The 57,671-nt window shown below is 44.6% G+C and carries 59 protein-coding genes (2 of these 59 running past the window's edge); 36 read left to right on the top strand and 23 right to left on the bottom strand.

All coding sequences use genetic code 11. The features are described from left to right. The 4 genes from QXT17_RS03975 to QXT17_RS03960 form a co-directional block, all read right to left on the bottom strand. Positions 1–7, bottom strand: partial view of a flavin reductase family protein gene (locus QXT17_RS03975; protein ID WP_020963027.1) — the beginning only. The gene continues 542 nt to the left of window position 1, outside the view; the window shows 7 of its 549 coding nt (coding positions 1–7); the start codon lies at positions 5–7; the stop codon falls past the left edge of the window. A 46-nt stretch (positions 8–53) separates the two neighbouring features. Continuing rightward, on the bottom strand, positions 54–842 hold the full coding sequence (locus QXT17_RS03970) for a KaiC domain-containing protein (RefSeq protein ID WP_052885683.1): 789 nt from the start codon (positions 840–842) through the stop codon (positions 54–56). Positions 843–1,307: 465 nt separating this feature from the next. Continuing rightward, on the bottom strand, positions 1,308–1,949 hold the full coding sequence (locus tag QXT17_RS03965) for an HAD family hydrolase (protein ID WP_020963029.1): 642 nt from the start codon (positions 1,947–1,949) through the stop codon (positions 1,308–1,310). A gap of 75 nt (positions 1,950–2,024) precedes the next feature. Next, positions 2,025–2,789 (bottom strand): HpcH/HpaI aldolase/citrate lyase family protein, encoded by a 765-nt coding sequence (locus QXT17_RS03960; RefSeq protein WP_020963030.1) that lies wholly within the window; start codon positions 2,787–2,789, stop codon positions 2,025–2,027. Between the two features lie 128 nt (positions 2,790–2,917). Between QXT17_RS03960 and QXT17_RS03955 the strand changes: the two genes are divergently transcribed. Next, positions 2,918–3,943 carry a D-isomer specific 2-hydroxyacid dehydrogenase family protein gene (locus QXT17_RS03955; RefSeq protein WP_020963031.1) on the top strand — a complete coding sequence of 342 codons (1,026 nt, stop codon included), beginning with the start codon at positions 2,918–2,920 and terminating at the stop codon, positions 3,941–3,943. On the opposite strand, the gene QXT17_RS03950 is transcribed toward QXT17_RS03955, so the two are convergent. Both QXT17_RS03950 and QXT17_RS03945 read right to left on the bottom strand, forming a co-directional pair. Continuing rightward, a complete protein-coding gene (locus tag QXT17_RS03950; RefSeq protein WP_020963032.1) occupies positions 3,930–5,435 on the bottom strand; it encodes a gluconokinase in 1,506 nt (501 codons plus the stop codon). The two genes, QXT17_RS03955 and QXT17_RS03950, sit on opposite strands and share 14 nt — an antisense overlap. Next, positions 5,416–6,114: a helix-turn-helix domain-containing protein gene (locus QXT17_RS03945; protein WP_052886590.1), complete on the bottom strand. Its 699-nt coding sequence runs from the start codon at positions 6,112–6,114 to the stop codon at positions 5,416–5,418. Before QXT17_RS03945 ends, QXT17_RS03950 begins: the two co-directional genes overlap by 20 nt. A 106-nt stretch (positions 6,115–6,220) precedes the next feature. Here QXT17_RS03945 and QXT17_RS03940 point away from each other — a divergent pair, with 106 nt between their 5' ends. From QXT17_RS03940 to QXT17_RS03920, 5 genes are read left to right on the top strand one after another with little or no spacing between them, the layout of a single operon-like run. After that, positions 6,221–7,117: a dihydrodipicolinate synthase family protein gene (locus QXT17_RS03940; RefSeq protein ID WP_020963034.1), complete on the top strand. Its 897-nt coding sequence runs from the start codon at positions 6,221–6,223 to the stop codon at positions 7,115–7,117. Positions 7,118–7,169: 52 nt separating this feature from the next. After that, positions 7,170–8,573 carry an ABC transporter substrate-binding protein gene (locus QXT17_RS03935; RefSeq protein WP_020963035.1) on the top strand — a complete coding sequence of 468 codons (1,404 nt, stop codon included), beginning with the start codon at positions 7,170–7,172 and terminating at the stop codon, positions 8,571–8,573. A gap of 31 nt (positions 8,574–8,604) precedes the next feature. Then, a complete protein-coding gene (locus tag QXT17_RS03930; protein ID WP_342814426.1) occupies positions 8,605–9,459 on the top strand; it encodes a sugar ABC transporter permease in 855 nt (284 codons plus the stop codon). 2 nt (positions 9,460–9,461) lie between these two features. Continuing rightward, the gene (locus QXT17_RS03925; RefSeq protein ID WP_020963037.1) at positions 9,462–10,340 is read left to right on the top strand and encodes a carbohydrate ABC transporter permease; all 879 of its coding nucleotides are present in this window, start codon (positions 9,462–9,464) and stop codon (positions 10,338–10,340) included. Between the two features lie 8 nt (positions 10,341–10,348). Continuing rightward, positions 10,349–11,878: a gluconokinase gene (locus tag QXT17_RS03920; protein WP_148682124.1), complete on the top strand. Its 1,530-nt coding sequence runs from the start codon at positions 10,349–10,351 to the stop codon at positions 11,876–11,878. A 116-nt stretch (positions 11,879–11,994) separates the two neighbouring features. Here QXT17_RS03920 and QXT17_RS03915 read toward each other — a convergent pair whose 3' ends face one another. Continuing rightward, on the bottom strand, positions 11,995–13,266 hold the full coding sequence (locus QXT17_RS03915) for an OFA family MFS transporter (RefSeq protein ID WP_020963039.1): 1,272 nt from the start codon (positions 13,264–13,266) through the stop codon (positions 11,995–11,997). Positions 13,267–13,360: 94 nt separating this feature from the next. Between QXT17_RS03915 and QXT17_RS03910 the strand changes: the two genes are divergently transcribed. The 7 genes from QXT17_RS03910 to QXT17_RS03880 are packed head-to-tail and all read left to right on the top strand — an operon-like array spanning position 13,361 to position 19,112. After that, positions 13,361–14,068 (top strand): orotidine 5'-phosphate decarboxylase / HUMPS family protein, encoded by a 708-nt coding sequence (locus QXT17_RS03910; protein WP_342814427.1) that lies wholly within the window; start codon positions 13,361–13,363, stop codon positions 14,066–14,068. Further along, a complete protein-coding gene (pyrE, locus tag QXT17_RS03905; RefSeq protein WP_148682125.1) occupies positions 14,056–14,586 on the top strand; it encodes an orotate phosphoribosyltransferase in 531 nt (176 codons plus the stop codon). Before QXT17_RS03910 ends, pyrE begins: the two co-directional genes overlap by 13 nt. A 48-nt stretch (positions 14,587–14,634) precedes the next feature. Next, entirely contained in the window at positions 14,635–15,588 is a 954-nt protein-coding gene (gene pyrB / locus QXT17_RS03900) for an aspartate carbamoyltransferase (protein WP_020963042.1), read from the top strand. A gap of 5 nt (positions 15,589–15,593) precedes the next feature. After that, positions 15,594–16,067 (top strand): aspartate carbamoyltransferase regulatory subunit, encoded by a 474-nt coding sequence (gene pyrI / locus QXT17_RS03895; protein ID WP_020963043.1) that lies wholly within the window; start codon positions 15,594–15,596, stop codon positions 16,065–16,067. Between the two features lie 17 nt (positions 16,068–16,084). Beyond that, positions 16,085–17,392, top strand: coding sequence for a dihydroorotase family protein (locus QXT17_RS03890; RefSeq protein ID WP_020963044.1), 1,308 nt, complete (start codon positions 16,085–16,087; stop codon positions 17,390–17,392). 5 nt (positions 17,393–17,397) lie between these two features. Then, complete coding sequence (locus QXT17_RS03885) at positions 17,398–18,204, top strand: dihydroorotate dehydrogenase electron transfer subunit (RefSeq protein ID WP_148684556.1); 807 nt, start codon at positions 17,398–17,400, stop codon at positions 18,202–18,204. Continuing rightward, positions 18,201–19,112, top strand: a complete 912-nt coding sequence (locus QXT17_RS03880) for a dihydroorotate dehydrogenase (protein ID WP_342814428.1) — start codon at positions 18,201–18,203, stop codon at positions 19,110–19,112. Before QXT17_RS03885 ends, QXT17_RS03880 begins: the two co-directional genes overlap by 4 nt. 18 nt (positions 19,113–19,130) lie before the next feature. On the opposite strand, the gene QXT17_RS03875 is transcribed toward QXT17_RS03880, so the two are convergent. After that, positions 19,131–19,805, bottom strand: coding sequence for an HD domain-containing protein (locus QXT17_RS03875; RefSeq protein ID WP_020963047.1), 675 nt, complete (start codon positions 19,803–19,805; stop codon positions 19,131–19,133). Between the two features lie 52 nt (positions 19,806–19,857). Between QXT17_RS03875 and QXT17_RS03870 the strand changes: the two genes are divergently transcribed. Then, positions 19,858–21,516, top strand: coding sequence for a CTP synthase (locus QXT17_RS03870; protein WP_342783174.1), 1,659 nt, complete (start codon positions 19,858–19,860; stop codon positions 21,514–21,516). A gap of 135 nt (positions 21,517–21,651) precedes the next feature. Continuing rightward, positions 21,652–22,743 (top strand): ABC transporter ATP-binding protein, encoded by a 1,092-nt coding sequence (locus QXT17_RS03865; RefSeq protein ID WP_052886597.1) that lies wholly within the window; start codon positions 21,652–21,654, stop codon positions 22,741–22,743. 27 nt (positions 22,744–22,770) lie between these two features. Here the strand turns inward: QXT17_RS03865 and QXT17_RS03860 are convergent, their stop codons facing one another. Further along, on the bottom strand, positions 22,771–23,133 hold the full coding sequence (locus tag QXT17_RS03860; RefSeq protein WP_342783173.1) for a hypothetical protein: 363 nt from the start codon (positions 23,131–23,133) through the stop codon (positions 22,771–22,773). 57 nt (positions 23,134–23,190) lie between these two features. On the opposite strand from QXT17_RS03860, the gene QXT17_RS03855 reads away from it, so the two are divergent. Further along, a complete protein-coding gene (locus QXT17_RS03855; protein WP_342783172.1) occupies positions 23,191–23,895 on the top strand; it encodes a glycerophosphodiester phosphodiesterase in 705 nt (234 codons plus the stop codon). Positions 23,896–23,897: 2 nt separating this feature from the next. Then, positions 23,898–25,847, top strand: coding sequence for a transglutaminase domain-containing protein (locus QXT17_RS03850; RefSeq protein ID WP_342783171.1), 1,950 nt, complete (start codon positions 23,898–23,900; stop codon positions 25,845–25,847). Positions 25,848–25,974: 127 nt separating this feature from the next. Here the strand turns inward: QXT17_RS03850 and QXT17_RS03845 are convergent, their stop codons facing one another. Both QXT17_RS03845 and QXT17_RS03840 read right to left on the bottom strand, forming a co-directional pair. Continuing rightward, a complete protein-coding gene (locus tag QXT17_RS03845; protein WP_342783170.1) occupies positions 25,975–26,322 on the bottom strand; it encodes a nucleotidyltransferase domain-containing protein in 348 nt (115 codons plus the stop codon). Next, positions 26,303–26,686 (bottom strand): HEPN domain-containing protein, encoded by a 384-nt coding sequence (locus QXT17_RS03840; RefSeq protein WP_342783169.1) that lies wholly within the window; start codon positions 26,684–26,686, stop codon positions 26,303–26,305. Before QXT17_RS03840 ends, QXT17_RS03845 begins: the two co-directional genes overlap by 20 nt. Before the next feature lie 224 nt (positions 26,687–26,910). On the opposite strand from QXT17_RS03840, the gene QXT17_RS03835 reads away from it, so the two are divergent. Continuing rightward, the gene (locus QXT17_RS03835) at positions 26,911–27,852 is read left to right on the top strand and encodes an NAD-dependent epimerase/dehydratase family protein (RefSeq protein WP_342783168.1); all 942 of its coding nucleotides are present in this window, start codon (positions 26,911–26,913) and stop codon (positions 27,850–27,852) included. A gap of 3 nt (positions 27,853–27,855) precedes the next feature. On the opposite strand, the gene QXT17_RS03830 is transcribed toward QXT17_RS03835, so the two are convergent. Further along, the gene (locus QXT17_RS03830) at positions 27,856–28,314 is read right to left on the bottom strand and encodes a hypothetical protein (RefSeq protein WP_342783167.1); all 459 of its coding nucleotides are present in this window, start codon (positions 28,312–28,314) and stop codon (positions 27,856–27,858) included. Between the two features lie 51 nt (positions 28,315–28,365). After that, on the bottom strand, positions 28,366–29,109 hold the full coding sequence (locus tag QXT17_RS03825; protein WP_020963055.1) for a hypothetical protein: 744 nt from the start codon (positions 29,107–29,109) through the stop codon (positions 28,366–28,368). A 94-nt stretch (positions 29,110–29,203) separates the two neighbouring features. Here QXT17_RS03825 and QXT17_RS03820 point away from each other — a divergent pair, with 94 nt between their 5' ends. Beyond that, positions 29,204–29,935, top strand: a complete 732-nt coding sequence (locus QXT17_RS03820) for an ABC transporter ATP-binding protein (protein ID WP_020963056.1) — start codon at positions 29,204–29,206, stop codon at positions 29,933–29,935. Further along, on the top strand, positions 29,932–31,275 hold the full coding sequence (locus QXT17_RS03815; protein ID WP_020963057.1) for an ABC transporter permease: 1,344 nt from the start codon (positions 29,932–29,934) through the stop codon (positions 31,273–31,275). The genes QXT17_RS03820 and QXT17_RS03815 overlap by 4 nt, the downstream gene beginning before the upstream one ends. Here the strand turns inward: QXT17_RS03815 and QXT17_RS03810 are convergent. The 3 genes from QXT17_RS03810 to QXT17_RS03800 are packed head-to-tail and all read right to left on the bottom strand — an operon-like array spanning position 31,272 to position 34,662. After that, positions 31,272–32,255: a hypothetical protein gene (locus QXT17_RS03810; RefSeq protein ID WP_148682129.1), complete on the bottom strand. Its 984-nt coding sequence runs from the start codon at positions 32,253–32,255 to the stop codon at positions 31,272–31,274. The genes QXT17_RS03815 and QXT17_RS03810 overlap by 4 nt on opposite strands. Position 32,256: 1 nt before the next feature. After that, the gene (locus QXT17_RS03805; RefSeq protein ID WP_020963059.1) at positions 32,257–32,856 is read right to left on the bottom strand and encodes a MarC family protein; all 600 of its coding nucleotides are present in this window, start codon (positions 32,854–32,856) and stop codon (positions 32,257–32,259) included. Between the two features lie 48 nt (positions 32,857–32,904). Continuing rightward, positions 32,905–34,662, bottom strand: a complete 1,758-nt coding sequence (locus tag QXT17_RS03800) for a hypothetical protein (RefSeq protein WP_342783285.1) — start codon at positions 34,660–34,662, stop codon at positions 32,905–32,907. 121 nt (positions 34,663–34,783) lie between these two features. Here QXT17_RS03800 and QXT17_RS03795 point away from each other — a divergent pair, with 121 nt between their 5' ends. The 4 genes from QXT17_RS03795 (at position 34,784) to QXT17_RS03780 (ending at position 39,945) form a co-directional block, all read left to right on the top strand. Continuing rightward, entirely contained in the window at positions 34,784–35,827 is a 1,044-nt protein-coding gene (locus QXT17_RS03795) for a hypothetical protein (protein WP_020963061.1), read from the top strand. 200 nt (positions 35,828–36,027) lie between these two features. Beyond that, complete coding sequence (locus tag QXT17_RS03790) at positions 36,028–36,876, top strand: sulfide/dihydroorotate dehydrogenase-like FAD/NAD-binding protein (RefSeq protein WP_240366729.1); 849 nt, start codon at positions 36,028–36,030, stop codon at positions 36,874–36,876. After that, positions 36,876–38,285 (top strand): NADPH-dependent glutamate synthase, encoded by a 1,410-nt coding sequence (gene gltA, locus QXT17_RS03785; RefSeq protein ID WP_020963063.1) that lies wholly within the window; start codon positions 36,876–36,878, stop codon positions 38,283–38,285. The genes QXT17_RS03790 and gltA overlap by 1 nt, the downstream gene beginning before the upstream one ends. A gap of 58 nt (positions 38,286–38,343) precedes the next feature. Continuing rightward, the gene (locus tag QXT17_RS03780; RefSeq protein ID WP_148682130.1) at positions 38,344–39,945 is read left to right on the top strand and encodes an oligosaccharide flippase family protein; all 1,602 of its coding nucleotides are present in this window, start codon (positions 38,344–38,346) and stop codon (positions 39,943–39,945) included. Here QXT17_RS03780 and QXT17_RS03775 read toward each other — a convergent pair. The 4 genes from QXT17_RS03775 to QXT17_RS03760 are packed head-to-tail and all read right to left on the bottom strand — an operon-like array spanning position 39,898 to position 43,098. Next, positions 39,898–41,058, bottom strand: coding sequence for a DUF763 domain-containing protein (locus tag QXT17_RS03775; protein ID WP_020963065.1), 1,161 nt, complete (start codon positions 41,056–41,058; stop codon positions 39,898–39,900). The two genes, QXT17_RS03780 and QXT17_RS03775, sit on opposite strands and share 48 nt — an antisense overlap. Positions 41,059–41,118: 60 nt before the next feature. Then, positions 41,119–41,544, bottom strand: a complete 426-nt coding sequence (locus tag QXT17_RS03770) for an EamA family transporter (protein ID WP_020963066.1) — start codon at positions 41,542–41,544, stop codon at positions 41,119–41,121. 53 nt (positions 41,545–41,597) lie between these two features. Beyond that, entirely contained in the window at positions 41,598–42,317 is a 720-nt protein-coding gene (locus tag QXT17_RS03765; RefSeq protein WP_020963067.1) for an alanyl-tRNA editing protein, read from the bottom strand. 13 nt (positions 42,318–42,330) lie between these two features. After that, positions 42,331–43,098, bottom strand: coding sequence for a class I SAM-dependent methyltransferase (locus QXT17_RS03760; protein WP_020963068.1), 768 nt, complete (start codon positions 43,096–43,098; stop codon positions 42,331–42,333). A gap of 129 nt (positions 43,099–43,227) precedes the next feature. Between QXT17_RS03760 and QXT17_RS03755 the strand changes: the two genes are divergently transcribed. From QXT17_RS03755 to QXT17_RS03735, 5 genes are all read left to right on the top strand, one after another. Next, positions 43,228–44,046 (top strand): PIG-L deacetylase family protein, encoded by an 819-nt coding sequence (locus tag QXT17_RS03755; protein ID WP_020963069.1) that lies wholly within the window; start codon positions 43,228–43,230, stop codon positions 44,044–44,046. A gap of 186 nt (positions 44,047–44,232) precedes the next feature. Further along, positions 44,233–45,123 carry a hypothetical protein gene (locus QXT17_RS03750; RefSeq protein WP_020963070.1) on the top strand — a complete coding sequence of 297 codons (891 nt, stop codon included), beginning with the start codon at positions 44,233–44,235 and terminating at the stop codon, positions 45,121–45,123. Positions 45,124–45,228: 105 nt separating this feature from the next. Then, entirely contained in the window at positions 45,229–46,587 is a 1,359-nt protein-coding gene (locus tag QXT17_RS03745) for an APC family permease (RefSeq protein WP_020963071.1), read from the top strand. A gap of 67 nt (positions 46,588–46,654) precedes the next feature. Beyond that, the gene (locus QXT17_RS03740) at positions 46,655–47,305 is read left to right on the top strand and encodes a TrkA family potassium uptake protein (protein WP_020963072.1); all 651 of its coding nucleotides are present in this window, start codon (positions 46,655–46,657) and stop codon (positions 47,303–47,305) included. After that, entirely contained in the window at positions 47,302–48,048 is a 747-nt protein-coding gene (locus QXT17_RS03735; RefSeq protein ID WP_020963073.1) for a mechanosensitive ion channel family protein, read from the top strand. Before QXT17_RS03740 ends, QXT17_RS03735 begins: the two co-directional genes overlap by 4 nt. A 91-nt stretch (positions 48,049–48,139) precedes the next feature. Here the strand turns inward: QXT17_RS03735 and QXT17_RS03730 are convergent, their stop codons facing one another. Further along, positions 48,140–48,826: a hypothetical protein gene (locus tag QXT17_RS03730; protein WP_020963074.1), complete on the bottom strand. Its 687-nt coding sequence runs from the start codon at positions 48,824–48,826 to the stop codon at positions 48,140–48,142. A 57-nt stretch (positions 48,827–48,883) separates the two neighbouring features. Then, complete coding sequence (locus QXT17_RS03725; RefSeq protein WP_020963075.1) at positions 48,884–49,609, bottom strand: DUF742 domain-containing protein; 726 nt, start codon at positions 49,607–49,609, stop codon at positions 48,884–48,886. A gap of 59 nt (positions 49,610–49,668) precedes the next feature. Between QXT17_RS03725 and QXT17_RS03720 the strand changes: the two genes are divergently transcribed. Next, on the top strand, positions 49,669–50,883 hold the full coding sequence (locus QXT17_RS03720) for a saccharopine dehydrogenase family protein (protein WP_020963076.1): 1,215 nt from the start codon (positions 49,669–49,671) through the stop codon (positions 50,881–50,883). 5 nt (positions 50,884–50,888) lie between these two features. On the opposite strand, the gene QXT17_RS03715 is transcribed toward QXT17_RS03720, so the two are convergent. Further along, positions 50,889–52,310 carry an SLC13 family permease gene (locus QXT17_RS03715; RefSeq protein ID WP_342815810.1) on the bottom strand — a complete coding sequence of 474 codons (1,422 nt, stop codon included), beginning with the start codon at positions 52,308–52,310 and terminating at the stop codon, positions 50,889–50,891. 67 nt (positions 52,311–52,377) lie between these two features. Between QXT17_RS03715 and QXT17_RS03710 the strand changes: the two genes are divergently transcribed. The 6 genes from QXT17_RS03710 to QXT17_RS03685 all read left to right on the top strand — a co-directional run. After that, positions 52,378–52,782 (top strand): hypothetical protein, encoded by a 405-nt coding sequence (locus QXT17_RS03710; protein WP_020963078.1) that lies wholly within the window; start codon positions 52,378–52,380, stop codon positions 52,780–52,782. 76 nt (positions 52,783–52,858) lie between these two features. After that, positions 52,859–53,581: a Fe-S cluster assembly ATPase SufC gene (gene sufC, locus QXT17_RS03705; RefSeq protein ID WP_020963079.1), complete on the top strand. Its 723-nt coding sequence runs from the start codon at positions 52,859–52,861 to the stop codon at positions 53,579–53,581. Further along, positions 53,578–54,990 carry a Fe-S cluster assembly protein SufB gene (sufB, locus tag QXT17_RS03700; RefSeq protein ID WP_342814430.1) on the top strand — a complete coding sequence of 471 codons (1,413 nt, stop codon included), beginning with the start codon at positions 53,578–53,580 and terminating at the stop codon, positions 54,988–54,990. The genes sufC and sufB overlap by 4 nt, the downstream gene beginning before the upstream one ends. Beyond that, entirely contained in the window at positions 54,987–56,081 is a 1,095-nt protein-coding gene (locus tag QXT17_RS03695; RefSeq protein ID WP_342814431.1) for a SufD family Fe-S cluster assembly protein, read from the top strand. The genes sufB and QXT17_RS03695 overlap by 4 nt, the downstream gene beginning before the upstream one ends. Positions 56,082–56,151: 70 nt before the next feature. Continuing rightward, positions 56,152–57,219 carry a sugar ABC transporter substrate-binding protein gene (locus QXT17_RS03690; RefSeq protein ID WP_342814432.1) on the top strand — a complete coding sequence of 356 codons (1,068 nt, stop codon included), beginning with the start codon at positions 56,152–56,154 and terminating at the stop codon, positions 57,217–57,219. 39 nt (positions 57,220–57,258) lie between these two features. After that, positions 57,259–57,671: the beginning of an ABC transporter permease gene (locus QXT17_RS03685; RefSeq protein ID WP_342814433.1), read on the top strand. The gene runs 574 nt beyond the window's last position; 413 of the gene's 987 nt are visible here — the first part of the coding sequence; it begins with the start codon at positions 57,259–57,261; its stop codon lies beyond the right edge, outside the window.

Below are 57,671 nucleotides of genomic sequence, written 5' to 3'. Positions count from 1 at the left end.
GGCTCATACAATTGTTACTTTGCTGGATATGTATAAAAAAGATATGTTGCCAGCTATTCTAGTGAGAACTCTTCCGAGTGGGTCTTGATCTTCTTCTGTACTTTTTCTGGTAAGCTTTCGTCTTCGAGCCTCCTCTCCAGTGGCTTTACCACTACAACGCCGACGCCGTCCTCTATCTTTATCTCCCATGCCCTCAAGTCGTGGGCTGTCTGCCTCATTTTCTCGATAATGATGTACCTCGTGAGGACACCGTTGATCATTCTACGCTTAAAGTGGATGATTCCGTCGGCAATATGCTCAAGGCCCCAGCCAAAAGCGCTACCAGTCGTAATAGCATACTGGCTTGTAGCCATAATTGTGAACCCCCACTTGTTTAGTATCCTCTTGACAGTGTAGCTGTCCTCCCTAGCCTTGACAGGAGCCCTAAGCCAGAAAGCACTCATAGAGTCAATAACAAGCCTGCGGGCGTTTCTCCCCAGCTTTTTCTTTGCCTCTATAATCCTGCTAAGCATTTCCTCTACAGCGAGCTCGCGAAGGGTCCACTCGTCCTCCTTTTCTCGCATAAGGGCATCAATAATAACAAGCCTGCCAGACTCCAAAGCGCTCTGGAAATCCATCTTAAACTGCGCTGCCTGCCTCAGGATGCTCTCCCTGCTCTCCTCCGTAGTCACATATATCGCGCTTTCCCCAGCCCTCAAACCAGCCCATACAAAATGCAGACATGTAATAGTCTTACCTGTACCAGGCATCCCCACGAGGGCGACAAAGAAACCCTCTGGGATCCCGCCCCTCAAAAGGGCGTCCAGGCCAGGAATTCCCGTGGAAAGTCTTCTAACCTCCACATCTAACCATGTAATAAATCCCAAGTGAAATATTTCAGCCTTTCTCCCAGAAATTGCCACCATGTGTGTTGCGCTGTTTGGAGAACATTGATATGCGTTCCATGCTTCTCTGAGGTAAAAGCTCAAGGATCATGCTTGCCTGAAATACTTTTGTTAACTCTATACTTCAAGGCATCGCTTAAATCTTCGCCCCAGCCACCCAAAATCTGACTCTAGCCCTAGTCCTACGATTGAGTCCACTCTTTCGCTTGGTAAGCGAGAGGATATGCTTATTTCTTCCATGTTCCTGTCCCGAATTGCTTTCCTATTAGAGCTTAACCTCACATCCCACTTTTGGCTACATATCTACGTAACTTGTCTATAAGCGACTTGGGAACCACAAACCTGAGAATCTCCACCCATCCTTTATCCATTATATTTTTGCCTCAGAGTTAAGAGTTAATAAAGCTCTACGGTGCAGCGTTGTTAATAGAAATCAATCATATGTAAGACATCGTTTAAACTTTTAATTCCATCATATTTTCCGTCTCGTGAAACAAGTACTGCGCGAAGACCAGCCAATGATGGATTCTTGTAGTCGCTCTCTGGGTCATCCCCAACATGTAGTATTTCGTGTGGCCCTATCCCCAGCTCGCGCAGAATAGCCTTAAAGAACTCTGGGGGTTTGCCTGGGAGAGAGAAGTCCGAGGATGAGGAAAAAACCCTTACAAACCTCTTTTCTAGGAATGGGAAGCGCGAAAATACGAGACCGATAAAATCCCTCGCCGCGCTAGTGCTAAGCACCAGTTTAACATGGTTTGGCACGTTCTCGAAAAATTCTAGGGCATCCTCGTAAATTTCGACGAGCTTCCCCGCCTCGCTCAAAGCATATTCAAGCTCGTCCATCAAACCGAACCTCTGGAACCAGTACCTAGGAAGATACCACCTTAAATCTCCCTGCCCGACCTCGTCGTAAGACTGAAACACGACACGCTTTGCCGTCTCAATGTCCAAGCTATGTCTCTCGGCGTACAGCCTAGGAACAAGCTCTAGCCAAAAATAGTCCACATACTTCCTGCTGACGATGGTTCCGTCCATGTCTAGAGAGATATACTTAATGCCCACCATTAGACACCTTGTCAACGATGTTTTCAAAATAAAAATGTCTATTTATACGTAACAATAGAAAAAAGGATGCATTAGTTATGAGAAACTATTGGCTAAACTTTTTGCTTTTTCGAGTCTACTCCTAGCACCTGCAACCAAGAACCTGTAATCGCTTCCCAAGGCTATAAATTTGAAACCATTTTTCAATGCGAATTCTAAGGATTCATCGTCAGGACAATACATACCTCCAGGAACTCCGAGGCTCATTGAAACTTCGGCAACTTTTTCTATGGCTTTTCTTACAATCTCTTCTTTCCAAGACCTGTACCCATATGAAAACGATAGGTCATTTGGTCCAATAAAGAATGCATTTACTCCCTCAACCGAGAGTATATCCTCAATATTTTTGACGGCTTCTTGTGTCTCGATCTGGACGATTACTAGCACTTTGTCGGCATTGTCAAAATACTCATTTGTCTTTAAACCATAACTAGCGGCCCTACGGGGACCTACACCCCTAATGCCTTTTGGAGGATATCTCGTTGATGCAACAGCTTGTTTAGCATCTTCAGCTTTGTTGATTAATGGGAAGAGAATACCGGCAAATCCTAGGTCAAGGACGCGTTTTACATAAACAGGGTCGTTAAAGGGTACTCTTACTATGGGAGTAGTGTCCCCCCTTACGGCCATTAACATATATTCCAGCATTTGAAAGTCTAAAGGTGCATGTTCAACGTCAAACAAGAGCCAATCAAAACCGAGTAGAGAAAGCATTTCTGGAACTTCGGGATTTGCAATCGTTAACCAAGCACCCAGACTGATCTTGTTCTCAACCAAAAGTTTAGGCAGTCTTCCAAACATTTGTGTCAAGAAATACGTTCTTTTCTTTTAAATAATTTTTATGCCAAACACATTCGGCGAAAAACATGAGGAAAGACCAAACAATGTATGGGGATAATAATTAAAATGCCCTGCCTATAAACAAATGTATGTACAAAGTTGCAATAGTGAATTCAAGGTCTTATGGAGTTGTTGCACCCGATGTTCTAGAAAACCTAAGAAGAGTTGCACAGGTTGATTTCTTGGACGTAGATAAAACCCTACGAGGTAAGCCGCTAGCTGAAAAACTCTCGGGCTATCATTTTATAATTGCAAGTGTAACACCGTTTTATGATCGAGAGTTTTTCGAACACCAGAAAGATGTTTTACTAATAGCGAGACACGGCATAGGATACGACAATGTAGATGTTACAGCGGCAACAGAGTACGGTGTCATTGTTACACGTGTCCCCGGATACAAGGAAAGAGATGCAGTAGCAGAATTAGCCGTCGCTTTATGCCTTAATGTTGCGAGAAAAGTCTGTTTATCCGCCGGCTATGTTCGGGAAGGGAAATGGTCGGAAAGAGGAAAAATTGTTGGAATAAACATTAAGGGCAAAACAGTCGGCATCGTAGGCCTAGGAAACATTGGCAGTAGAGTTGCAGAAATATTTTCTAGAGGATTCGAGGCTAGAGTCATAGCCTATGATCCCTATGTAAGCAAGGAGCAGGCCTTTAAAAGTGGAGCTGAGCTGGTAGATTTTGATACGCTTTTAAAAAATTCAGATATCATCTTGCTACATGCTGCTTTAACTAGGGAGAACTATCATCTCATCGGCGAGAAGGAAATAGAGAAAATGAAAAAAGGAGTAATAATAGTAAATGCAGCTAGAGGAGAACTAATCGATACAAATGCTTTGATTAAAGGACTCGAGACTGGAAAAATTGGAGGAGTTGGGCTTGATGTAATAGAAGGCGAACCCATTGGAGCTGATCATCCTCTTCTTAAGTTCCCGAATGTCATTATAACACCTCACATAGGTGCAAATACTTTAGAGGCTTTAAGAGGGATGGATGAATCAAATGCTAATGCAATCTTACAGGTCATACGGGGGGAACCACCCTTCGAGTACATAGTAAACAAAGAAGTTTTAGAAAAAGGAACAAGAGCAAAAATAAAGCTTAGTTCTCATTAAACAAAGGAATCAAACTATTTAAAACTTTTTTAAATTTTTCATATTGCTTCTCATAAACCAATCTGTTTTCAGAAGGAAGGGCTATCCTGTCGAAACGAAGATATTGGTCGAATTTAGTTAATTCGAAAGATGGATCCAGCGTTTCCAGAGCAACTAGCGCTGAGCCAAACAAAGCGGCATCTCCTCTAGTAAACGCCTTTATAGGCGTATTTAAAACGTCCGCCAATATTTGTAGCCATAGCTGGGACTGAGCACCGCCACCTGTAATTCTCACTTCTTTAAATCTTAAGTTGTTCTCCCTCAGAGCCTCATTGACAAGGTTCAGATTATAAGCGACTCCTTCCATGAATGCTCTCAAAATGTCTCTTTTTGTATGCCACTCTCTTAGTCCAAAAATTACAGCACTTGAGTTGTTACCAAAAATAGGGAATCTCTCTCCACTAAGGTATGGTAAGAAAATAATGCCGTTTGCCCCTGGAGGTGAAAGCATTGCCTCTCTGTCCAGAATCTCATATACACTTATGCCTAGATCTTGGGCCAATACTTTCTCTAAGCCTCCCAAAGAATCCCTGAACCACCTTAAGACAACGCCACCGCTGTTTACTGCTCCACCCGGGAGCCAAGTTTTCTTTAAAGAATAGTATGTTTGGAATCGCATATAGGGAGACTTATCAATGACCGGATACGGGCTTGCAACTCTAAGCATCGTGCTAGTAGATAAATGAGAAGTAGCTATCTCTTGATTCAAACCGCCTAATCCAATAGAGACCGCTGCTCCATCAAAAACTCCTGCTACAATGGGAGCCCCAGATTTTATCCCAAGTTCGTTAGCGATGCTTACAGGTAAGTCTCCTATAATTGTGTTAGGCTCCACCAACCTTGGCAATATGCCAGGGTCTATACCAATCGATTCGATAAGGTCGAAATCCCAATCGAGAGAATACATATTGAGGAGTTGCGAACCAGAAGCTGAACTTCTATCCATAACTTTTTCTCCAATAAGACGCAGAAACAAAAAACCCTTAGCATCCAGAATAGTTTTTGTCTTTTCGAGAAGCGTCTTCTTCTCTTGTAGTAACCAAAACAACTTCGCTAATTGATATATATATAAAGGAGGACATCCAGTCCTCCTGTAAACCTCAAACGGATCTAAAGTCTTATAAAGCCTAGGAAGATACTTTGCTGGTCTTCTGTCAAGCCATGTAAATATATTTGTTAATGGTCTGTTTTGTGAATCTAACCCGATAAGACCAAACAGGTATCCAGAAACAACTATTCCATCTATCTCCTCCATATTTGCTTTTCGAATTGTCTCCTTGACAGTCTCTTTAAATATTCCCCATAAATAATCGGCGCTGTGCTCTGCTGCTTCAGGCTCTGGTCTTAAAAGGGGAACTTCAATTGTATTGAATCCCTTCACTCCATCTCCTTCAAAATCAATTAAACCTGATTTTACTGTGCTAGTTCCTATATCAACTGCTAGTATTCTCATATCTAGTGTTCTTCCATTCTAAGCCTACAAGAGAACTTAAAATTTTTGCCTCAGATCTTCGAATATGCTCCGCCAGAGTAGCCTTTGACACACCAAGCTCCTTTGCTAAATCAGTTAAGGAAAACTTTCTGGGCCAGTCGAAGTAGCCCCGAATCACTGCACGAGAAATTACTTCTCGTTGCAAAGGAGTTAATTTTGAAAAAATGTCTGCTTGAAGAATTAGTTTATACGAATCATTTATAGCTTCATAGATGTATGAAGTTTGAAATCTTAAAATATCACCCCTCTTTGCCAACTTTTCGGTTATTACTTTTGGATCCTCTTCAGATATAAGGTAAAACTTTCTAACTCCGTTCCTAATTAAGTAGGGAAAAATGACAAAATTCCCAGAACCTAGAGTATACGCGTAAAAATCACAGCTGTCTTTTTCTATTACAAAAGTCAGAGAGGATTTCGACTTCATTAATATCTTCACTTTTCCTGTGTCTTCTTTATTGAGTACCTTGCTAAATTCATCTACATGTTTCTTCTTCTGTGGCATTAGCGAGTAGACCAAAGTCTTTGATTTACTATCGTCGTATGTTATGCCTAGAACCAAAATCTCTACTCCTGGTATTTTCGAGAGTTCTGCTAAAGTACTCTGGTAAGGTCGCATATATATGAGATAAGGTCTGTGCATTGTAAACCTGCATTCATAGAATTAATCTTTCTATTTAAAACTTTTCTGGAAAGGCAAATATGTTTGGCTCCATAGTTAAATAAGGGTAACTTTATCGTTGGATTCGATGAATGAGAAAAAACTGTATGGTATCTTACCACCACTTATAACTCCATTCGATGAGAAGGGAGAAGTCAAGACAGACACTCTTAGTCGACTTATTGAATTTACTTATCCATATGTCCATGGCTACTATGTTTGTGGCACTTATGGTCTAGGACCTATAATGAGAATAGATCAAAGAAAAATAGTTGCTGAAAAAATAATGGAATTTGTCAAAGGGTCAAAGACTGTAGTTATACATGTCGGTTCAACAGACACAGAGACTGCAGTCCAATTGGCTAGGCACGCGGAAGATATCGGTGCAGATGCTGTTGCTAGTGTTCCTCCTTTCTACTATGCGCACCCGGACTCTCATGTTGTGGAGTATTTTAAAGACATAGTAGCCTCTGTCACGATACCAGTTTACGCATACAACAATCCACAAAGAGTTGGCTATCAAATTAACCCTCAACTTGCACTTAAGCTAAAAAATGTAGGGGTAGTTGGTATTAAAGACAGTAGCTTTGATATTCAACAGTTTATAGAATATAAGGTAACAGTGGGAAAAGATTTCGACGTAGTCGTTGGTACAGAGGCTCTTATGGTTCCTGGCTATGTTTTAGGAGCACGTGCATTTATTCCTGGAATGTCGAATTATGCCCCTGAAGTAGTTTATAAACTATTTAAGTTGCTCGAGGAAAATGATCTTGAGAAGGCTGTAGAACTTCAGTTCATGATAAACAAGTTCCGAAAAGAACTCCATAGACTGGGTTCCACAATTCCTCTCGTGTACACACTTATGAAACTGCGGGGAGTAGATGCCGGTTTGCCCAGAAAACCCTTCATCCCTCTTCCTGAAGAGTTAAAACATGACGTCAAAGCCCTCTTGGAGGAATTACTAAATGAGCGAAATTATGGATAGCCAAACAAGTTTGGCTATAAATATTAATGGTAAAGTATAATAATACACCTTGATGAGCCAAAAAAACAATACAAAAATAATTGCCATTGCTGTTTTAGTCGTCCTAATAATAGCAGGCATTGGCTTCTTTCTAATGCAGCAACCTAAGCAGCCACAGCCTACAACTCCACAGCAACCAACAACCCCCTCCCAACAAACCGCTACAACTAGGCCTAAACTAGTTATCTGGGGAAGAAGCACATTTACACCACCTCAGATGTATTGGATTGAAAAGAAAGTTCGTGAGTGGGCGGCAAAGAATAACGTGGATGTTGAAATAACATGGTTATCGGTAACAGATATTGGAAAGAAGCTTATTGCAGCTGTTGAAGCAGGAAACCCGCCTGACATAGTGATAAATGGTCACCCGGTTGCTATTTTCGCGGAGAAAGGATTATTGATACAAATAGATGACATTATCGAGAAACTAAATAAAAGCGACATATATGAAATAAAACTCAAAGAATGCGAATGGAGCGGTCACTACTATTGCCTTCCCACAATGTTTGAAGCCACCTGGCTACATGTCCGCTGGGACATAGTCAAAAAAGCAAATGCAGAAAACCTATTCCCATTAAAAACACTAGATGACTTCTATACTGCTGCAAAAGTCTTAAACCAAGTAGAGCCTGGAGTGTATGGAGTAGGTCTACCCTTAGGATTGAACGGCTACGATACATGGTGGACCTTCCTACACTTCTGGGGAGGATACGGGGGAGGAATGCTAACAGATAGAAGTGTAGCTGGAGTTATAATGGATAAAGAGCCATATCGAACGGGTCTCAAAAAAGCTTTTGAAATAGAAAGGAAGATATGGCTTGAGAAATTAACTCCGCCAGATAGTGATCAATGGGTCGATGCATCCAACAACAATGCCTACCTTCAAGGAAAAATTGCAATGACAATGAATCCGGCAAGCATATGGTATGCAGTAATGACACAGAATCCTGCTCTAGCAGCAAACACCAAATTATTCTTGTTGCCAGTCTCAGTAGACTGTGGCGACGAAAGCGTTTTCATATTCAAAACAACAAAATATCCAGACCTTGCAAAAGACCTGGTTTACTACTTATATGCCGACAAAGAAGACTATCGTAAAGGATTCTGTGAAGCCTCAGGCCTCTATGCGCTCCCCATATTTAAGTCCCAAATGCAGGTAATCTCCAAAGACTGGAAAGCAGGCAAGTATCCTGCCCTCGGTGAAGACCCAGCAAAAGCGGTCGAAAAAATCAAATTCATGGAAACAGCGGCCTTCCCGTTAGGTGAGAGAACAACACCTAGCGAGACATTTAGAGAAGGGTTCACGTGGAACGAAATGATTCAGAGAGTAGTCATCAAAGGAGAGGATCCAGACAAAGTCATAGACGAGTATGCAGCAAAGCTGAGGGAAGAAGTTAAAAGAGTATATGGAGGATAAAAAATTATTTTTCTTTTTTGGTGATTTTTCTATGTCGAAAACTACTCGATCACTTTATAACTGGATCTATGTTCTGCCTACCCTAGTCTTGATTATCTTCATCTTCATAATCCCGATAGCATATAACATATGGCTGAGCTTTCAAGAAAAAACTATAGGTGGAGAAGCCGTTTTTGCTGGTCTCAAGAATTATCAACGATTGCTAGCATCTTCTATGTTTTATAAGTCTGTTGGTAATTCTTTGTTGTATACTTTTATTTCTGTGACTTCTAAGGCATTAATTGGCTTAGGAGTAGCTCTACTCCTTAACAAGAAATTCTGGGGAAGAGGCTTCTTAAGAGGTTTCTCAATTCTTCCATGGGCTTTCCCGTCTTTCGTTGTAGCAGTTTTGTTCTGGTTCAACTATAACTACAGAGGTACATTCAACACGATATTCAAAATGTTAGGTTTACAGCCTGTACACTGGATGAGCTATGAGAATGCTATGTGGTCAGTTATCCTTATAAATATATGGCATGGATGGCCCTTCTTCTTTATGGGTTATCTAGCTGGTCTACAAGCTATCCCCACAGACCTGTATGAGGCGGCTGAGATTGACGGGGCCAATGTTTACCAGAAATTTATTCATATAACTGTTCCGCAATTAAAACAAGTTCTCTTGACCGTGATGTTGCTCTCAACGATGTGGACGCTGGGAGAATTTACACAAATTTACATGACTACTGGTGGTGGTCCAGTTGACGCAACTTTGACGATACCAATGGCTACATATAAAATAGCTTTTCTTACGGAAATTAATTTCCCGCTTGCCGCTGCATATACTATATTAGTACTACCAATTTACTTGTTCCTAATATATTTCACTTTAAAGCAAATGGGTGAATAAAGATGGCCGGTCATTCAGGAAAAATCTTGAACAAAATCATTATTGCCGTGGGCGTCATCCTCTTGTTACTCTGGATAATTATCCCCACATTCTGGGCATTCAAGACAAGCATATCTGTACCAGAAGAAGCATGGAAACCAATCCCAACAAAAATCACGTTAGACAACTACCTCAGTCTATTCAATCCCTCCCTGGAGGCTATTCTTCGTGGCATGGGTCTCCGTGCGGCCTTACCAGACCCAATGATCGTATACGTGACAAATAGTTTAATTGTTTCTCTAACTGCATCTATTATAGGTGTTATTTTTGGGTCGCTTGCCGGCTACAATTTGGCTAGATTCAGCTATCGAGGCAAAAGGATAGTAATGTGGCTTGTACTTTTTGCGTATGTTTTTCCCGTATTTATCTTAATGGTACCCATCTTAGTCATGATGCGTTATCTTGGCCTGTACAATACTTTGCTAGGATTATCAATCGTTCACTTAGCGTATACCCTTCCATACTCAACTCTAATTATGAGAAGCTATTTCTCAGGTATACCAAGCGTTCTGGAAGAAGCAGCACTAATTGATGGATGCACAAGGCTAGAAGCATTGTGGCGTGTCGTTATTCCTGTAGCTATACCAGGCTTTGTAACGGCATTTATTTTCTCATTCACATTATCTTGGAATGATTTGCTCTTTGCCTTGATTTTACTAAATTCTAGTCACAAATATACCTTGCCAATAGCTACTACATTCTTCCTATGGGGTGGCGAAATAGTTGATCCAGGCGGTCTAGCTGCTACAGCAATTTTTGCTGGAATTGTACCCTCAGTACTTTACATGCTGGTTCAAAAATATGTAGTAGTAGGGCTAGTTAAAGGAGCAGTAAAAGCATAGTGAAATTTATGACAACCGTTGTTATTGATATTGGAACGACAAATATAAAGACAGGTATTTTTGACGATGACGGTCAACTGCTTGATCTACATTACGAAAGAGTAAACCTGGAGGTTGATGCCACGGGCAGGGCGGAGCAAGACCCTTACGATATATACTCGAAGGTGGTAGCATCCTTAAGACACGCTTCCAGAGTGACAGGTGGCGAAGCAGAAGCAATCTTCTTTACGTCGCAAATGCATAGTGCTATGCTTCTAGATAAAAATGGAGAACCGTTATCAAGGCTAATTACCTACTTAGATACACGTCTATCCCTGCATCTAGACGAGCTTAGTCTGAAGAATCATGATCTTTATCACGAGACGGGATGTCCACCACTTATCATTTATCCACTTCCAAAGATTATTTACTTAAAGAAAATACTTAAACCAGACACAAAACATAAAATCGCTGTTTCAGTCAAAGAATTTCCTCTTTTAAAACTTACAGGTCACTTGGTTGTTGACGCTTCAACAGCATCAGGTGCTCAAATGGTGGATATACATTCTTTGAAGTGGAGTGAACATGCGGTGAGCTTGGCTCAACTTTCAGAGGAAAATCTTCCGGAGCTTGTTATTGGTGAAAAAGAGTACCTTGAGCTGACGAGTGATGCCGCGTCACTTATAGGTTTTAAAAAAGGCACTCCCGTCTATCCTGGCGTTTCCGACGCTGGAGCACATAGCTTTGGAGTATTAGCGATCGAAGAAAATACACTTGCTTTAAATGTAGGTACAAGTGCTGCGATTCGATTAACAAAGCCTGAACCGCAAGTGGATAGATACGACATGAGATTTTTCAGTTATTATGCAGGAAACTCAAGATGGATAATTGGAGGAGCTATAAACAATGCGGGTATCGCAGTTGAATGGTTCCTAAAATCATTTGCTACAGCCGAAGAAATAGTTTCAGATACGGCTCGTATAGACAAATTCTCTTTGTTGGACGTAGAAGCACAGCTTTCGCCTCCAGGCGCCAATGGGCTAATATTTTTACCCTACTTGACCGGCGAAAGGTTTCCAATTCGTGATCCATACTTTAGAGGAGTTCTCTACGGAGCATCCCTATCAACCACTAGAAACGATGTTTTAAGAGCCATAATGGAAGGAGTAGCATTTACTCTCAAAATGATTTACAATGCCTTACAAGAAAACGGGTTGAATGCTTCAATTATCCATGGAGGAGGTGGCGGATTACGCATGAAAACATGGAGACAAATCTTCTCGGACATATTCGGCATACCGCTTCTAGTCGTTAGAGAAGACTACGAACCAACACTTATAGGAGGATGGTTACACTTCGCTTTAGCTAACGGTCTTATTAGCTATAAAGAAGCTCTTTACAGGTTTAAAGAAGTATTGCAGGACGGAGCTAACCCTGACCCCTTCACTAGTGAATTTTATTCAGAATACGTGAATTTATTTATAAAGCTTTATAACACTCTTAGGGACTATAGCAGAGAATTTCATAACTTTACAAAGAAACATGTAAAAGTTTTTTAAAAATACTTGGAAAAGATTGTTTTTATCTAAAAGATCTTAAATGCATTTTTCTCAAATATTTGATACCTGTTGAAGAAAATAAGCACAGGAAACAAGAATACCAGTTCTAGGAAAAGCTAGAAGGGTCTTATTGTCGTTGCAATTATGATTCCAATTAGTGCTAGGAATGCTATGTATGGGAATACAGCTATGTATGAGCCAAATATATCCTTTGCTTGCCCGGCAAGAAGATTTCCGAGGATTGCTCCCACGCCATAAGCCGTGAAGACTAATCCATAATTTCGAGCATAATCCTTCATACCGAAAAATCTTGCGGTAGACGCTGGTGCAATAGCTAGCCACCCTCCCAGGTTCATCCATAAAATCATAAATACAATGGCATAAAGCGTCAAAGAAGAAGGAAACATGGACATAAGTATCGACGACGTGAATATTAGTCCAAACGACAATATCGCAGTATTCCTGGGACCAATCTTGTCAGTCATCCAGCCAAATATAGGTCTACCCAGCCCATTAGAAACTGCAAACGGTATAACTAACAATGTAAGCATGGCAGAAGCCTCGCTGACTGGTATTCCAGCTCTCTGTGCAACCTCAAGGCCAACAAGCTTAGCTACGCCGATCGCCATAAGCCCCGCTAGGGTTCCAATAGTATAGCAAAGCCAAAGCCCAACAAAGGTTCTCGTCCTTATCATCTCGTGACGCATAAAGTCCCGGGGAGCGCCTTGATTTGCTTTAAGCGACGTTGCCGAATAAGATCCAGTATTTGAGGTTCTTCCTGGAGGCGGAAACTTCAGAGGAATAGCACACATGCAGATCCAGGCTATAAACAAAATTCCTAGGACTCTCAAAGCATTGAGAAATCCAATCGATGAAGAGAGAAAATCAATGAGTGGTCCAACAATGGCTGCGGACAATCCGAAACCTAACACCGTTAAGCCTACTGCTAGTCCACGCTTTTCTGGAAACCACTTTCCAGAAGTCACAATGGGGGCATTATATGCAATCCCCAGGCCAATTCCTACAATCACTCCATAAAAGAAAACAAGGGTTAAAACATCTCTAGCATAGGACGATGCGAACCAGCCGAGACCTACAAGTATTCCACCAATTATAACGATGAGTCTTGGACCATGTTTTTCAATATATTTCCCCATGAGGGGCATAGTTAACGAGAAAACAAATAAAGCTGTTATGAAAGGCAGTTGTGACTCTGTAGCACTGAGGCTTATGCCGTACAGTTCTTCAAAGGTGGTTTTGAAGTGCACTATAAGAATGCTGTATGCAAACACAGCCCCGAGAGCCAAGTTTATCAGCATCCCGCAGATCACTATTAGCCAGCGACTTTTCCCAGCTTTCCTGTCAAACTCAACTGTGTCTGTGACCATATAGGTAAGATTATGTATGTCGAAAATTTAAACAAAACTCGGCATTTGTAAACATCTAAAAGTTCTTAAAGCATAGTTTGGCCTCATATTTTCGATGCATGTGGACATAGGTAAGCTGAGGAAACTAGGAGAAGCAAAATCTTCAAGAATAATTGTTGCACTCGATGATTTGCCTGGAGGAGTGTCTCCCCAGAGTATTGATATCTTTCTAGAAGAAATAGCGAAGTACGTTGTGGGCATAAAGATTGGGTTGCCCCTTGTGCTCGCTATGGATATTTCGGACGTGGCTGAACTTATAGGTAGGTTTAAGGGAGACTTCTACTTCTTGGCTGACTTCAAGCTTGCAGATATACCTAGCGTAGTTAAGAAAGAACTAAGTCTAATCGAGAGAAACGGCTTTGACGGTGCGATTTTGCACCTTTTCCCATTGGGGCTCGAAGAAGTTTTAAATGACAAAGACAATATTAGCCTAGACGTCTTTGGTTTGGTAGCTATGAGTCACCCAGAGGCCAGGTTGCTAGATCAACATTTTGGGGATCTTTTGGAGTATTCTACAAGGCTGAGTCTTAGTGGCGTAGTTTTGCCTGCGACTAAGCCAGAGCTTATACAGAAGGCGCGCAAGTATCTGCCCCCCAGATACACGATTATTTCGCCTGGAATCGGAGCGCAGGGCGCAGAGCCTGGAACAGCCTTAAAACATGGGGCCGACTTTGAAATCGTGGGGAGGATGCTGACAATGAGTAGGGATCCTCGCGATGTCGCTGAAAAAATAGTGGAGGAGCAGAGGAGGTGGCTAAGGTGATAGAGGAAATACTCTGGCAGATAGGGGCTGTCAAGACAGGGGAATTCAGGCTTACCTCTGGAAAGATTAGCAACATATACGTTGACCTGAGAAAGCTACCATCGTATCCCGAGGCTTTCCGGAGGGTTGTCCAACTCATGACGGAAAAAGCTAGACAATATTCGTTTGACTACGTGTGTGGAATAGCTGTGGGAGGTCTTCCCCTAGCCACAGCTATAGCCTACGAAATGTCTAAGCCTCTCATCTACGCCAGGCGAGAAAAGAAGACACATGGAACAATGAAACAGCTCGAGGGAGACTATGTCAAAGGCTCAAAGATACTCTTGATAGACGACGTTGCGACCACGGGCGGGACACTAATAGACATCATTGGTCTACTTCGGGGCGAGGGACTAGAAGTTATAAAAGCCCTAGTAGTTGTCGATAGAGGAGAAGGTGCAAGGGAAGCTCTCCAAAACATAGGCGTCTCTCTCGACAGTCTAACCACCCTTGAAAGCATACTTAGAGCGAAAAAGTAGCTAAGAGAAAAACTTATAAACCAAAGAAAAGTTTTCTGGAGCGGGCATTTGGTTCCAAGCCCAAATACACATGTAGGTTTCAACCCATTCTATAGGAGAGACGTGTTGTCCATCCTCGATTTTAAAAAGGAAGAGCTCGAGTATTTGTTCCAAGAAGCAGAGAATATTCTCAGAGACCCTACAAAATATAGGGACGTTTTAAGGGGCAAAATACTGGCGACAGCATTCTTCGAGCCAAGCACTAGGACCCGCCTCAGCTTCCAGTCTGCGATCCTGAGGCTTGGAGGAAGCTACCTGGATCTAGGAGAACTAGAAAAAAGCTCGATAGCCAAGGGAGAAAACATTGCAGACACGATAAGGATGCTCGACTCATATGCAGATATAATTGTTATTAGACACAAGCTGGAGGGAGCCGCCAAATTCGCCGCAGAAATAGCAGAAAACCCAGTAATAAACGCGGGCGACGGCAGAAAGCATCATCCAACCCAGGCAATGCTCGACATGTTCACTGTGAGAAGGCTGAAGAACAGGATAGATGGCTTGACATATGGAGTACTTGGAGACCTAAAGTATGGGAGGGCCGCGGCAAGCTTTATCCTTGCCCTCTCAATATTCAGCCCCAAGAAAATATATCTGATTTCTCCAGGGCTTTTACGGGCCCGTGAAGACGTTACAAGCATCCTTAGGGAGAGGGGTATAAGCTTTGAAGAAGTTGAAAACCCAAGCGAAGTTATTGGAGAGCTAGACGTCCTGTATGTGACGAGGATTCAGCGTGAACGTTTTCCAGACCCCTCTGAATACGAAAAGGTGAAGGGGAGCTATATCGTGGACTTAAAGCTTCTCAGAAATGCCAAGGAAGACCTAATAGTCCTCCACCCATTGCCCAGGGTAGACGAAATAGCCCTGGAAGTTGACGGCACCAGGTATGCCAAATACTTCGAGCAGGCCCGATTAGGGGTACCCCTTCGAATGGCTCTGTTGAAGCTTGTTCTCGAGGGGTGAGATAAATGAGTGAAGAGTTACTCGTGAGGAAAATTAGGGACGGAACAGTTATAGACCACATACCTGCGGGTAGGGCACTGGACGTACTAAAGATTCTTGGACTCAGCGGCAAAGAGGGGTCAACTATAGCCATAGTAATGAACGTCCCGAGCAAAAAGCTGGGAAGAAAAGACATTGTTAAGGTTGAGGGCAAGTTTCTCGAGCCAAAAGAAGTAGACGAGATCGCGCTTATAGCGCCCACAGCGACTATAAACATAGTGAAGGACTTCAGGGTTTTAGAAAAGAGGAGAGTCCAAGTTCCAGGGGAAATAAAAGGTTTGCTTAGGTGTCCAAACCCCAACTGCGTCACAAATACCAAGAGAGAGCCCATAGAGACAAGGTTCAAACTCGTATCCATTGCTCCGCTCAAGCTAAAATGCTACTACTGCGAAGACATAGTAACAGAGGAACAAGTCATACAGCAATTAGTAAGAGAATAGTAAGGTCGAAGAACAACATGCATGAAGAACCAGACTTCTTTATTTTGGGAAAAGCCTACATCACGGGAAGAGTTGTAAACGCCGCCATCGGCATTTCAGGCGAAAAAATAGTTTCGCTCACATCTCCTGGCAATATTCCGCCATCAGCGCGTAGACGTGAATACGGGGATGGCTTCCTCGTGGTGCCAGGAATGGTGGATATCCATGTCCACATGCGGGAGCCAGGCCTCGAGTACAAAGAGGACTGGAGAACAGGCTCAATGGCCGCTGTGAAGGGAGGCGTAACATTTGTAGCCGACATGCCAAACAACAAGCCTCCAGCAAACAACTGTAACATTTTACGCGAGAAGCTTGAAAGGGCAAAAAGGAAATCAATTGTAGACTATGCCTTCTATGCGGGTTTTAACATTAGACCCGAAGAACTCTCGAAATGCAAGGACCTCTACATAGGTGGAAAAATCTATCCAGAAGACCTGTACAGCCCAATTGTAGAGGAATTTGCCAGGCTCATCGCTTCTCAAAATAAAATACTTGTTGTCCATGCAGAAGACCCAATACTTTTAAAACCCGACGCCAAAATCCTGCATAGTATAGCAAGGCCGCCAGAGGCAGAGAAGAGCGCCGTAAAGAAAACACTAGAATTAGCGTTGCAGACAGGTGCTAGGACACATATTACACATATCTCTCTCGCCGACTCAATAATCGAAATCCTAAAAGCAAAACTCGCCGGTCATCCAGTGACTCTCGACACAGCTCCACACTACTTCCTGCTTAACGATTCTCTTTATACAACCTCGAGAAAAAACATCGCCAAAGTAAATCCTCCACTCAGAAGCGAAAAAGATAGGCAGACACTCTACATCGCTGTAAATAAAATGCTCGTAGACGCCATTGTAACCGACCATGCGCCACACCTTCTCGAAGAAAAGCTCGGGGAAGATCCTCCTTCAGGCTTCCCTGGCCTCGAGGTGGCTTTACACCTGTTACTCCGAGAAATTCTTGAAGGGAGAATGCCTATCCAAGTCTTAGACCTCTATAGTTTTCGGCCTGCGTCGCTTCTAGGGATAAACAAGGGATGCATCAGCATTGGGTGTGACGCAGACCTCGTAGTGCTTAGAAAAGAGAGCTGGGAAATAAGGCCGGATGAGTTTGTCTCAAAGGCTAAATATTCTCCCTTTGAGGGGGCCGTCTTAAGGACAAAGACGCATGCAGTTTTCCTGAGGGGAAGAACAGTCTATGAAGAGGGTGAGTTCTACGAGGATGTCAGGGGCAAATTTTACCCACTAGAAGCTCCAACAAGCTACGAAACACTGCAGGACAGGTGATTAGCTTGCCATATCGGGTAGCCACAGTAGAAGAAGTTAGAAATCTTACGAGAGACATAAAGATGTATACCCTAAGCATCAACGAGACTTTCAATAGCGACCCAGGACAATACGTAATGGTCTGGGTTCCGGGAGTTGGAGAGATACCTATAAGCTTGTCACTTGTAGATGGGGAAACTTTTTGTCTGGTTATCGCTAGGAAGGGAAAAGTAACAAGTTATATCCACGAGAATATAAAAGAAGGGGATAAACTGTATCTTAGGGGTCCATACGGCAATGGCTTCAAGCTACAAGGTGGAAAAGCACTGATTGTAGGCGGAGGCTATGGCGTTGCACCTCTCTTATTCCTGGCACGAGAACTAGCAAGACGATACGTGAGGCCCGACGTTGTATTGGGTTTCCGTTCAAAGGAGCATGCAATATTGATTTCAGAATTTGAGGAATATGCTGACAGACTAGTAGTATCCACAGACGATGGAAGCCTCGGAGTCAGGGGCACAGCGGTAGACGTGGCGAGACAGCTAGTAGATAGAAACATCTACGCCACGCTATACACCTGTGGAAAAGAACAAATGATGTACAAACTAGTAGAGCTCGCCTTAAACAGAGGCATAAAAACTCAAGCCTCGCTTGAAAGACTAATAAAATGTGGCATAGGCATATGTGGCTCCTGCGTCTTAGAGCCATTGGGACTTAGGGTATGCAGAGACGGGCCAGTCTTCGATGGAGAAACGCTGCTAAAAACTGTGGATTTCGGGAGGTTTTGGCATGACTCAACAGGTAAGCCAATCCCAATAGAAGAGGTGAAATGATGCGTAGCGAGCCAAGCCTCTCTGTAGACCTGGGCGTCTTAAAATTGAGGAATCCCATAATTATTGCTTCAGGCGTACTCGGGGTAAGCATCGGGCTAATGAAGAGGGCAGAAGAAGCAGGCGCGGCAGCAATAACCTCTAAAACAACGACGCTTGAATCACGGAAAGGACACGAGAACCCCGTAGTCTACGAGCTTGAATACGGCTTGCTGAACTCCATGGGTCTCCCAAACCCAGGCGCAGAGGAGATGGGCAAGATACTCGAAGAGGCAAAGAGAATAATCAACGTCCCGATAATCGCGAGCTTTGGCGCCTCGACTCCAGAAGAGGCGCTCAAGATAGCTGAACACCTTAAACACGCAGACGCCCTCGAGCTCAATGCAAGTTGTCCACACGTAAAGGGTCTAGGAGCAGACCTAATGTCGGATCCTAAAGCAATTCACGACATTATCTCAGAGGTCAAGGCGTCGGGCTACAAGATATTCCTTAAGCTGAGTGCGCACGGCGATTACCTGTATATAGCTAGAAAGGCCTACGACGCGGGCGTAGACGGATTTACAGCGATAAATACTCTAAAAGCTATGGCTATAGACATAAACGCCAAGAAGCCTGTACTTGGAGGAAAAGTTGGGGGGCTTTCTGGCAAAGCAATCCATCCCATAGCAGTGAGGATAGTGTACGAGCTTCGCCGAGAATTCCCAGACGTGCCGATCATAGGCACAGGTGGCGTCGAGACGTGGCAGGACGCAGTTGAGCTCTTACTTGCAGGCGCAAAGGCAATTGGCATAGGCACAGTGCTCAAAAAAGGCTTCCATGCAATAGGCCAGCTTCTTGATGGAATAAAGGAATACCTAGCTATGAATGGCTACAGAGATATCAACGAAATAACGGGTCTAGCCCACAAGTGACGAGAACTAGGAAAGTCTCTACAATAAGCCTTGCCATTCTTTGAGGAATCTATCTATAAACTCCAACATGTAGCGGTGCCTTTCTTCAGCGATCTTTTTCGCAGGCTCCGTGTTCAGTGTGTCCTTTATCTTGAGAAGCTTCTCGTAGAAATGATTTATAACGGTCTCAGAGTAACCGTCATATTCGGGCTTCGGCGGCTTCTCCGGGTCCCAGAAAGGTGTGTTCATCCAGCCTCCCCTAGCGAAGGCCCTCGCTATGCCGATAGCTCCAATTGCGTCAAGCCTATCTGCGTCCTGCAGTATCTGTGCCTCTATGGTTCGCGGCTTTTCACCTTTCCTAAACCTGTGTACACTTATACAGTAGGCAACTTCATCTATTTTTTCTTTGGGAAAATTCAATTTTTCAAGAATCTCTCTCGCTATTTTCGCTCCCTCATACGCGTGATCCTCTATATGTCCTTCGTCCTCCAAGTGTCGAGCAACGTCGTGTAGTATCGTTGCTATCTTTAGAACTTCTAGGTCGACACTGCCCGGAAGCTCACGGGCAATCCGCATGGCAAGGTTGTAGACCCTTTCCACGTGGGAGAAATCGTGGTGCGAAGACCTATAATGCTTCATGGCTTCGTCCAGTATTTTCTTAAGCATTACATCCCGCGACGCATCTCTCCTAAGCTCACTATAGGCACTATTCACGTGACGTTTCCCCAACCAAATAGCTTATATCTTTGTCTCCAACAACAAGGCTATGCCGACCAAGTTCGTATTCGTGACTGGTGGAGTCGTTAGTGGCCTGGGCAAAGGAGCTGTAGCGGCCAGTATCGGCAAGATAATGCAGTTCCGCGGATACAAGGTTGACATGATAAAGATAGACCCATACCTGAACGTCGACCCTGGCACACTTAACCCAATCGAACACGGCGAAGTATTTGTATGCGAAGACGTCTGGGAGTTCGAGCCCGCACCCGGCTACAAGTTCAGGATAGCCGAGATCGACCAGGACTTCGGGACCTATGAGCGTTTCCTCGACATAAATATGCACCCCTCAAACAACATCACGAGTGGACAGGTTTACCTAAGCGTTATCCTAAAGGAGAGGATAGGGGAATATCTTGGGAAAACCATACAGGTGATCCCACACATAACAGGCGAAATCAAGCGCAGGATAAGGCAGGTAGCAGAAAGGAGTAAGCCCGATGTTCTGATAGTAGAAATAGGAGGCACCGTAGGGGACATAGAGGCAATGCCCTTCCTGGAAGCCATAAGGCAGTTTAGGCTCGAGAACCCCCCTGGACATACAGCCCTGGTTCACGTCACGCTGGTTCCATACCTATCCAGTATTGGGCAACTAAAGACAAAGCCTACACAGCACAGCATAAAGGAGCTACAGAGCATGGGCCTCCAGCCAGACATAGTCATCGCGAGAGCAGACAGAGAACTCCCAGAGGACGTAAAAGAAAAAATAGCCCTCTACTCAAACATCCCGAGGGAAGCTGTTTTCTCGGATCCAGACCTCGAAACAGTATACAAGTTACCCATCATACTTGAAAAGCAGGGACTGGGAACATACCTCACAAAGATACTAGGCTTGGAGAACAACATTCAACTACAAGAATATGACAAGTGGCAAAGCATAGTAGAAAAATTTGTCTCAGCTAAAGGGGAAGTCGTCATAGCGATGCCTGGAAAATACACAATGATACAGGACAGCTATATCAGCATAAACGAGGCCCTAAGCCACGCAGGGGCACATCTAGGAGTAAAGGTGAAGAGGATATTTATTGAGGCTGAAGACCTAGAAGAAAAACCCGAAAAAGTTGAGTCTCTCATCGAGAACTCTGACGGTATACTGCTCACCCCAGGCTTTGGAAAAAGAGGAGTAGAGGGAATGATCCAAGCGGCGCGTTACGCCATCGAAAACTCAAAGCCATTCCTTGGAATATGCTTTGGAGCCCAGCTACTATTCATTGCGTTCATGAGATACAAGGCAGGCTTGCGAGAGGCCAACTCTACCGAGATAGACCCCAATACTCCTCACCCAGTCGTAGACCTTCTGCCAGAACAGAAGTCCCTACAGTGGTTCGGGGGGACGATGAGGCTTGGAGCGCATCCTGTAAAGGTAATCCCTGGCACAAGGCTCTACGAGGCATACAAACAGGAGGTCATCTACGAAAGGTTTAGACACCGCTACCATATCAATACAAAGTACCGTGAAATAGCTGAAAACCACGGCCTAGTAATATCCTCGACAGACCTTTCGGGAAACATTATCAACTCGATAGAGGTCAAAGGCGACTCTTGGATAGTTGGAGTCCAGTTCCACCCAGAATTCAAGAGCAGGCCGAACAGGCCTTCGCCGATTTACCTAGAATTTATCAAGGCAGCAACTCTCGAAAAGAAGAACTAAGCCAGAGCCAGGCTGTATTGTCCCTACACTGCTGACATACCTAGATGGTTTATAAATGTTTTTGTTAATAAAATAATGTTTGGGAAAATTTTTATATAGAGATAAAGGCCAAAATAATACGAGAGGTGCAAAGTCTTGGCTAAAGTTGTAGTCAAGGATCTCGTGAAAACTTTTGGAAAAGTCGTAGCTGTCAACAAGGTATCGTTTGAGGCGAGAGACGGAGAGTTCCTTGTCCTGCTGGGTCCAAGCGGCTGTGGAAAAACTACCACGCTCAGAATGGTTGCAGGCCTTGAAACACCTGACGAGGGCGAAATATACATTGGCGACAAGCTGGTAAATGATCTTCCCCCGAAAGACAGAGACGTTGCGATGGTTTTCCAGAACTACGCTCTCTACCCACACATGAAGGTCTATGATAACATTGCTTTCCCCCTTAGGATTAGGAAACTGCCAAAGGAAGAAATAGATAAAAGGGTACGAGAAGTTGCAAAACTTCTCCGCATAGAAGAACTGCTAGACAGGTATCCCAGGCAACTCAGCGGTGGCCAACAGCAGAGAGTCGCCCTGGGGAGGGCGCTCGTGAGACAGCCACAGGTCTTCTTAATGGACGAGCCGCTAAGCAACCTCGACGCAAAGCTTAGAGTATACATGCGTGCAGAACTCAAGAGACTTCAGAGGGAACTAGGCATAACAACTATCTATGTGACACACGACCAGGCAGAAGCAATGACAATGGCAGATAGAGTGGCAGTCATGAATGAGGGAAAAATTATGCAGCTAGCTGAGCCAGCCGAACTCTACTTTAAGCCAGCCAACACTTTTGTCGCAGGCTTCATAGGCGCGCCAGCCATGAACTTTATCAATGCATCGCTCTCAATAAAGGGTGACGAGGCATACCTAGATACTGGAGTATTCAAGGTTAAGCTTCCAAAGGATCTGTCAGAAATAATGATAAAATCAGGCGCCCCCTCAGAAGTCATATTCGGAATACGCCCCGAACACATAATCGTGGATAAAAAGCCGTTCCAAGACAGCTATCAAGTAGAAGTCTTCGTAACAGAGCCCCTGGGCTCAGAGACAATAATTGACTTCAAGCATGGAGACTCAATATTGAAAGCTAAATATCCCGGCCACTTCGAAGCTGCTCCCGGAGAAAAAATCTACATAGGCTTCCAGTACCAGCACATACACATATTCGACAAAGCAACTGGAAACGCAATAATATAAAAAAGGAAACTTGTTATTTTTGCAAAGCTATTTTGCCTCGTCCTCGAAATCAAAGCTTCCTTTTCCGTAGCCTTTAACGGTAACCTCGACTACGACTTTATGCTTGCCTGGCGAAAAGTTGCCAGGCACAATTATTTCGACGTCTGTCCCAACGGGAATCTCAAAAGTGTTTGTCTCGGACACGTCTGAAGACTTAATCGTCTTGTCGCCGACCTTTATTGTTATCTGGCTCGGGTCAATATCCAACCCGTCTATTTTTAGCCTCAAAGGCTCGTTTACCGTGGCAGTTGCAAGGCTATTCCTAAGCTTAAACGAGAGGGCACCTCCCTCGATCTTCATGCTTCCCTTGACATAGAGCCTTCTCAAAAGGGCTTTCGGAAGATAGGCCATTGTAATCAAAAATATTTGTAAACTAAAAAATTTATACTTTTCCATGAATCAATAATTATGCCTGGGAAAAACTTTCTACTAACGGGTCACAGGGGGGCACCAGTCTTCGAGCCAGAAAATACTCTGCCCTCGTTCCTGAAAGCCGTCGAGTGTGGCGCCACAGGGATTGAGTTCGACGTTAGAGTAACTAGGGACGGTATACCAGTTATTTCCCACGACGACGAGCTAGAAAGAACACTAGGCACAAACCAAAAAATCAGCGAGACCACATATCCAGAGCTTCTACGCCTTAGCATACAGGGCAAAGCAAAGATACCTACACTACGCGAAGTTCTCGCACTGGCAAAGGGAAGGCTCAGCGTAGACATAGAGCTGAAGGTGACAGGGGCAGAAAGAGAAGTCGTGGACGCCCTACGGGAACTCGAGATGATCGACGATGCAATCGTTACATCCTTCATCCCAGAGGCAATTAGACGCGTGAAAAACCTCGAGCCAAGACTGAGTATTGGAGTGCTGCTGGAGGAATGGGACGACGAGTACCTAGAAATAGCGAGAAACCTGGGGGCTGAAGCCATACTCCCCTACTACGAGATTCTCGACAAAGACTTGGTATCAAAGATAAAGTCAAATGGCTACAAGATTATCACGTGGACGGTAGACGACCCCAGCATAGCCCAGAAACTCTTAGACATGGGCATCGAGGGCGTAATAACAAACAATCCGTGCGCTCTAAGACACATACTTCACAAGAAGAGTCCATGAAAATGTCAAAATTTTTCCCAGCCAAATATCTCAGCATTCTTCTTTTAGCCTTAATCTACACCTTTGCCCTGAGCGTCTGGTCCACGCCTAGCACCATAGAAATCCTAGAGCTAAAAACAAGCATTGGCACTATACAGAGCGGCGTTTTTCTCCAGAGGAAAAACCGGACATTTTATCCAGGGGAAGAAATTTCAGTGAGGATAACTCTAAAAGCAAAAACACCTAGCCAGACAAACAACGTAATAACCCTGAGTGTCTACTTGGCAAATCCACTCGGCATAGTAATCTTTGACGACTCAAAGAACATAACTCTTACCCAGACAGGAATCGTTGAGGCCTTCGAAGCAATTTTTACATATAGTCTTCCAGAGACAGCCCTAAGAGGCTACTACCAGGTTTACGTCCAAGCATCAGCCGCGGGCACCAGCAGAAAGACTCAAGACTCATTCTTTTATAACGGCTATGTCGACCGAGAAAACATAGTCGAACTCAACTGGACCGTCACGCTGACAGGACATGGAGAAGTAGAAGAGCTCAAGATCGCTCTTCCCTGGATCTTAGACCTAGAGCAACCAGTAGGCCCCATAATCTTGCCGAAACCGAGCAAAATAGAAGTAGACCCCTATGGAAACAGGTACGCTGTTTATCAAAACATAAAAGTAACAAATACCCCCTTTACTTTGAAATTTAGGCTGGTAGCGCTGCAGGAGATAAAAATCATTAATGAGAGCATACCTCTTAGTGCCCTAAAAAGTCTCCCCGACGAGGTAAAGCCTTTTCTCAAATCGTCCCCTTACATAGAGAGTGATTCCCCCGAGATAGCCACAATAGCCTCAAGTATGCTTCAAGGAGCAACAACTATTAACCAGCTTCTTGCAAAGATAGCCGACTATGTTTCCAGGGAAATCAAATATAATGCAGAGCTAGGCTCCATAACGGGCACATGGCAACTTGGAGCACTATGGGCTCTCCACTCAAAGCAAGGAACATGCCTACAATTTGCACGTTTATATGTTGCAATAGCTAGAGCCGCGGGTCTGCCAGCCCGAGTAGTTTCCGCCTTCGACCTCAAGCCCCCGGAAGGAGAGTCCAACTATTTGCATGCATACGCAGAGGTATACGTCCCCAGAGTCGGCTGGATCCCCATTGAGCCCCAGTTTCCCGGAAGATACATCGGGACAAACCCTCCGGTCCCCGGCTATCTGCCAATAGTAAAGGGTTTGGGAGAAGGAAAAGGTAACAACCTCACAGGCGTCATAACTTTTGTGTATACAGGAACAGTCAATGCTGAACTCACATACACCTACAAAATTTACCCCTCTACAGCCATAAGGGAAAAAGTCTCCCTAAAAATTACACATCCCCGCCAGCTCTTCTTCAACGACACTCTGACTTTACAAATATCTACAAGTCCACCTGACGCAAAAACTACCGTAACGATAACGGCTCCCAACGGCACGTCACAAATCTACAACTTAGCTGGAATCCAAAAAATAAGCCTCGTCCTAGACGACACGGGCAACTGGACAATCGAGGCTCTCGCCACAAGGGAGGGCTACTTCCCAACCTATTACTCGGGCAACATAACTGTCCTCCCAAGACCACTAAAAGTAGAAATCACGCCCAGCGGATCCGAATACTTATTAAAACCCGTCTTTATCATTAAGACTACACCAAAGGTACCAAATGCAACCATCCACCTAACCCTGACCAGCTTGCTACAAAACGAATACACAGTTTTATACACAAATGAAACAGGCATAGCAACATATGAGCCACTAATAATTCTGGGCCCCACAACAATCAAGGCAACAGTGCAGGCCAAGGGATATGAAACATCACAATATCAACTATCCTACGACAATACAAACATAGTAACTCTCTATGCATCCATAGCGCTCGGCCTAATCATTTTAACAGTGACCCTGAAACATGGAAAAGAAAAAGATTGATTTTTTCTGTCTTAAAGCTGGAAATATGGGATTTAGACTAAATTTCAGAACAGATAACAATTTTTCCTAGCAACTCTATTTTATTGACTAATGGTCTTTCTAACTCTTCTCTGAGAGCAGGTTAAGCTTAAATCCTGACGAGGTCTTCACCAATGAACTTTTTGTACCATTTCTCGAACTCGCTTCTCGAAGCTACATGTAACTCTATTGGTGCATCTATTTGAGCATAAACCTCGGCTTTAACCATGTATTCTTCTTCCCTGTCTGGTCTGTCGTCCAATACAATAAGGATATCTATATCGCTTGTAGCCGTGTAATTTCCTTTCACCGTAGACCCCAAAATGTATATTTCGGCATTGGGCCATCTATATAAAACAATTTGTTTGACTTTCTCTGCTATCTCCTTATAATTCTCCAGGCTCTTAAAATGCCTGTATCCTGTCATTATGACTTTTTCAGACTCTCTCGACAACATTTCTAAATACCTCCTTGACGAATTTCAGCATTTCTTCAACTTCTTCTTTCTCATATCTCCTAGGCATGTATCTTGCCCCTATATTAGCGTCCTCAATCTTTGTTATCATAAGTATGTTTTCACCCTCGAATAGAACCTCTAACCCGCTTGTGACATTAGCTAAAAGCCTAATAAGCGTCATTAGGGAGTGTGTTCTTGGGTACATTCCCGTCTTCACCAATAGCTTGTATTTTAAAATTAACGGGCAGTATTGCTCCAAGTTGAAGGCTGAGAGATCATGTACTCCTTTCTGAAAGAGTTCCTCGGCGTTCCTTAAAAATGCTTCAGCATGCTCTCTCAAAATTTCAGCCTCCTCAAAACTCACATTCAACAGTAAGTATTAGTTGCTGGAACGATATAAATCTGGTCTCTACAGGCATGATGAATGTCGGGAAAAACCTTAATAAGTCTTTTATGTCCATTAAGTTGGGATGACGACCAACCGGAAGGCTTGCGGAGGCATGAAGAGTGCGGCCGTAGCTGACTTCTAACATTAATATTTCCCGGTAAAAGAGAAAAATTATATACTTTTACTGGTCATCGAAAAATGTGAAGGTTCTAGTAACAGGTGGAGCAGGATTCATAGGTAGCTTCTTAGCCGAAAAGCTCCTACAAAAAGGCTTCGAAGTAAAGATTCTCGATAATTTTTCCACTGGGACTTTAAAGAACCTATCTCACATTCAAGACCAAGTCGAAATAGTCAGAGGAGACATAAGGAGTCCACAAGACCTAGAAAAGGCAATAAATGGAGTAGACGCAGTCTTCCATTTTGCGGCTAACCCAGAGGTCAGGATTGGCGACCCAGGAGAACACTTCGAACACAACATCCTTGCAACTTATCTCTTGCTAGAGACCATGAGAAAGAAAAATGTAAAAGATATTGTTTTTGCCTCGTCGAGCACTGTCTATGGCGATGCACAAAAGCTACCAACGCCAGAGGACAGCACTTTAAAGCCTATCTCTGTCTATGGCGCATCTAAGCTTGCATGTGAGTCACTAATCTCGTCCTATGCACACACGTACGGGTTCAAGGGCGTGGCTCTCCGCTATGCAAACGTTGTGGGTCCCCGGGCCACAAGAGGGGTCATTAAAGACTTTATCCTTAAGCTCAAGGCTAACCCGCGGGAGCTCGAAATACTTGGAGACGGCACACAGACAAAGAGCTATATCTGGATAGACGACGCGGTCGATGCTACTATTTACGCTTGGGAGAAAACCAAGGAAGGCTTCGAACCTTACAACGTGGGTAGTATAGATGCAATTTCCGTCAAAGAAGTCGCAGACATAGTGGTAGAGGTTATGGGCATCAGGGACGTGAGCTATAGGTTTACAGGCGGAGTAATGGGTGGGAGAGGCTGGGTGGGAGACGTTAAATACATGCATCTAGACATAGCGAAGCTACAGAGAATGGGCTGGAGTCCCAAGTATTCCAGCAGGGAAGCCGTGAGAAAAGCGGCAATGAGCCTTGTAAGAGAAATAGGCACTAAATAAGCCCTACCTGCTTCGTTGCTGTGGAGCATCTTCCTCTGCAAATTCCTTGAAAGCCCTATGAAGGAAAACAAGTTTCTCTTTGTCAAGCAAGCCCTCGTGCTTAAACATCCTCGTGATTTTTCCATTTTCCCTAATCATGAAGAAGACCGTTGGAGAGATGTGGACATCGAATACTTCAAAAAGCTTTTTCGCGTGTTCAGATTTACATATCTTCGCGAACCAGTCGCAGAGAACAACGATTGGGGTGGGTGTAGGGGGGTCTAGGGATTCTACGAAGCTGAACCATTCTTGGTCGAATTTCCTGCATGCGGGGCAACTTGAATTGTCGAAGTATATCACGTAGTATCCGTTCTCCTTGAATGGCAGTTTCTCTTCTAGCCTCCAAGTTTTTTTCTCGAAATCATACACGTATACGCCGTTGGGGCAAGATGGTCCAGGCTTGCATTCTTTTTCCGCAGACACATCTACAGAAAAACTTCTATGCTTTTAAAAATTCTGATGGAAAGATTCACATCAAATATTCGTAAACATTTGCAACAGTGGCTGATAGAACGTATTGGCAACGGTGCTCTTTAATAAAAAGTCTAGGGCTATGAATACAAGAGACCAGAAGAGGAGCCTCTTAACATCCTTCTCAACGGTAAACCTGTGTTGAAAGATAATTATGTGGCTGAGCCTCGACAAGGCAACTCCCAAAAGAACATAGCCCACAACACGTAGCAAGGCATAAATCTGCCATGAGAGCAAGACGACGCAGAGAAGATGTTCAGGCTTTGCATGTAGTATCAAGACCCCCACGTAATAATTCATGTAGTTTAGCAGGACGGCTCCAAGGAAAAGTCCAAGCAAACCTACACTTGCAAGGGATAAAGCCGTAAAGACAGCAATTTCTCTAATCTTTGGTATCATAAAAAGGGAAGGGTCACCCTCGGGCCCCCTCCCAGTTCTTATCCATTCAAACATCTCGGAAACGTAGGCCTCGCCATTTATAATGCGGCCAGAGACTAGGCTTCTCTGAGAGATAGTGGCAAAAATTATAGCCAATGACACGGCTATAGCCCACAGGAACACGAGTAACGCGGCATATCTTAGTTTGCCTCCTCTAATCGCTTTAAAATAGAAAGGATACACCGCTAAAAGCTGGACAACCGGCAACAAAAATGGACTTATGCCTGCCAACACCAGGCCAAGAAACGTTGCAAAAAGACCAGCCGAAAAAACTGTAGCTGTCTCTTCAATGGCTGAATGGGACACCATACATACTCCTTGGTAGTTCCAACTTTTATTTTTATTTCTCGACAAGGGGCGAAAAAAATTAATAAAGTTAAAAAGAATTTCTTATGAGAGACTAATGCAGGTTGTAATCGTAAAAGAGCTATCTAAAAAGTTTGGAGAGTTCTACGCACTTAAAAATGTCTCCTTCGAAGTAGAAGAGGGAGAAATATTTGGACTAATAGGCCCCAACGGTGCAGGCAAGACAACCACTTTCCGAATCCTGTCAGGTCTAATTCCTCCCACATCGGGGCACGTAGAAATCATGGGCGAGAAGCCTGGATCCCCAAGGCTAAAGAGAGTAGTCACATATCTCCCAGAAGACGCAGGAACATATAGAAACCTGACTGGCTACGAATTCCTAAAGCTGATCTCAGAGATATATTTCGGCAAGACACGCGAGGCAGAGGAGGCTTTGGAGCTCGGCTTAAAGATAGCTTCTCTCGGCGACAAGATCCACGAGAAAATGAAAAACTATAGCAAGGGTATGAAGCGCAGGATACAGGTAGCAAGAACCCTTATGGTTAAGCCTAGACTAGCCATACTTGACGAGCCGACGGCTGGACTCGACGTGATACATTCAAAAGAGATCAGGGAAACCATACTTAGTTTCTCACGCGAATTCGGCACAACAGTCTTAGTCTCGAGCCACAACATGCTCGAAGTCGAGAATCTATGCGGGAAAATCGCAATGATAAACAAGGGAAGCATTGTTCTAACAGGCAGTGTAAAAGAGCTCCTCGAAGAGAGAGGAGCTAAAAACCTGGAAGAACTATTCTTTATGGTCACGAAGCAAGGTGAAGCCGCATGATCCGCGCGCTAGTTCTCAAGGAGGTAAAGGATCTCCTAAGGGATCCAAGAATTCTCCTACCCTTTATCCTTTCGGCCGTTGCTATGCCCGTCATTGCCCTAGTGATCTTGTTACCAATGCAGTCAGCGGTTCAGCAAGCAATCTCTGGCACAAAGACTGTAGCGGTTCTCGACCTAGACAAGACGACATACAGCCAAGGACTCATAAGATACCTAGAAAACAATGGAATACAAGTAATTGGAGTTACCGGAGACCCTCAACAAAAACTACAAGAAATAGCCAACAGCCTCGCAAAACAGAAAATTAGTGTTCTACTAGTAATCAACAGAGGCTTTGGCGCACAAATAGCCGAGAAAAAACCGGCAAAAATACAGCTCATCAGCATTATCGAAGAACTGTCGATGTTTTCAGGCATCGAGATAACCCCCATCCAGCAACTTGTAAATGACTACATTCTCAGTCTCCTTATCAATGGAACAAACCTCACCTTAGAACTTGTAAAAAACCCTGTGAACGTCACATCAGTGACTTATCTTTCCTCAAAGAACTTACTATTCCCCTATGGTCCAGCCTTCATGGTTAGTTTTTCCCTCTCAGCGCTCTTTGTGCCGCTCATCGTAATGGGCATAGCAATGACAGTAATGCAGATGTCTGCAACATCCATGGCCGTTGAAAACGAGGAAAGAACACTCGAGACACTTTTAACCCTACCAGTTTCAAGCACACAGATACTTGTATCAAAGCTTCTAGGAATGTTTATAGTCTCGCTCGTGGGCACAGTTTTCGAAGTCATCGGCCTTGTTCTCTATTTCGGCATACTGTCCTACGCCTTCAGCCTTCCAACGCCCAATGCACAGACCCTCGTAAGTATGCCGACAAGTCTCTCAGAGGTGGTGCCAGCAAGTGGTATACCTCTTCTAGCACTGAGCCTAATCCTATCACTATTCTTCTACGCCTCAATTGGAGTAATAGTCGGGGCCCTAAGCAGAGACGTGAGGATAGCAAATACACTCATGAGCCCCATAGGCATAATATTCATTGTACCGGCTTACCTCATCGTCTTTGCACCCTCTAGCTTCTATGGGCCAGCCGTTAGAGCCCTCCTCTACATACTTCCCATAACCCAGCCAACCATAATGGCCAGAGACATGATAGCTTCACAACTACCACCCGAAACACCAGTCTACCTCTTAGCGTCTTTGCTCTTCTCACTTATACTAATCTATGTAACAGGAAAATTCTTCTCGCTGGAAACTCTATCGACATTACAGTACAGAGTCGAGGAACTAGCTTCAAGGATAAAAAGAAAGAAAGAGAGGCACTCCATCGATACGGATTAGATAATTGTATCCTCTATTCTCGTCGGTTTTTCACTTGGTAGCACATATTTTTTGTTTGAGGCAAATCTCCAGAAGCGCCACATGTATGTCTCTTCTTTTCCAGGAGGGCACACGAGTTCAGAGAGGGGGACGCTAGCCTTCACGCCTCCGATTGTTGCTAGTAATGCAGCCTTTCTGGGTCCAGTGTATTGTCCAACTATAATTGCACGATTATTGTCGATTATAACGAAATGGGTTCCGGGAATTCTCGCGGCTAGACGCGAAGCTACATGCGATCTCCACCCCTCCAAGTAAAAAACTTCTATTGGTCTCTCAGGATCAGGAAAGTAGGGGTACCCGTAGTTGCCAGTCCACAGCGGCAAAATGTGTCTTTGGATATGTAGCGTCAAGGCCTGTGGAGAAATAGGCTTAAGCGAGGGGTCTTCTTTTCGCGCGTCTTCATAGGCAGTCTTGAACCTTTTAAATGGAGAATTCATTTTATGTGTCAGAATCGCCCAGTCAACCTTGTCGGGGACACGTAAAAAGGGCTCCTCCTCTGGAAGCTCCATCAAATCCATAATGCCAGGGTAGTCCTGTGGTTTGAAACCGTATCCTGCCTTGACAAGTAGCTTGTCTGGGACCCAAAAAGAAAACTCTAAACCCTTAACAACATAGAGAGGTTTTAGCGTGTTCAGGAATCCTTCGAGAAAATTATTGCTTGCAAGCCCGACGACAAGATATAGTTTGCTCAAACCCTCAAGTGGAAAAATTTTAAGGACAAAGGGTGGAGGCTCGGCCGGGACTTTCTCAGTGAAAACACCTATTACTTTTAAGCCTATCTTGTGGAAACTTATACTCCACCTGAGCCTCCACTTGGCAGTGTCTCCATAGAGGAGTTTCTTCGCTTTATCTCTTCTTATACCAGTCAAGCGGCTAAGCGACTCCAGGCTTCTTGCGAATCGGAAGGCTGTAAACAGTTCAACTGTGGCTTCGTCAACCAATCTATGCACCCATGGAGCGCAGTGCCTCCTCGATACCGCTCCGAATAAAAGATACGGCGAGTACAGCTAGAAATAGTGAGAAGATTCTCGAGACCACTAGCACAGTGTTCTTTCCAGCTTTCCCAAGTAGTATACTACTATTCGCAAGTATTATGTAGCCGGCAATGGTGTTGAGTAGGATGCTTAAAAGTGTAGGAACTAGTCCAAAGGTATTATTCAGGTACATGACCATGTAGATGCTACCGGGTCCAGCGAGCAGGGGTGTAGCCATGGGGACAATAGCCAGGTCCTCGCTTCTCAGCATTTCTGCCTCTATCTTTCCAAAAATGCCCTCGATCCCTATAATGAATAGTATGATTCCTCCAGCAATCTTAAAATCCGCTACAGATACATTGTAATAGGCAAAAAACGGATAGCCAAATAACGTGAAAAATACGAGTAAAGCAGACGCCACGAGAACGGACTTTAAGAAGACCTTATTGCGTTCAGAAGCTTTCATCCCGGAGGTCAACGAGTAAAATATTGGAATGTTTCCAATAGAGTCAAGAACAATAAAAAGCATAATGAATGCATCCCAGACATCTTTTAGGGCTAAAACCATAGGTAATCAATGACTGCGAACTTTAAAAATCTTTAGAGACCCATGTCTCTAGACGCTGTCTATTCCAAGCTTCTTTGAGACCTCAGCCAAGCTGAAAGACTCCTGGGATCTTACCCAGGCCTCCTCCACGTAGAACTTCAGAGCCAGCCTCAATGCGTCCCGGTCAACTTCTATAACTTCTTCTTCTGATCTAAAGAAGTTGACAAGGCTAAGGGCAGAGGCTAGCTGTAGAGCTCTGCGCTCAAGCCTCATGGAGAAAGGAAGGACTTGGACTTCTCCTAGTTGTTCAAATATGGCTTCGCGTGCCCGCTCTAGCTGGTCTAGCTCCTTTTCTGTCAGGAGAACCTTTTTCTTCCCTAGTCCCCCGCGAGTTTTGATCCCCGTAGAGACGGCGTAAACCAGCGTCACGTGGTCCCGTATGAATGGTGCAACTTCCGCCATTTTTCTAGCAGAAATCCCAAGCATGAGCCTCCTCTGGCTCTCGGCAAGCTCGCGGTACTTGTCCTTCGTAAGCCTGTGTAAACGGCAGAGCATCCTGTCCTCTATCGCGTTGAAGTTAGGATCATTGACAGTTACCTCGTAGCCACGTTCATAGACACGTGTATTATAGTTCACGCTAAAAAACGAGCTAAACCTGTATGGACCAACCCGGTAAGTCTTTGTCTCATACACAATGGTTCCCCCCTCCATCGCAAGCTTCAGCGGTTCGACCATACCCCTATATTTGAACCAGTCATTAAACTCCGTGATGATGAAGTTGAAGCGTCTCCCCTCATACGCCTCTCCAATAGAGATAAACATAGAAGGAGTCATACCGCCGCAGTACCGATTTATCCCAGGGATGCCGTGTGGTGGGACGCCCAGCTTATCGTTGCCCAGAATAAAGTCCTTCGTGGCAAATGTCTTGCCAGTCCCAGGCTCCCCGAAAAGAGCCAAATTGAAGCCAGTAGTCAGAGCCCTGTGTCCCTCCTTTGTTACAACCTCTACGTCTGCGAGAGAGTACTGCTGGGTCAAGGTTAAGAGCTCGTCAAAGAATACCACAGGTCCAAATAAATCTACCAAGTAGTTTCTCAGAGAAGAGACAGAAAACTTCTCAGCAAAATCAAGCACAGCGTCAAGCCTATCGGAAAATATCTTTTCTATGTATGCCCTAAGCTCCTCCTCCATCCTCAAGACCATGAGGAATTCCTCCTCAGCCTGCTTAGTGCTAAACCTCCTCAGCCCCGCCGACTCATAGCTCGAGAGAACGCTCTGAACAATAGGCCTTATCTCTTCAGGCATTTTCCAAAGCTTTTCCCCGTCCTCCTCAGTTTCCCAGACAAGTCTCCACTTATCCCTTAGCTCAGCCAAAAGGTGGGTAGGGTATATCTTCTCGTTAGAAAGCTCTGATGCACGCGCCGAGATATAGCTAAAGGAAGCCTCCCCAGCCTCAACAAGGCTCTTCAAGACAGCATACGCTTTAAATCCATGAACCCTTATCGCCTCCTTAACGGCCTCTTCCACACTACTACTGGAATCTTTCAGTAAAAGCTCTCCTCCTTCAACGGTATAATACCTCCCACGGAAATCATAGAGGGACCTGTAAGGAGAATAAGAGAAAAGCTTCTTCAAGTCTTCGTCAGAAATGACCCGAGCCAGCTCCTCGATTGTTTTCGGTTGCTCGAAAACGCTTAGTCCAAGTGTCTCCTTTAAAACCTTGACCTTAAAGGGATTCGGCGGAGGGCCCTCCAGCTGGGGCAAAAACCTCTTTAGCAGGATAACTCTCTCTGAGATTTTGTCTCCATTGATACCTCCCGCGTTCGCCATTCCTGGACTCAAAGATAAAAAATCGTAAAACTACTATTTTTTCTTTGCGTAGAACAATGTTTTGTCTGGCATTTACCCAAAAACTTTATTTCGCTGGGCTAATAATATTACTCTAGAAGAAATGGTAAATAAACTCTCTAGAGGGAAACTCCTGGCTGTCTTGTTTTGCCTATCTTTGATTGTCTTCTACCTGATTTTCCTTCACTATATCTCTCCCTCGCGAGAAGCAGTACAGAGTCCTGAATCAACAAACACGGTAACAAGCCCAAGCAAAGTGGGAAACACAGATGAAGCCGACAAGTATATTTCTCTACTCGAGATGATACTAAATGATTGTAGAATAGACTTCCAGAAAAGGCTCCCCGAACTATCTGTTATTCTCAAGTATAGATTCGCTATAGCGATAATAGTAGAGTCTCCATTTGGAGATGTTCTGGTCCCAGCCAATAGCTCAAAGTTGCTTGTACACGTGGAAAAAACAAATGGGTCCACTTTTCTCGTTGAGTTTACGCTGAAATTTGACGAAGCCGTGTTGCTGGAAAACCACTCTATGGTTCTTCTTCCGCAAAGCATATCCACACGTAAAGCAATCCTACAATATGTTCCAGGAAAAGGCTACTATCTTCCAAATGGAAAATATCTAGGCAACTTCTTTCCAATGTTTGAGGTGGAAAATCTCCAAGCAAGCTTTATATATGCTAAAAAAGGCGAATGGCCCACACTGGACAACGATTTAAAGACACTACGTCTTGAAAAAGTCGATACCGTCATCGCCGACCTCAAAAACAAGATCATTGTAAGCCGGCTTGGAAACACTTCCACTATATTGTCGCCAGCAAACGAGACGCTTGGATCCAGAATAGTGGCTTACTTAGAAAATATAAGCAAAACATCTCTGCCAGTTAGAAGGCTTACATCATGTCCATCAATCTACGCTGTAGAGCACTATCAATCAAGCGAGGCGCCAGTCATGCTCCTAACAATAAATTTGCCAACAGGGATACCAACATTCCTCTATAGTACCGGATGCCCCAGAATTATTCCCTCTACTAAAGTCACGTGGAACAACCAGGAACAAGACTACTACCTTCATAGCCCACTTGCTTGCCTCCTTGGCATACGTTCATTGGACTTTGCAGTTGAGCTGGAAAATATTTATCCATGAGGCAATTTAATTTTTTAAAGAGTACCTGTTTTCTTGCAGGTTTTAACTATCTTTTTTGCATTGAAAAGTTTACTTACTTTGTGAGTGGAATATTCTTTACAAACATGTAGTTTTTGAAATAATTGTAACATTTTTAGTAACTATGTTATAAAGCCAAATTTAAATATGTTTGCTAAGGTTTTTATTATGAATTAAAAGTGGTGAGGCAGTTGTTTAGACTTAACGAGATAGTAGAGAAGAAAGAGCTTGCCCCCAGAATAAAGGAGATAAAGGTCTACAATCCAAGGATAGCCGCTAAGGCGCGTGCAGGGCAGTTTGTAATTGTTAAAGTTGGAGAGGAAGGCGAGAGGATACCATTGACTATTGCTGACTGGGACCGAGAGAAGGGTTTGATAACTATCGTTTTTCAGGAGGTAGGTGTTTCTACTTATAAATTGGGGAGGTTAGGGGTAGGAGACGTCATTACCGATGTGGTTGGCCCCCTCGGTAACCCTTCGGAGATAGAGAAGTTTGGCACAGTGGTATGTGTGGGTGGAGGCGTCGGTATTGCTGCAATATACCCGATGGCAAAAGAGCTTAAAAAGGCAGGAAACAGGGTTATCTCCATAATTGGCGCGAGAAACAAGGATCTACTCATATATGAAGAGGAAATGAGAAGGGTAAGCGACGAGCTTAGGATTACAACTGACGACGGCTCTAAGGGCAGGAAAGGTTTTGTCTCGGACGAGTTAAGAGACCTATTAAATAGCGGCTTAAAGGTGGACAGAGTCATCGCTGTCGGACCAGCAATAATGATGAAGACATGTGCAGATGTAACCAGGCCATTTAACGTTAAGACAATTGTTAGCCTCAACTCCCTCATGCTTTGCGGCATGGGGATGTGCGGGGCATGTAGGGTGGAAGTAGGTGGGAAAACACGGTTTGTATGTGTAGATGGTCCAGACTTTGATGCACACCAGGTAAACTTTGACGTCCTAATCAAGAGGCTTAACGCCTATAAGGCAGAGGAACAACTAGCATTGAAGAGATTTCTAGAGGTGAAAGCATAATGCCAGTAAAGGATAGGGTTGAAATGAGAAAGCTTCCAGTTGAGAAGAGGATACGTAGCTTTGAAGAAGTTGCACTGGGATACACAGAGGAAGAAGCGATACAAGAGGCAAAGCGCTGTCTCCAATGCCCACCGAGGCCATGCGTTCAAGGCTGTCCTGTAGGAATAGAGATCCCCCGCTTTATAAAGAAGATTGCGGAAGGCGACTTTTTGTCTGCCTATAAGATCATCAAGGAGCGTAACGCTATTCCAGCTATTACTGGCAGGGTCTGTCCCCAGGAACATCAATGTGAAGGAGTATGTGTACTCAATAAACTCAAGAAGCCTACAGCAATTGGAGCACTCGAAAGATTCGTAGCTGACTGGGCTCTGAAAGAGGGTGTTGCAAAAGAGCTAGCAGAGAAGGAGATAGCAAATCGCCCATCTAACGGAAACATCAAGGTGGCTGTAGTTGGATCGGGTCCAGCCGGCATAACAGTGGCTGCAGACCTTGCAAAGCTGGGCTACGAGGTCACAATGTTTGAGGCCCTTCATAAGCCTGGAGGCGTCCTAATGTATGGTATACCAGAATTTAGGCTTCCAAAGAGAATAGTCGAGTATGAGATAGACTACTTGAGAAGACTTGGAGTTGACATAGAGACAAATGTTCTTATAGGCAGAACATACACTATAAAGGATCTCCTAGAAGACGGATACAAAGCTGTCTTCCTTGGGACAGGTGCAGGTACCCCGAAGTTCCCGGGCATCCCGGGCGAGACACTTGTTAACATATATTCTGCCAACGAGTTCCTAACGAGAGTAAACCTAATGAAGGCATACCTTTTCCCACAATACGACACGCCAATAAAGATCGGGAAAAGAGTTGCTGTTATCGGTGGCGGAAACGTAGCTATGGATGCCGCTAGGACAGCTGTGAGGCTTGGTGCAGAAGAAGTATACATTCTCTATAGGAGAACAGAGGAAGAGATGCCTGCAAGGAGGGAGGAAGTAATAAACGCCAAAGAGGAAGGCGTCAAGTTCCAGTTGCTAACCCAGCCCATAAGATTCATTGGCAATAAAGACGACATCCTAACAGGCATAGAATGCATTAGAATGCAACTTGGCGAACCAGACGCAACAGGCAGGAGAAAACCTATACCCGTCCCAGGCTCCGAATTCATATTCGAGGCCGACACTGCGATAATCGCTATAGGAGCTCATCCAAACCCATTAATTGCAAGAACCACTCCAGAGATAAAAGTTGACGAAGAGGGCCGCGTCATTACTGACAGCGAGCTAAGGACAAGTATGAAACGAGTCTACGCTGCCGGAGACATTGTACTCGGAGAGGCAACAGTTATCGAGGCAATGGGAACGGGTAGACGTGCATCCCAAACCATACATCGGGACATATCTGAGGGACGGATATAGATTTTTCATCTTTATTTTTCCACTAGCGTGATATTTTTATTTTTAAAGGATTAAAAAGATGAATTCAATGTCCCTTGACGACTTAGCCTCATCAACTATGGAAAGTGCTTTCAAGCTATTTACAGGACAGTTTCTGGGAACACTCATAGCGGGAATAGGTTCAATAATTTTGACAAGGCTTTTGGGGCCTGAAGCATATGGAAAATATGCTCTAAGCACAGTTGTTCCAAGTCTTTTGCTCGTCTTCGCAGGTCTAGGCATAGACTCAGGCATCACGAGATACACGGCAATAAACACGGGTTGCAGGCTTAGAGGCTACATGAAGGCGGGACTATTTTTCAAGATTCTTACAGCGCTTCCCTTAACAGTTTTCTCGTTTCTCTCAGCCGAACTGTTGACACAGCTTATCCTGGGGAGAAGCGACATTGCCCCCCTTGTAAAAGTAACCTCATTCATTATTTTGTTCTCATCGGTTCTTTCCTCACTTACGGCCATTTTTGTTGGCATAGGAATGTCTGGTAGAGCAGGCCTGCTCAACATAGTTTTCCAGTCGTCTAGATCAATATTGAGCCCGTTACTAGTCCTAATTGGGCTAGGGGTTCTCGGCGCTGTAGCGGGATACGTTTCAGGCTACATTTTTGCTTCTCTGATTGGTCTTTTAATACTTTTATCTGTAGCAAGAAGGTATAGCACAGATTGTTCCGAAGACGAAAGAATTGCACCATATCTGCGGGAGCTCCTCGTATTCAGCGTCCCTATTTTCACTAGTACCCTTGTATCGACCCTCCTCTCAACCTATCAAAGCGCGTTGCTGTCTAGGTATGCATCCTACCTAGAAATTGGAAACTTCCAAGCGGCAAGCAACCTTGCATCTCTACTTACACTCGTTACATTGCCCATATCTACTTCTCTCTTTCCTGCATTCTCAAAGTTCAGGGATCCCCGAGAAGCATCAAACGCTGTAGATGTAGCAGTAACAATGACGGCACTTCTCCTCACGCCAGTGACGCTATTTACAGTAGTGGAAGCCAGAGACATAGTAAGGATATTCTACGGCGCTAGCTACATGGCGAGCTCAGAGTATCTCTCAATGTATATTCTCATCTATCTATACTCCTTGATAGGCTCCATTGTATGGGGTAGCTTCTTCCAGGGAATCGGAAAGCCAAAAGTCGTCTTTATGTCTACATTGGTATATTCGGCCATTTATGTGCCATTAGCCTTTTACCTGGCGTCAACCCAAAGCATAAAAGGCGTCATAATCGCAGTACTGCTAGCCTCCCTTTCCTCTAACGCCATGCTTCTTTGGGAAAGCAAAAAAGTTGGCGTCAAAATCGATTTTTCAAAGAAAGGCAAGATTCTTCTTTCAGCTCTTATTCCAATACCAATAATTATGTGCATAAATTTACCTCCCACGCATGCGCTTATCAGGGTTACCTTGCTTGGAGCCATCTATCTCTCACTATACGTTCTACTCTCATCACTACTCGGCGCAGTAACCCATAGGGAAATTGAGCTCGTAAGATCTACCTTGAGGGTACCGCAATTTTTGAGAAGGATAATAGAGCTTTTCCTGGACATCTTAGAAAGAATAATTGTCGCAAAGGAAAGCCTACGTGGGAATCTTTTCCTCCGGCGGGGGAGCCCAGCTACGAGTTAACGCTGCAAGCCTTTTCATTATCTTCGCGTCGCCCTTGACTCGAGACATAAGCTCGCTGAGGATAGACAATAGCTCGTCGTACTGCTTCCTGTCTATTGGGAAGGGGACGCCATCCTTGCCGCCGACAGCATATGCAAACTTGAATGGATCTACAGGTGGATGAGTCACGGGGTCCCTCCAAGACGGTTGCACTTCATATACTAGCTCAGCTACAAGAGCTAGTCCACGTATCGTTGCTGGTCCAACGTTTTTTAACAAGAGGAGGTCAGAGAAGCTATCTATGTTCACCTCTCTTAACTGAAGCCATACATCCTTGTTTAGAGATGGCTTGCCGAGTCTCCGGAATTTCTCCCTGAGTTCTCTTACCTTGTGTGGGTCATAAGGAACATAGCTCGTCAATGGTACATAGCCCTCGAGGAGCCTGTTTGCCTCCGCGAAAAGCGTTGGCAACTTTTCCGGCTCATCTTTGATAAGTTCCACTGACAGCTTTCTAAACTCTTGAGAGTCGTCGGCTATGGTGTTGAGGGCAAAAGGCTCTCTCCTACCCTGGATCCCGCTGTGAGGATTCCGGGTAAAATCTGAGACCTTTGTTGATAGCCAGTGGTACCTTCTGGCCATCTTGTCAACAGTATTCATCCCCTGCTGAACTACTGCCCAGTTTCCCTCTTCATCTACAAAAAACACGTGGTGGTAAAGCTGGTAGCCAGACTGCAGTGCCGTGTTATCTATCTTTGCCACGAGACGCGAAGTCCTAACAAAGCTAGAGGCGTCGAGGCCAAACTCTTCCGAGACCTTTCTAATCTCGTCTGGGGCTTCTCGGCTGTGGACACCCTTTCCACCGCAGGCCCTTACGCCTAGCTCTTCTCTAGACAAGACACGTTTAATTATAGCCGTGGTAACAGTAGTAGAGCCAGAGCTGTCCCAGTCCATCCCGATAATGTTGTTTATGGCCTGAAAATACACTGGGTCAGAAATCCTCTCAAGTAAGCCAAGCGTCCCGTATTCCTCAACTATCAAAGTGACTAAGATCTTTGAAAGCTTCTCCAATCTAGACAATAGCCACGCTGGAACCTTTCCCCCGTGGAGTGGTAGCTCTGCAATACCTGTCCTCATTTATCCTACAATTTGTTCGCCGAGAAGAAAAATAAAGCTTTTCCAAAGAAGAGTGAAAGTTTAGATGGCGAGAATATAGATAGCCGCCAAGACAAGCCCAACGGCAACTATCTTTTTAAGCGTTAATTCTTCGTGAAGAACAAGGACAGATAGGAGGACAACAAAGGCTAGGCTCGACTTGTCTACGAGCGAAACAGGGGTTGTCTCGCCCTTCTGCAGAGCCAAAAAGTAGAGAATCCAGGACGCGCCCCCAGCTATACCGCTAAGGATGATGTAGATTGCTTCTCGAGAAGTAATAGAAGAAATGAAGCCTGTCCCCCTAAAGGCCAGCATCATGCCCACTGCGAAAAACATCATAACTATAGACCTAAGGGCTGTCGCAGTCATCGAGTCAACATTCTGTAGACCAATCTTGGCGAATATTGTTGCTAGCGCGGCGAAAAACGCGTCTAGGATTGCTAGAATCAGCCATTCATTCATCTTCATCGATAAATTCCTTGAAATTACAAAGATAAAGTGGTAGCGTTTAGAATATCACGCTAATACACGGAATATTTGACCTTTACACCCTCAATTTCATTCGTGATGCCTAGAATCTTTATGCGGCCAATTTCTCTCGTGTTTTTCACATGTGTCCCTGAACAGGGCATAGAGTTTATGCCTTCTATCTCTACTATCCTGTATTCCCCGAGCAACGGAAGCCTAGAAAGATTCGGAGCATTATATGTCACCTTCTCAAGCATGTCCCTAGGAACAAACTTTACCACGACATTTATGCCTGCATCGACAACCTCGTTCGCTATACTTTCAAGCTGTGAGGTCTCTGGGGGCTGACTAACCTTGTAGACCAAGTATGCTTCGGGCGGGCCATGATATGCGTCCACGGTCTCTACAAGTTTTCCGTAGATCTTCATCATTGCATAGTCCAGGATATGTCCGGCCGTGTGAAGCTTCATGACTAGGTATCTCTTTTCCCAGTCTAGCACACATTTAACGGTGTCGCCTACGCGTGGCTCTCCCTCTTCGATCTTGCCCCAATGCCTTATCTGCTTGTTTTGCCTTATAGCCTTTTTTACCCTAAATGTCATGCTCTCTGAAGAAATTGTACCCTCGTCTGACGGCTGTCCACCACTGAGGGGGTGAAAAATTGTCCTGTCAAGCTCTATGTACGCCTTGGAGCCCTTGAGAAGCTCAACTCCAGTTATTTTGGCTTCGCATTCTTTGAGATAGGCATCCTTGAGGAAAAGTTCCTCAGTCACTTTTCCACCTTGGCTATATGGCCCTTGCAACAACAACTATCTCGCTACTATTCTCGGTGAATGGTCGCCCAGCATAGTCTTCATACGTCTTGCATAGCTCGAACCCGGACTCGTAGAGGAAGTGTGTAAGCTCTCTCAGCGTGAAGAGTCTAAGCGTCAAGTCGTGTTTAAACACGTTGATCTCGTTCCTAGGCAGGTCTATCACAGACCATTGTATCTCTGCATATGCGACTTCCTCTAAAAAATCGATTCTCCAGTTCTCCTCCTTGATTGCAAGCATCGAGCCTGCTTTCCTGAAGCTAGAAAAGGGCGTCTCATAGTATACCCTTTTTGCTTGAACCCCTACAAGGCTCCACGTGTCAAATATGAAGACAGCCCCCTTCTTCAAAGCCCTGCGGACAGAGTTGAAGAACTTTAATAGCGAGTCATCGTCCCTAAAATAGCTTACAACACCATAAAAGGCTATAGCCGCGTCGAACTCTCTGTCAAATTTAAGATTGGTTGCGTCAGCCAAGACGAATTCAACGTTTGGCAAGCCAACAGCCTTCCTACGTGCAGCCTCGATCATTGCTGGCGAAACATCGACACCTACCGCTGTGTAGCCTCTCTTGGCAAGCTCAAGTGTATGGATACCTGTGCCACAGCCAACGTCTAGTACCTTTTTCACCGGTACTAGTGAGCACTCTCTGAGGACTTTCTCAATGAAGTCTACTTCTGCTTGAATATTTCTGTGAGAGTACAGTAAATCGTAATAAGTAGCATAGCTTTCGTCCTTCAACACGATGCTTAATTATTTTGTCTCAAATATATACTTGCTGTAAGAATCCAAAAACGAAAAAGATGTAAAAGGATTTATCTTCTTTAACAAAGATATGAAAGATGTATATATGTTTTAAAGCAAAGATAAACGATGGTAGTAGCAATGAGCCTAGAAGAAGAGGTAAGGCTTCTAGCCCAGAGAGAAGGGTCAGAAAACGCGCTCAGGAAAATAGCACTCGAGATTTTCCCAGAAATAAGCTCCCCCTTCGAGGAAACCAGTAATGTACTATGCATACAGCCCCATCCAGACGACTGTGAATACGGATGCGGAGCGACACTAGCCTATCTAGCAGACAAAGGGATAAAAGTCACATATCTAACACTTACAGACGGCTCCAAGGGAACAACCAATCCATCAATCACTCCAGGAGAGCTTGCGCTAACAAGGAAGAAAGAACAAGAAGAAGCAGGCCAGGTTATCGGCGTATCTAAGATATATTGGCTCGACTACCCAGACGGAGAGCTACCATACACCAGAGATGCGATGTGCCGCGTCATGGAGGTTATACGGCGAGAAAAGCCTGACATAGTATTTGCCCCAGATCCATGGTTACTCTACGAGCCACACCCCGACCACAGAATAGGAGGACTACTCGCCTCAGAAGCCTCTCTGTTTTCTTCTCTACCACACTTCTGCAGGGGAACTCCTCCACACGCAGTCAAAAGAATGATCTTCTACTATACGTCCAAGCCAAACTACTTCCAGCCGGCTGACGACCTCATTGAGAAGAAGCTCCAGGCCCTTAGAAAACACAGAAGCCAGTTCGAGGAAAGCTGGCAACTCTTGGAGCTCAGTATAAGGCTAATCATGGCGGTCTATGGCACGAAAATAAACGCTAAATATGCGGAGCCCCTCAGAGTAATCCCACTCACAATAATGCATGCAACACTGTTAAGCGAGCTAATTTAAAACCACAAACGACTTTCTTTCGAAAGGAAAAGTACACGGCACATGTCCCATGTATTAGAGACAGCAAAGTTTGTTTAAAGAATGAAAGAGGCCTAACTTCTTCCTCTATATAAATAGCACAAAAAACAAGTAGGCAAAAAATTACCACCACACTACCATTAAATATATTCGAAGACTATTATTCACGTGAGTGCTAGGAGCATAGGGAGAGGCAGGTGTCCAAAATGCGGAAGAGAGGGATCTGTGGTTATTAAAATGGTTGGAGGCAAAGAATACGTCTATGTCAAACATGGTAGAACTTGGCACTACATAGGCCCCCTCGAAAAAATTGACGTAAACGAGATCCTGCGAGAGCCTACCACTACACTACCACTAAAAGAAACTGAAACACTTAACATACATGGTGAAAAAATGAACGAGGAGACAAAATCACTAAACAAAACTGTGGTAGAGGTGATAGCCCTCATTCTAGTAGCTGTAGGCACGGGAATCCTTCTCTTAACTATTTTCGCGTCAATAATACTCCCATATCTTGTAGCCTTCTGGTCAGTAAGCTCGGTAAACATTGCGACTGGCTTTTCAACAATGATAGAGGACACGACAAAAGCATATTTGATTTATAGTCCAATAAGGTCAGCCTCGATAAGCATCCAGTCAGACAACGCCTATTTCAAGATTCTCGCAGTTCCCCTCTACACCGCAATGAGCATTCTAAATGCTACACAGTCCCAGGAGCTAGAAACACATATCTCACCCTCAGACCTACGGGTGAAACCAATAAAAACTAGCGAAATACAAGGCCTCATGCAAAGCTTCTTTGGAAACTATACAAGCTACGATATACAACTAGATACTAATCAAGCACTCCTCGTGTGGCCCTACAAACTTCAAACAAACCCAGCATCACTGAGTTTCTATACATCACGATCCTTAACTGGAAGCGAGCAACCCCAGCCGAACAGTTTCCAGCCTTTATCGATGAGCTTCATATTTATATCTCTAGCTCCGCGGCTTATACTCGCAGTTTCACTAATAATTGGCGGATATTTACTCTACAGATGGTCAAAAAACAAATAAGTAACCTAATCTTTATATTTAGCTACGCTTCCTGTTTACGGAGCCATAGAACTCTCTTTTTAAAAATTTTTATAGTCTGAAAAGCAAAAATAAAAAGTAATAGGTATGGGGGAGTCCCAAGAGAGACTACGTAGAAGAATAGGCCTGCTCGGCGTCTTCAGCTTTGGCTATGCAGACGTGGGCGCAGGCATCTACATGACACTAGGACTCGTAGCGGCACATGCAATGGCAGCCACCCCTCTTGCTTTTGCAGTGGCTAGTGTTTCATATATTCTGACTGCACTAAGCTACGCAGAGCTCAGCTCTTCCATGCCTGAAGCTGGGGGCGGCATGATTTTCGCCGAAAAGGCTTTTGGAAGATTTGTTGCCTTTCTTACTGGCTGGGCACTCCTCCTCGACTATGTTGTTACAGGGTCAATCTTCGCAATGTCGACAACGGGTTATCTTGGACACCTAGTTCCGGTACTCAAACAGGGAGAGTTCTTTGGATTAACCGCCTCTATATTGGTTCTCATACTAGTAATTCTAAACGTAATAGGTATAAAGGAATCCGCAACATTCAGCGCAGTATTAGTCCTAATAGATATAACGGGGCTATCCATCATACTTGCTATAGGTTATCTTACAAGCTTTAGACCTTTCTTTGACCAAATAAAGCTTGGAACAGCACCCACATGGGACAACTTCATGTACGGCACAACAGTTGCAATGGCGTCTTACCTGGGTATAGAGGTTGTTTCGCAAACAGCTGGTGAGACAAAAAGAGCTGGCCTCAATATTCCGAGGGCCGTCAAGCTTGTAACCATAGTAGTCGTAGCTTTCTCTGTTCTTTTCTCATCCCTCGCAGTAAGTGTAGTCGGCTGGGAAACATTGGCGTCATCAGAAAAGGACCCAGCCGCGGTTGTAGTCGAGCATCTTCCCTTTGGAGCTCTCCTTGCCGTATGGATATCAATAATTGGTATGACTGTCTGCTATGTGGCTACAAACACGGGAATAGTTGGTGTATCAAGAATGGCGTATGCCATGGGTCGAGAAAGAATGCTTCCAAGTGTCCTCACAGATCTCCATAAAAAATTCCACACACCGTACAAAGCTATTCTCCTTTTCGCCGTTATCCAGATTGCTCTAGCATATGCAGGTCACTTGGGGCTGGCAGCCGACCTTTACAACTTTGGCGCGCTCTTATCCTATATGGTAGTGAATTTGTCCGTAGTAGCTCTGAGAATAAAGGATCCCTACCGCTATAGGCCATACATGGTTCCCGGCAACCTGCCTTTAAAGATAAAGAATAGAAGGGTGCTCATACCAGTTGGCGCTATCCTTGGCTTCTTCTCCAACCTAGCGCTGTGGCTCATGGTGGTAGCTACACATGCCGAGGGAAGAATAGTCGGCTTCACGTGGCTTTTTGTTGGCCTTCTACTATACGTAACATATGCTAGGAGAAACCCGAAGATACCCGAATAATAACTACAAATATTCGATAAAAATATAATGTTTGAAATCCTACTCCTGTTTTAGAGTAGAGATAACTATGTACATATTTGTAGTTGGCGGAGGCAGAATCGGGTACTCGATAGCAGAATACTTTTCAAACAGGGGAGACAAGGTTATAGTTATCGAGAAAAACAAAAAGACATGTGACTTTTTAGCTAAGAACCTAGACGTCACCGTTTACTGTGGAGATGCCCGCTCTATCGCCCTCCTTGAAGACGCAGAGATGGATAAAGCAGACGTTGTCTTCGCGGTTTCTGGGAGCGACACAGTAAACATTAGAGTTGCAGAAATCGCGAAAAAGAGATTCGGTGTCCCAACCGTTGTAGTTAGGCTTAACCACTCGGAGAATCGAGAAAAGGCTCTTCAAGCCGGAGCAGACCACGTAATCTGTTTAGACGAGTTTGCAGACGTTTTCATTAAGACGATAACAGAGTCAGAATTCAGAATAATCTATGACAGAAACGGTTTCTCTATTGCCGAGATAAAAATACCACCAGACTCATCACTTGTTGGTCAAAGCATAAAGGTTCTCGAAGAGTTAGAGGTTAAACCAATCGCAGTGTTCAGAGAAAATATGTATTTTTCCCCGACCGAGAACATCGTTATCGAGGCCGACGACATCCTCCTAGTTACGGGAACCCAGCAAGCTATAAATAAACTCAAAGAACATATATTCGGAGCTGTATGAGTTCGCTACTACTGGAATGGATACCTCTAAATATCCTCCTCTTCCTAACTACTTTAATATTCTCAATCTTATTTGGCTATATTTTTTCAGTACTCGTCCGGAGATCCCTAGGCAAAGTCAACCCACTACTTTCCGAGATACTCAGCAGGTACGGGTCTTGGACAATCTATCTTGTAGGTTTTCTCTTTGCACTCGAGCTTCTGAACCTGAGACTAGAAGCAATTCTAGTCTTCTTAGCTCTTATTGGAGTACTTGTTGTTATAGGGCTAAGAGATTTTCTACCCAACCTCTTTGCAAGACAATTTATCGAGACGTACAAGCCTTACAAAATAGGCGACTGGATAATGATTAGTGATCAGGTTGGAAGAGTGATAGACATAAACGACCTATACACAAGTGTTCTCACGCTGAATCACGAGCGCGTATATATTCCGAACTCAACCATGCTAAAAGAAAAAATCATCAATATAACGGCCAGCAACGGCATAGAAGTAAACATCGACTTCGCTATCAGGTATAACGAAAACATAAACAGAGTCCTCCAGCAAATTCTTAAGGCTATTCAGGACGATGTACAGGAGGAAGGCATAGAAGAACCCGATATACTAGTACGAGAAATAAGAGGCGACATTATACATGCAAGAATAAAGTTCAGGTTGCTAAACCCACAGCGACTAGAAGACGCTAGGAACCGGGTTTTGAGAGAAGTATTAAAGGTCTTGTCATCCCAAGGGAAGGCTTAAAAGTTTTTCCCGATAATTTGCCAATATTTCCTTCAAGAACATTCACTTAGTAAAGCTAGGCATAAGAAAGACTTATAAGGAATAAATATAGCTACACCAGGAGAGGGATTTTTATCCCGAAAAGTTCTTCTGCAAACTTTGCACTATCCTCCCAGGAGACAAGTTTGAAGAATCCAGGGTCCAAGTCGTTGCATGTACGGATTACTTCGGCGGGTCCCAAATCTCTTATAGCATAAAATCCCTCGATTCCGTCTCTACTTGGGAGTGGTCTCCACATTGTGAAGTATTTTTCTTCTTCTCCTACCAGCCGAAGCAAGGTAAGAGTTGCCCCTTCATAGTTTCCGGCCAGGAAATACCAAACATCCACACCCTCAGGGGCCTCAATTTTATAGAAGGTTTCCTTTCCTGGAAGCTCCCTTAGTGTGACCCATATAAACTTTTGTCCTCTGGCCTCGACATTTATCTCGGGCATGTGGCCCGCAAACAGATACCAGGCACCCCCATGATTAAGTTTCACGTAGCTAGTGAACTTGCCCACATCAAAGCTCTTGGGCCAGATATCCTTAGGGTTAATCGTTTTAGAAAATTTTAGCATAGCTACTGAACCTCCCCAGAGACCAAGCCTGAATAATTCCCTGTTTGCCTCCGTAGGGCTGGGGTGCTCCTTTACGACGGTTGAAACCATGTAGGAGAAAAGCATTTGTGGAACCAAAACGTGGACGGTAGGCTGGAACATTTTTTGTAGCCTTAAAAACATGCCAGCTATTTCAGTTGCCATCAAAATAATTGATCAGTGGTCTAATATAAAAATTCCACCTAAATTTAGAGATAAAGCTTAGACTGTTTTCGTTTTTAAGGTCTCTATAAAACCTTTAACCATTAAACTGTCGATTATCTTCTTAACGTCTCCATAGCTTTTTCCGGTTTTAAAGGCAATCTCGCTTATGCTTCTCTTGCCGTCACACAGCTCTAAAACTTCGAGCTCTTCCTGTGTAAGCCTGCTTTTGTCTGGAGTCTTTTTGGCAACGACTGGGACAAGGTCTATAGGTAGAGGCGGCTTCGGAACAGGCAGGGAAACAGGTTTTGGCATCGTTTTCACAGTCTTTTCTCCCGTAATTATCCACTTCTTTAGCTCCTCTATCCCCACGCCTGTCTTCGTTGATACCCCGAAAAATTCTAGACCTTTTTCAAGCGCAAACTTTTCGAGCTCTGCAACTTGGCTTCCCTGCTCGTCAACCTTATTAGCTACAAGCGCTTTTTTCTCTGCCCGTTCTATGACTGCAAGAAAACGTGGCTCGGCAACACCTTCAAGCGGTCGAGAAGAATCTACAACCAGCAGTCCAACATTAATATTCCACTTAGCTATAGCTGCCATAATTACCTCTATTGCATCCCTTCGACCAGCAACCTCCCTAACGGCGAGGCCTCCAGTCAACATGTAGTCACGGTAGTAAGAGGGCTCTTCAAAACGAACATCTAGCTCGGGGAAAAGGCTCTTTATAAGCGAAGATTTCCCCGCACCTTTCGGGCCCGTAAACACGATTAGCTTGTAGAGAGACATTAAAATCAATAAATAAAAACACGAAGGCAATTTATACTTTATCAGGGTTCAAGAACCATATGAAAATAGCAGTTATAGGCTGTGGCCTAGTAGGAAGCCTTATAGCCCGCCTAGCCACATCTGAAAAAATAGCTGAAGAAGTCGCATGCTTCGACAAGGATCCCGACAGGGCAAAGAAATATCTTTCTTATCCAGACCCCCTTGACATACCCATAGTCGAGGCTGACGCATTAAATCTAGAAGCATTCTCCGGTACCCTCTCAAACTACGATTACCTCGTAAATGCCCTGCCGACCTTCATCAAGAAAGACAAGAAAGAGATCCTACTCAATCCATTGCTAATGTCGGTAGCTCTAAAAGCAAACATAAACTATGTCGACCTTGCATGCTACGGTGGAAAAAGGAAGAGAGCAGAACAACTCTCAATGGCGAAACAGTTCTTAAGCCAGGGCCTTCTCGCCCTCATAAACATGGGTGTGTCCCCGGGTCTGGCAAACATACTTGCACGTGAAGCCTACGAGGACCTAGAAGAAGTCGACGAGCTCAGCATAATGACTCTTGAGGACCAAAAAGGAAGCACTTTTGTCATACCATGGTCAAGGGAAGAGATGCTAAACGTGGCTTCGATAGACCTTGCATACAAAAACAAGCAGTTCTTTTTCCGGGAGCCATTCGCAGAGGCACGTGTATGCAACTTCCCAGAACCAATAGGTAGCATTAGGTGTTATAGTGTCTCAAACGACGAGGCATACACGATACCCAGCCTCCTAAAGATCAATAGCTTTGCTTACCTCGCAGGCGGAAGCGACATAGAGATGCTCCGCGCCCTCTACAGGCTAGGATTCTTCGAAGACACACCCATAAAAATAAGGAAAACTTATGTCTCTCCACGCGAGTTCCTCTACTATGTTCTCCAGACACCAATCTCGCCGGACTACGTTTTGAAAGTTATGCAAGAAGGAGACCTAGAAGACGCGCAGTTCGCCCTACAAGTAAAAGCCATCGGGAACATTTCGGGCGAAAAAGCAGTATCAACCCGATACATACTATTCCCCGGACAGAGAACAATAAACAAGGTGCTTCCCGGAGCCACATACATAACCTATCCCACAGCACTAAGCCTGGTCGCCGTCCTAAGGGCAGTAAAAGGCAAGAGACTCAAAGGGGTTCTCCCAGGTGAACTACTTCCAAGGCCAATCAGGCGGATAGTCCTAGACTACATAAGGGGCAAGAAGATCCACATAGGAGAAGAATTCAAAACAATAATAGAGTAAAGCCTTTAAGGATAAGGTTGCATTAGTGGTATCTGCAAGTATATTAGGGTCGTACTCAAAGATATTGTTAACAACGCTACAGGAAAACCATATTTAACCCACTCTAGGAAACTCACAGATTTCTTATATCTTTTTTCAAGTATTCCGATTGCTATAATATTGGCGGTGCTCCCTATGGGAGTCAGGGTACCAGCTCGATCCGTGCAAATCACCGCCAGCCACCAAAAAGGCGCAGGATTTATCCCAGAAGCCTCCAAGCCGTGAACAACTTGGGCCAAGACAGAGGCTGCTACAACATTGTCCATGAAGGCGGTCATAGGCACAGATGTAACTACAAAGACTACAATTAATGCCTCTAAGCCTAGATAAGCATAAGAGGCGATAGTTTTCGAGACCAAATCTATTAAACCAACTTTGCTCAAAGCACCAACGGCTGAGAACAATAATAGGAAAAACACTAGCGTAGGCCATTCTACCTTGTGCTCAAACGCGTGGAAACCTTTCTGCGGATCAAAAATCAGTATCATTGCTGCTAAGAGGAACGGGATTCCTAAAAAAAGTGTGTTTTTTTCCAGACCCATAACTTCTTCAAGGGTATGATGCAACGCAAGCATGACTAGTGTGGTCAGGAGAATTACTATATCTTTGAAAAGTATTTTTCTTGGAAGATCGATTCGCCCTAATCCTTCTTTGGTGAGAATTTTCTCTCTAAATTTGGTATTTGCCTCTTCGATGTAGGCTTTGTACTTTCTCGAAAGGAAAACATAAGTCACTAGGAGGGAAAGAAGAGAAAGAGGTGCAGACCACCTCAAAAAGTCCATGAAGGTGTAGCCAGACTCAAAAGCAATAAGGACTCCGATAGGGTTCCCCAAAGGAGTCATTGTTCCACCAATCACTATAGCAAATACGGAAGAAAGTATTAGTGGAAACGGGTCTATCCCAAGCCTGTCGGATAATGAAAAAGCTATCGAAGACATTATAAGGATAGCTGTCACTTCGTCGACAAGTGGGGCCAAGAACCCCGACAGAAAGAATAGCACCATAAAAACAATTTTGAAGCTGATCCCTACCCGCCTTATAATTTCATTCGAGACAAATTCAAAGAACTTGTCTTCCTCCAGGTATCCTATAACAGTCATCATGGCTATCAGAAACATTATTACATCTAGGTGAGAATGTTCAACGAAATATTCCGTGTCTAAGAGGCCTAAAAAGAATAGAAGAAAAATGCCGAGGAATGCGAACGGCAACCTTTGGCTCCAGAGCAACAATGTTGCATAGATCATTACAAGGAAAACTGTTAGTGCTAGGGATTGTTGAAGGTTCAGGCCTATCAGGTTGCTTATGAGAGCTGTAACTATTCCAAGAAGTATAACGACTGAGGCCTTGCCATACATTGTGGCGGCAAAACGTCTGCCACTCGACATTGTCTCCGATGTGTAATGGTAGAAAGGTATATAAGTGTTCCCCTAGAAAGACATCTAAGGGTACGCTATGTCTAGCGAGACACAGACGTGGCTACAAGCTGCAACAACAATGGCGAGGCTCGGAGAAATCTCTGTAAGGATAGGCATACTTATAGGAATAGTCTACGGGATCTTCTGGGCACTAAAATTATTCACAGAATACCTACACGGCTTACCATTCTTCAGTAGACAATTTCTTGAATTATCTCTTTTCTCGATACTCTCTTTTGCGGGAGCCGCGCTATGCTCAGTCCTTAATGAGCACTATTCAAACGAAGGAAACTATAGAATGGCCGGACTTTTCGCGCTAATAACTGCTTCGATACTTCTTATCCCTGCACCTGTCGCCGGCCTCCTCATGTTGCTTGGAGGTATAGCCCTCTACATAAGTGCCGAGATAAAAAATGTTCTTAAGATGCGTGTACAGTCATAATTCTGATAACCCATTCTCTGTTCTTAGTCGAGAAATCCTTAAATAAGTTTAGTATACGTTACTCTATGACAATGTCATGGAGAACACGGGACTTAGAATAGAAAAATTAACAGTATCTGTAGCATCAAGAAAAGTCCTTAAAGATGTTTCCCTCGATGTATCCAAAGGAGAAGTAGTGGCACTCATTGGTCCAAACGGTAGCGGCAAAACGTCCCTGGCATTCACCGTGATGGGGCATCCAAACTACAAAGTTGAGAATGGGAGGATTCTTCTACACGGAGAGGACATAACGAGCCTAAAGCCGCATGAAAGAGCCTATAAGGGTATTTTCCTTGTTTTCCAGTCTCCGCCCGATATAGGCGGTCTCCCTGTTGGAATGTTCCTGCAGGAAATGACTACAAAGAGAGGAATAGAGGCAAGCATCAATGATATAAACAATGCTCTGCTAGAGGTCGGGCTAAGTGACCACTACCTTTCCAGGAACCTATATGAAGGCTTCTCAGGAGGCGAAAAGAAACGCCTAGAGTTTGCTCAGGCCTTGCTTTTCAAGCCACAAATCCTCATACTGGACGAGCTTGATTCGGGCCTAGACATAGAGGGTGTCAGGCTTCTAACTGGCAAGACAAGGGAGCTTGCAGGCAGTGGAGTAGGGGTTCTCTACATTTCTCATAACATTGCGGCACTCAGGCTTCTCAGACCCAACAGGGTTGTAGTCATGATGAACGGCGGCGTTGTAGCCGTGGACGGGCTGGAGATTCTAGATGTTATTGAGGAGAAGGGATACCAGGGGTTGGTATGAGCAAGACAGAGCTCCTCGAGTCTTTAACCCTTACAGACATAAGCCTAGACTCACTAAAGGTTAGGCCGAAGCTCTCTCTGAGGGGCAGGATCTCTAGAAGTCTGGTAGAAGAATTATCAAGAGCCAAAAAGGAGCCCCCATGGATGCTTAAGCTGAGGCTTCGAAGTCTCGAGCTATTCGAGAAACTTCCCACACCGAATTGGCTTGTCGGCGTAGAGGAGCTAGACCTAGAAGAGCTCACCCACTATATACAGCTCGGCTACGAGAGGGCTTCAAGCTGGGACGAGTTGCCGGAAGACATAAGGAAGGTTTACGAGAGGCTCGGGCTTCCAGAGATAGAGAAGAGGGCTCTGGCAGGACTATCGGCACAGCTCGAAAGCGAAAATATCTATCTGGCCTTCAAGAAGTTCCTCGAGGAACAAGGAGTAATCCTAATGGACATGAGTGAAGCCGTTGCAAAGTATCCAGACCTGGTACAAAAGTATTTTATGCGGGTTTTCCCACCCAGCGACCACAAGTTTGCAGCACTACACGGAGCCCTCTGGAGCGGAGGCGTATTCCTTTATGTGCCGCCAAATGTCAGGGTAGAGGCCCCAATAGAGGCATTCTTCTTCATAGCAAGCGAGCTAGAAAGCCAAATGGAGCATACAATAGTCGTTGCAGACGAGGGAAGCTTTGTCCACTTCATCGAGGGTTGTTCTGCCCCCCTGTTCAAGAGATACAGCTTCCATAACGGCATGGTCGAGATATACGCCCACAGGAACAGCCACGTCAAATTCACGACGGTACAAAACTGGAGCAAGAACCTAGTTAACTTCAACAACAAGAGGGCCCTCGTCGAAGAAGGTGCAGTCGTCGAGTGGGCTGAGGGGAGCATCGGGAGCAAGATAAGCTACGTCTATCCATCAGCCATCCTCAAGGGCAGAAACGCAAGAGTCTCAATAGCCAACATCACAGTTGCAAAGGGGCCCGTCTGGAAGGATGGTGGAGCAAAAGTCTACCACCTAGCCCCTAACACACAAAGCGAAGTCATAAGCAAAAGCATAAGCTCAAACGGAGGCGTCTCTGTCTATAGGGGTCTAATAAAGGTAGCCAGGGGGGCAAAAAACTCTACTGCGAGCGTCAAGTGCGACAGCCTAATAATGGACAAAGAGTCAAAAGCATTCACATACCCCAAGAACGAGGTCGAAGAAGAAGAGGCCTACGTCGTACACGAGGCAACCACCGGGAGGATAAGCGAAGACATACTCTACTACCTCGAGACCAGGGGCTTCAAGGAACAAGAAGCGAGGAGGCTAATAGTCCTGGGTTACGTCGGCGACATCCTCGGCAAGCTCCCATTCGAGTACCAGATGGTCTTCAGAAAAGTCCTAGAGCTAGAATTCGAGGAAATAGGTGGCTACGCATGAAGCAGTCGTACCTAACTCTGCCCTACCAGTACATAGCCGACTCGCCAACGACAAAGTCATATGCAAAGTGGCAAATCTTCGATGAATACTTACAAAACCCTAGGAGAGCCGCTAGGCTCGGTGTAGACGAGAAGCTCTTGTTCGTAAAACCACATCTAAAAATACCCACAGACATGGCCCCACACAAGCAGGAAGCAGATTGGCCCCTAAACATAGACACGAGACTACCAGCCTTCCACTTCCAAAACCTTTCAACATCAACAACTATTGAAATTAGAGGAGAAGAAAAAGTCCTCCTAATAGAAAAACCACTGTCAGACACCTACTCCGCACACCTAAACATATACCTCGAAGGAAAAGTCTCTACAACACTGCTACTACTCTCCCCCGAAGACTCTGAAGGCCTCTCAACACTATCACTAAACATTCAAACGAGAAAAGAGGCAGAAGCAAAAATCTCGATAATACTAATAGACTCGCCAAAATCTGCAACAGCACTCTTCAAGGCTACAAGACTAGAACCCAACTCGACCCTCAATGAGACACACATACTTGTCCCAGGAAGAACCCTCCACCTCGAATCAGAAACATTCCTCGACCAAGAAAACGCCACGTACATCTCATCATATGCAGTGGCAACACCACAAAACAGGTCCGCAAGCATACAGACAAGCGCCTACATAAAGGCACCACGCACAGCGGCAGAGATAAGGCTCGCGGGAATCTCACACAACGGCGAACTAGCACACAAGGGAACAATACGGATACACAAAGGCTCGCAGGAAGCCAGAGGCAAACTATCATCTAGACTCATACCCCTAACTCCCAATTCCAAAGTTTACGCGGCCCCTACACTAGAAATAGAGTCAGACGACGCCGCAGAAGCACAACACTCAGCATCACAGAGCCCACTAGACCCCGCCAAGCTCTTCTACCTCCAGAGCAGGGCCCTTACAGAACTAGAAGCAAAAAGACTCCTCCTCATGGCCGAGCTCGACAAAGTGCTCCCAGAGGATGCAAAAAGAGAACCAACAGTCCAAAAATATTTAGAACTACTTCTGGCAAGCCTTGAGATTAATATTCACAAATAACAGTTTATATTTTTAAATTTTTTTGGTTACTTTAATAAAGGGTTATATTTTAAAAATGTAAACGATAAACATGTCACAACAAAAAACAAGCCCAACGACCAAGACCCTCGTTCTCGCCATCATCGCACTAATAATCGGCGCCATAATCGGCTATGGATTCGCAGCAACAACAATGGTTCCGTATTCCAAGTACGCCGAGCTAGAAGAAAAACTAAAACAGGCGGGCGGAGGAGCCCCATCTGCGCCAGAATACACATTCTACTATGTCTCACACGGTGGACCCGCAGACCCCTGGTGGGCACCAGTCATAAAAGGGTCCCAGGACGCAGCCAAACTCTTAAACGTTAAAGTTGTCTACTCTGGCCCCGAAAAATTCAGCGTACAGGCACTCGTAGACCTCCTAAACAGCGCTATTGCCGCTAGACCAAACGGGATAATATTAACCATCACAGACTACAACGCCCTAGACCAGCCTGCACGCTCAGCAATCTCACAAGGCATACCCATAATAGCTGTAAACGTCCCTGACCCAAGACCCGCTAACCAGAGGATACCCTACCTAAGCTACGTTGGACAAAACGAGTACGACGCAGGCTACTACTTGGCAAAATATTTAGTCGACAAGGGCTACAAGCCTAAACGCGTGGTTATAGGCATACACGAGGTTGGACACATAGGTCTAGAGACGAGAGCAAAAGGAATAACAGATGCAATTACACAGGCATACCCAGGAACACCAGTTGAAAAGCTAGACATCACAACAGACCCGACCAAAGCTGCAGAGGCCTTCAAGAGCTATCTAACAGCACACCCAGACACCGACGTAATTTTCACGCTGGGGCCGCTTGGCGCACACCCAGCCCTACAAGTTTTAAGGGAAATGAAGCTGACAGGAAAAGTACACCTCCTAACAATAGACATTGACGACACAATTCTGAAGGCAATCGAAGCAGGCGAGCTTGACGCTGCAGTCAGCCAACAGCCATACGCACAGGGCTTCCTACCCGTAGTTTTCATGTATCTCTACGTCAAGTACGGCATCATCCCGCCTCCACAGGTTCCGACTGGTCCGACAGTCATTGACAAGGCTAGACTAGAAACTGTCAGGAAACAGATTGCTACCACTGGTGGAGCGTAAAACTCATCAAAAAATAATATTTTTTTCTAGGTGTAAACCATGAGTATTGGTAAAAATGTTAAACCCCAAGGATTCATTGCTAGACATCCAGAAATAGGTGTCCTTGCCAGCTTTTTCTCAATAGCACTGATCTTTATAGTGAGGGTTCCAGACAAGTTCCTCACAGTTCCCACCCTTTACAGCATACTCACGCTTTCAGGAGAACTTGGAGTGGCAAGCATAGGTATAGCTTTTCTGATGATAACAGGTGAATTTAACCTATCAATTAGCTCGGTCTATGCATTGGTACCAATGGGTGTAGTCCTCATGGTAAACCAGTGGGGCGTAGACATGCTTGCCGCATCTATTATTATGCTTCTCGTCGCTTACGGTATAGGTGTCACCGTCGGGTATATCACTATAAAGACTGGGATACCAAGCTTTATCAGTTCACTCGGCATGATGATGTTTCT

The sequence above is a fragment of the Thermofilum sp. genome, from assembly GCF_038871435.1.
Lineage (GTDB): Archaea > Thermoproteota > Thermoprotei > Thermofilales > Thermofilaceae > Thermofilum > Thermofilum adornatum.
This window is presented reverse-complemented; position numbering and strand designations above follow the sequence as displayed.

What these genes read in the sequence shown, in the direction of transcription:
- QXT17_RS03740 (WP_020963072.1), top strand. Translation starts at nt 46,655, where the DNA reads ATGTACATATTTGTAGTTGGCGGAGGCAGAATCGGGTACTCGATAGCA.
- QXT17_RS03850 (WP_342783171.1), top strand. Translation starts at nt 23,898, where the DNA reads ATGTCAAAATTTTTCCCAGCCAAATATCTCAGCATTCTTCTTTTAGCC.
- QXT17_RS03935 (WP_020963035.1), top strand. Translation starts at nt 7,170, where the DNA reads ATGAGCCAAAAAAACAATACAAAAATAATTGCCATTGCTGTTTTAGTC.
- QXT17_RS03965 (WP_020963029.1), bottom strand. Translation starts at nt 1,949, where the DNA reads ATGGTGGGCATTAAGTATATCTCTCTAGACATGGACGGAACCATCGTC.
- QXT17_RS03730 (WP_020963074.1), bottom strand. Translation starts at nt 48,826, where the DNA reads ATGGCAACTGAAATAGCTGGCATGTTTTTAAGGCTACAAAAAATGTTC.
- QXT17_RS03800 (WP_342783285.1), bottom strand. Translation starts at nt 34,662, where the DNA reads ATGGCGAACGCGGGAGGTATCAATGGAGACAAAATCTCAGAGAGAGTT.
- QXT17_RS03690 (WP_342814432.1), top strand. Translation starts at nt 56,152, where the DNA reads ATGTCACAACAAAAAACAAGCCCAACGACCAAGACCCTCGTTCTCGCC.
- QXT17_RS03755 (WP_020963069.1), top strand. Translation starts at nt 43,228, where the DNA reads ATGGTAGTAGCAATGAGCCTAGAAGAAGAGGTAAGGCTTCTAGCCCAG.
- sufC (WP_020963079.1), top strand. Translation starts at nt 52,859, where the DNA reads ATGGAGAACACGGGACTTAGAATAGAAAAATTAACAGTATCTGTAGCA.
- QXT17_RS03880 (WP_342814428.1), top strand. Translation starts at nt 18,201, where the DNA reads ATGATGCGTAGCGAGCCAAGCCTCTCTGTAGACCTGGGCGTCTTAAAA.
- QXT17_RS03870 (WP_342783174.1), top strand. Translation starts at nt 19,858, where the DNA reads ATGCCGACCAAGTTCGTATTCGTGACTGGTGGAGTCGTTAGTGGCCTG.
- QXT17_RS03960 (WP_020963030.1), bottom strand. Translation starts at nt 2,789, where the DNA reads ATGTTTGGAAGACTGCCTAAACTTTTGGTTGAGAACAAGATCAGTCTG.
- QXT17_RS03845 (WP_342783170.1), bottom strand. Translation starts at nt 26,322, where the DNA reads ATGTTGTCGAGAGAGTCTGAAAAAGTCATAATGACAGGATACAGGCAT.
- QXT17_RS03780 (WP_148682130.1), top strand. Translation starts at nt 38,344, where the DNA reads ATGAATTCAATGTCCCTTGACGACTTAGCCTCATCAACTATGGAAAGT.
- QXT17_RS03820 (WP_020963056.1), top strand. Translation starts at nt 29,204, where the DNA reads ATGCAGGTTGTAATCGTAAAAGAGCTATCTAAAAAGTTTGGAGAGTTC.
- QXT17_RS03715 (WP_342815810.1), bottom strand. Translation starts at nt 52,310, where the DNA reads ATGTCGAGTGGCAGACGTTTTGCCGCCACAATGTATGGCAAGGCCTCA.
- QXT17_RS03940 (WP_020963034.1), top strand. Translation starts at nt 6,221, where the DNA reads ATGAATGAGAAAAAACTGTATGGTATCTTACCACCACTTATAACTCCA.
- QXT17_RS03735 (WP_020963073.1), top strand. Translation starts at nt 47,302, where the DNA reads ATGAGTTCGCTACTACTGGAATGGATACCTCTAAATATCCTCCTCTTC.
- QXT17_RS03745 (WP_020963071.1), top strand. Translation starts at nt 45,229, where the DNA reads ATGGGGGAGTCCCAAGAGAGACTACGTAGAAGAATAGGCCTGCTCGGC.
- QXT17_RS03695 (WP_342814431.1), top strand. Translation starts at nt 54,987, where the DNA reads ATGAAGCAGTCGTACCTAACTCTGCCCTACCAGTACATAGCCGACTCG.
- QXT17_RS03915 (WP_020963039.1), bottom strand. Translation starts at nt 13,266, where the DNA reads ATGGTCACAGACACAGTTGAGTTTGACAGGAAAGCTGGGAAAAGTCGC.
- QXT17_RS03910 (WP_342814427.1), top strand. Translation starts at nt 13,361, where the DNA reads ATGCATGTGGACATAGGTAAGCTGAGGAAACTAGGAGAAGCAAAATCT.
- QXT17_RS03775 (WP_020963065.1), bottom strand. Translation starts at nt 41,058, where the DNA reads ATGAGGACAGGTATTGCAGAGCTACCACTCCACGGGGGAAAGGTTCCA.
- QXT17_RS03955 (WP_020963031.1), top strand. Translation starts at nt 2,918, where the DNA reads ATGTACAAAGTTGCAATAGTGAATTCAAGGTCTTATGGAGTTGTTGCA.
- QXT17_RS03890 (WP_020963044.1), top strand. Translation starts at nt 16,085, where the DNA reads ATGCATGAAGAACCAGACTTCTTTATTTTGGGAAAAGCCTACATCACG.
- QXT17_RS03945 (WP_052886590.1), bottom strand. Translation starts at nt 6,114, where the DNA reads ATGCACAGACCTTATCTCATATATATGCGACCTTACCAGAGTACTTTA.
- QXT17_RS03825 (WP_020963055.1), bottom strand. Translation starts at nt 29,109, where the DNA reads ATGGTGTCCCATTCAGCCATTGAAGAGACAGCTACAGTTTTTTCGGCT.
- QXT17_RS03950 (WP_020963032.1), bottom strand. Translation starts at nt 5,435, where the DNA reads ATGAGAATACTAGCAGTTGATATAGGAACTAGCACAGTAAAATCAGGT.
- QXT17_RS03805 (WP_020963059.1), bottom strand. Translation starts at nt 32,856, where the DNA reads ATGGTTTTAGCCCTAAAAGATGTCTGGGATGCATTCATTATGCTTTTT.
- QXT17_RS03925 (WP_020963037.1), top strand. Translation starts at nt 9,462, where the DNA reads ATGGCCGGTCATTCAGGAAAAATCTTGAACAAAATCATTATTGCCGTG.
- QXT17_RS03795 (WP_020963061.1), top strand. Translation starts at nt 34,784, where the DNA reads ATGGTAAATAAACTCTCTAGAGGGAAACTCCTGGCTGTCTTGTTTTGC.
- QXT17_RS03920 (WP_148682124.1), top strand. Translation starts at nt 10,349, where the DNA reads ATGACAACCGTTGTTATTGATATTGGAACGACAAATATAAAGACAGGT.
- QXT17_RS03720 (WP_020963076.1), top strand. Translation starts at nt 49,669, where the DNA reads ATGAAAATAGCAGTTATAGGCTGTGGCCTAGTAGGAAGCCTTATAGCC.
- QXT17_RS03725 (WP_020963075.1), bottom strand. Translation starts at nt 49,609, where the DNA reads ATGTCTCTCTACAAGCTAATCGTGTTTACGGGCCCGAAAGGTGCGGGG.
- QXT17_RS03770 (WP_020963066.1), bottom strand. Translation starts at nt 41,544, where the DNA reads ATGAAGATGAATGAATGGCTGATTCTAGCAATCCTAGACGCGTTTTTC.
- QXT17_RS03855 (WP_342783172.1), top strand. Translation starts at nt 23,191, where the DNA reads ATGCCTGGGAAAAACTTTCTACTAACGGGTCACAGGGGGGCACCAGTC.
- QXT17_RS03710 (WP_020963078.1), top strand. Translation starts at nt 52,378, where the DNA reads ATGTCTAGCGAGACACAGACGTGGCTACAAGCTGCAACAACAATGGCG.
- QXT17_RS03815 (WP_020963057.1), top strand. Translation starts at nt 29,932, where the DNA reads ATGATCCGCGCGCTAGTTCTCAAGGAGGTAAAGGATCTCCTAAGGGAT.
- QXT17_RS03860 (WP_342783173.1), bottom strand. Translation starts at nt 23,133, where the DNA reads ATGGCCTATCTTCCGAAAGCCCTTTTGAGAAGGCTCTATGTCAAGGGA.
- gltA (WP_020963063.1), top strand. Translation starts at nt 36,876, where the DNA reads ATGCCAGTAAAGGATAGGGTTGAAATGAGAAAGCTTCCAGTTGAGAAG.
- QXT17_RS03930 (WP_342814426.1), top strand. Translation starts at nt 8,605, where the DNA reads ATGTCGAAAACTACTCGATCACTTTATAACTGGATCTATGTTCTGCCT.
- pyrI (WP_020963043.1), top strand. Translation starts at nt 15,594, where the DNA reads ATGAGTGAAGAGTTACTCGTGAGGAAAATTAGGGACGGAACAGTTATA.
- sufB (WP_342814430.1), top strand. Translation starts at nt 53,578, where the DNA reads ATGAGCAAGACAGAGCTCCTCGAGTCTTTAACCCTTACAGACATAAGC.